The sequence below is a fragment of the Streptomyces sp. NPDC050704 genome (genome assembly GCF_040654355.1).
In the GTDB taxonomy this organism is placed as follows: Bacteria; Actinomycetota; Actinomycetes; order Streptomycetales; family Streptomycetaceae; genus Streptomyces.
This window is the reverse complement of the sequence record NZ_JBFAHW010000037.1, coordinates 1-55888: the sequence shown is the minus strand read 5'-3', so window position 1 is coordinate 55888 and position 55888 is coordinate 1. Positions and strand designations below refer to the sequence as shown.

53 protein-coding genes and 7 pseudogenes (1 of these 60 cut by a window edge) are annotated in these 55888 nt (G+C 70.8%); 26 read left to right on the top strand and 34 right to left on the bottom strand.

Annotated features, from left to right (window positions below):
* Positions 1–717, top strand: partial view of an SAV_2336 N-terminal domain-related protein gene (locus AB0I18_RS22575; protein ID WP_363107345.1) — the 3' end only. Its footprint begins 2769 nt before the window's first position; 717 of the gene's 3486 nt are visible here — the last part of the coding sequence; its start codon lies beyond the left edge, outside the window; it ends in the stop codon at positions 715–717.
* Between the two features lie 318 nt (positions 718–1035).
* Here AB0I18_RS22575 and AB0I18_RS22570 read toward each other — a convergent pair whose 3' ends face one another.
* Entirely contained in the window at positions 1036–1482 is a 447-nt protein-coding gene (locus AB0I18_RS22570) for an Lrp/AsnC family transcriptional regulator (protein ID WP_363107344.1), read from the bottom strand.
* Positions 1483–1606: 124 nt separating this feature from the next.
* Between AB0I18_RS22570 and AB0I18_RS22565 the strand changes: the two genes are divergently transcribed.
* From AB0I18_RS22565 to AB0I18_RS22555, 3 genes are all read left to right on the top strand, one after another.
* Positions 1607–2104, top strand: a complete 498-nt coding sequence (locus AB0I18_RS22565; protein ID WP_363107379.1) for a rhodanese-like domain-containing protein — start codon at positions 1607–1609, stop codon at positions 2102–2104.
* A 145-nt stretch (positions 2105–2249) separates the two neighbouring features.
* On the top strand, positions 2250–2765 hold the full coding sequence (locus AB0I18_RS22560; RefSeq protein ID WP_363107343.1) for an immunity 21 family protein: 516 nt from the start codon (positions 2250–2252) through the stop codon (positions 2763–2765).
* Between the two features lie 220 nt (positions 2766–2985).
* Positions 2986–3831 (top strand): SDR family oxidoreductase, encoded by an 846-nt coding sequence (locus tag AB0I18_RS22555; protein ID WP_363107342.1) that lies wholly within the window; start codon positions 2986–2988, stop codon positions 3829–3831.
* A 69-nt stretch (positions 3832–3900) separates the two neighbouring features.
* Here AB0I18_RS22555 and AB0I18_RS22550 read toward each other — a convergent pair whose 3' ends face one another.
* A complete protein-coding gene (locus tag AB0I18_RS22550) occupies positions 3901–5592 on the bottom strand; it encodes a DUF885 domain-containing protein (RefSeq protein ID WP_363107378.1) in 1692 nt (563 codons plus the stop codon).
* Between the two features lie 41 nt (positions 5593–5633).
* On the bottom strand, positions 5634–6137 hold the full coding sequence (locus tag AB0I18_RS22545; protein WP_363107341.1) for an Lrp/AsnC family transcriptional regulator: 504 nt from the start codon (positions 6135–6137) through the stop codon (positions 5634–5636).
* Positions 6138–6347: 210 nt separating this feature from the next.
* On the opposite strand from AB0I18_RS22545, the gene AB0I18_RS22540 reads away from it, so the two are divergent.
* Positions 6348–7496 (top strand): PLP-dependent transferase, encoded by a 1149-nt coding sequence (locus tag AB0I18_RS22540; RefSeq protein ID WP_363107377.1) that lies wholly within the window; start codon positions 6348–6350, stop codon positions 7494–7496.
* Positions 7497–7628: 132 nt separating this feature from the next.
* Here AB0I18_RS22540 and AB0I18_RS22535 read toward each other — a convergent pair whose 3' ends face one another.
* The 3 genes from AB0I18_RS22535 to AB0I18_RS22525 all read right to left on the bottom strand — a co-directional run bounded on the left by AB0I18_RS22535 (position 7629) and on the right by AB0I18_RS22525 (position 12506).
* Entirely contained in the window at positions 7629–9062 is a 1434-nt protein-coding gene (locus AB0I18_RS22535) for a GNAT family N-acetyltransferase (protein ID WP_363107340.1), read from the bottom strand.
* Between the two features lie 233 nt (positions 9063–9295).
* The gene (locus AB0I18_RS22530; protein WP_363107339.1) at positions 9296–10873 is read right to left on the bottom strand and encodes an alkaline phosphatase D family protein; all 1578 of its coding nucleotides are present in this window, start codon (positions 10871–10873) and stop codon (positions 9296–9298) included.
* A gap of 181 nt (positions 10874–11054) precedes the next feature.
* Positions 11055–12506 carry a PLP-dependent aminotransferase family protein gene (locus AB0I18_RS22525; RefSeq protein WP_363107338.1) on the bottom strand — a complete coding sequence of 484 codons (1452 nt, stop codon included), beginning with the start codon at positions 12504–12506 and terminating at the stop codon, positions 11055–11057.
* Here AB0I18_RS22525 and AB0I18_RS22520 point away from each other — a divergent pair.
* Positions 12497–13390: pseudogene (locus AB0I18_RS22520) on the top strand (DMT family transporter); the annotation flags it as partial. The gene AB0I18_RS22525 and the pseudogene AB0I18_RS22520 sit on opposite strands and share 10 nt — an antisense overlap.
* A gap of 45 nt (positions 13391–13435) precedes the next feature.
* Here the strand turns inward: AB0I18_RS22520 and AB0I18_RS22515 are convergent.
* Positions 13436–14266, bottom strand: a complete 831-nt coding sequence (locus AB0I18_RS22515; RefSeq protein ID WP_363107337.1) for an alpha/beta fold hydrolase — start codon at positions 14264–14266, stop codon at positions 13436–13438.
* 229 nt (positions 14267–14495) lie between these two features.
* Here AB0I18_RS22515 and AB0I18_RS22510 point away from each other — a divergent pair, with 229 nt between their 5' ends.
* Positions 14496–15392 carry an RNA polymerase sigma-70 factor gene (locus tag AB0I18_RS22510; protein WP_363107336.1) on the top strand — a complete coding sequence of 299 codons (897 nt, stop codon included), beginning with the start codon at positions 14496–14498 and terminating at the stop codon, positions 15390–15392.
* A 245-nt stretch (positions 15393–15637) separates the two neighbouring features.
* The gene (locus AB0I18_RS22505) at positions 15638–16399 is read left to right on the top strand and encodes a GntR family transcriptional regulator (protein ID WP_363107335.1); all 762 of its coding nucleotides are present in this window, start codon (positions 15638–15640) and stop codon (positions 16397–16399) included.
* 98 nt (positions 16400–16497) lie between these two features.
* On the opposite strand, the gene AB0I18_RS22500 is transcribed toward AB0I18_RS22505, so the two are convergent.
* The 3 genes from AB0I18_RS22500 to AB0I18_RS22490 form a co-directional block, all read right to left on the bottom strand.
* On the bottom strand, positions 16498–17655 hold the full coding sequence (locus AB0I18_RS22500) for an ROK family transcriptional regulator (RefSeq protein ID WP_363107334.1): 1158 nt from the start codon (positions 17653–17655) through the stop codon (positions 16498–16500).
* A 103-nt stretch (positions 17656–17758) separates the two neighbouring features.
* A complete protein-coding gene (locus AB0I18_RS22495) occupies positions 17759–18421 on the bottom strand; it encodes a response regulator transcription factor (protein WP_363107333.1) in 663 nt (220 codons plus the stop codon).
* Between the two features lie 14 nt (positions 18422–18435).
* Positions 18436–19599, bottom strand: a complete 1164-nt coding sequence (locus AB0I18_RS22490) for a histidine kinase (protein WP_363107332.1) — start codon at positions 19597–19599, stop codon at positions 18436–18438.
* A 108-nt stretch (positions 19600–19707) separates the two neighbouring features.
* Here AB0I18_RS22490 and AB0I18_RS22485 point away from each other — a divergent pair, with 108 nt between their 5' ends.
* From AB0I18_RS22485 to AB0I18_RS22475, 3 genes are read left to right on the top strand one after another with little or no spacing between them, the layout of a single operon-like run.
* Positions 19708–20652, top strand: a complete 945-nt coding sequence (locus AB0I18_RS22485; protein WP_363107331.1) for an ABC transporter ATP-binding protein — start codon at positions 19708–19710, stop codon at positions 20650–20652.
* Between the two features lie 2 nt (positions 20653–20654).
* Entirely contained in the window at positions 20655–21386 is a 732-nt protein-coding gene (locus AB0I18_RS22480; protein ID WP_363107330.1) for an ABC transporter permease, read from the top strand.
* A 52-nt stretch (positions 21387–21438) separates the two neighbouring features.
* The gene (locus AB0I18_RS22475) at positions 21439–21885 is read left to right on the top strand and encodes a hypothetical protein (protein ID WP_363107329.1); all 447 of its coding nucleotides are present in this window, start codon (positions 21439–21441) and stop codon (positions 21883–21885) included.
* Between the two features lie 4 nt (positions 21886–21889).
* On the opposite strand, the gene mug is transcribed toward AB0I18_RS22475, so the two are convergent.
* Entirely contained in the window at positions 21890–22435 is a 546-nt protein-coding gene (gene mug, locus AB0I18_RS22470) for a G/U mismatch-specific DNA glycosylase (protein ID WP_363107376.1), read from the bottom strand.
* Positions 22432–23874 carry an adenylosuccinate lyase gene (gene purB, locus AB0I18_RS22465; RefSeq protein WP_363107328.1) on the bottom strand — a complete coding sequence of 481 codons (1443 nt, stop codon included), beginning with the start codon at positions 23872–23874 and terminating at the stop codon, positions 22432–22434. Before purB ends, mug begins: the two co-directional genes overlap by 4 nt.
* A gap of 277 nt (positions 23875–24151) precedes the next feature.
* Here purB and AB0I18_RS22460 point away from each other — a divergent pair, with 277 nt between their 5' ends.
* Positions 24152–24736 carry a TerD family protein gene (locus AB0I18_RS22460; RefSeq protein ID WP_363107327.1) on the top strand — a complete coding sequence of 195 codons (585 nt, stop codon included), beginning with the start codon at positions 24152–24154 and terminating at the stop codon, positions 24734–24736.
* 103 nt (positions 24737–24839) lie between these two features.
* Here AB0I18_RS22460 and AB0I18_RS22455 read toward each other — a convergent pair whose 3' ends face one another.
* The 8 genes from AB0I18_RS22455 to AB0I18_RS22420 all read right to left on the bottom strand — a co-directional run bounded on the left by AB0I18_RS22455 (position 24840) and on the right by AB0I18_RS22420 (position 33820).
* A complete protein-coding gene (locus AB0I18_RS22455; protein ID WP_363107326.1) occupies positions 24840–25181 on the bottom strand; it encodes a DUF4326 domain-containing protein in 342 nt (113 codons plus the stop codon).
* A 245-nt stretch (positions 25182–25426) separates the two neighbouring features.
* Entirely contained in the window at positions 25427–26209 is a 783-nt protein-coding gene (locus AB0I18_RS22450; RefSeq protein ID WP_363107325.1) for an SGNH/GDSL hydrolase family protein, read from the bottom strand.
* Between the two features lie 102 nt (positions 26210–26311).
* Entirely contained in the window at positions 26312–27325 is a 1014-nt protein-coding gene (locus AB0I18_RS22445) for a hemolysin family protein (RefSeq protein ID WP_363107324.1), read from the bottom strand.
* Positions 27322–28671, bottom strand: a complete 1350-nt coding sequence (locus tag AB0I18_RS22440) for a hemolysin family protein (protein ID WP_363107323.1) — start codon at positions 28669–28671, stop codon at positions 27322–27324. The genes AB0I18_RS22445 and AB0I18_RS22440 overlap by 4 nt, the downstream gene beginning before the upstream one ends.
* A 199-nt stretch (positions 28672–28870) precedes the next feature.
* A complete protein-coding gene (locus tag AB0I18_RS22435) occupies positions 28871–29296 on the bottom strand; it encodes a GNAT family N-acetyltransferase (RefSeq protein ID WP_363107322.1) in 426 nt (141 codons plus the stop codon).
* Positions 29297–29393: 97 nt separating this feature from the next.
* Positions 29394–30281, bottom strand: a complete 888-nt coding sequence (locus AB0I18_RS22430) for an LLM class F420-dependent oxidoreductase (protein WP_363107321.1) — start codon at positions 30279–30281, stop codon at positions 29394–29396.
* 55 nt (positions 30282–30336) lie between these two features.
* On the bottom strand, positions 30337–32904 hold the full coding sequence (locus AB0I18_RS22425) for an FtsX-like permease family protein (RefSeq protein ID WP_363107320.1): 2568 nt from the start codon (positions 32902–32904) through the stop codon (positions 30337–30339).
* A 40-nt stretch (positions 32905–32944) separates the two neighbouring features.
* On the bottom strand, positions 32945–33820 hold the full coding sequence (locus AB0I18_RS22420) for an ABC transporter ATP-binding protein (protein ID WP_363107319.1): 876 nt from the start codon (positions 33818–33820) through the stop codon (positions 32945–32947).
* 210 nt (positions 33821–34030) lie between these two features.
* Between AB0I18_RS22420 and AB0I18_RS22415 the strand changes: the two genes are divergently transcribed.
* Both AB0I18_RS22415 and AB0I18_RS22410 read left to right on the top strand, forming a co-directional pair.
* The gene (locus AB0I18_RS22415) at positions 34031–34258 is read left to right on the top strand and encodes an antitoxin (RefSeq protein WP_363107318.1); all 228 of its coding nucleotides are present in this window, start codon (positions 34031–34033) and stop codon (positions 34256–34258) included.
* A gap of 37 nt (positions 34259–34295) precedes the next feature.
* Positions 34296–34634 carry a fic family toxin-antitoxin system, toxin component gene (locus tag AB0I18_RS22410; RefSeq protein WP_363107375.1) on the top strand — a complete coding sequence of 113 codons (339 nt, stop codon included), beginning with the start codon at positions 34296–34298 and terminating at the stop codon, positions 34632–34634.
* A 22-nt stretch (positions 34635–34656) separates the two neighbouring features.
* On the opposite strand, the gene AB0I18_RS22405 is transcribed toward AB0I18_RS22410, so the two are convergent.
* Together AB0I18_RS22405 and AB0I18_RS22400 are read right to left on the bottom strand one after the other, a co-directional pair.
* A complete protein-coding gene (locus AB0I18_RS22405; RefSeq protein ID WP_363107317.1) occupies positions 34657–35364 on the bottom strand; it encodes a class I SAM-dependent methyltransferase in 708 nt (235 codons plus the stop codon).
* 163 nt (positions 35365–35527) lie between these two features.
* Complete coding sequence (locus AB0I18_RS22400) at positions 35528–36208, bottom strand: triacylglycerol lipase (RefSeq protein WP_363107316.1); 681 nt, start codon at positions 36206–36208, stop codon at positions 35528–35530.
* A gap of 241 nt (positions 36209–36449) precedes the next feature.
* Here AB0I18_RS22400 and AB0I18_RS22395 point away from each other — a divergent pair, with 241 nt between their 5' ends.
* The gene (locus AB0I18_RS22395; RefSeq protein ID WP_363107315.1) at positions 36450–38684 is read left to right on the top strand and encodes a LuxR C-terminal-related transcriptional regulator; all 2235 of its coding nucleotides are present in this window, start codon (positions 36450–36452) and stop codon (positions 38682–38684) included.
* An 84-nt stretch (positions 38685–38768) separates the two neighbouring features.
* On the opposite strand, the gene bioD is transcribed toward AB0I18_RS22395, so the two are convergent.
* From bioD to AB0I18_RS22370, 5 genes are all read right to left on the bottom strand, one after another.
* On the bottom strand, positions 38769–39485 hold the full coding sequence (gene bioD / locus AB0I18_RS22390) for a dethiobiotin synthase (RefSeq protein WP_363107314.1): 717 nt from the start codon (positions 39483–39485) through the stop codon (positions 38769–38771).
* Position 39486: 1 nt separating this feature from the next.
* On the bottom strand, positions 39487–40782 hold the full coding sequence (locus AB0I18_RS22385) for an adenosylmethionine--8-amino-7-oxononanoate transaminase (protein ID WP_363107313.1): 1296 nt from the start codon (positions 40780–40782) through the stop codon (positions 39487–39489).
* Entirely contained in the window at positions 40775–41917 is a 1143-nt protein-coding gene (bioB, locus tag AB0I18_RS22380; protein ID WP_363107312.1) for a biotin synthase BioB, read from the bottom strand. Before bioB ends, AB0I18_RS22385 begins: the two co-directional genes overlap by 8 nt.
* A gap of 384 nt (positions 41918–42301) precedes the next feature.
* Positions 42302–42790 carry a hypothetical protein gene (locus AB0I18_RS22375; protein WP_363107311.1) on the bottom strand — a complete coding sequence of 163 codons (489 nt, stop codon included), beginning with the start codon at positions 42788–42790 and terminating at the stop codon, positions 42302–42304.
* Positions 42791–42885: 95 nt separating this feature from the next.
* On the bottom strand, positions 42886–43494 hold the full coding sequence (locus AB0I18_RS22370; protein WP_363107310.1) for a helix-turn-helix domain-containing protein: 609 nt from the start codon (positions 43492–43494) through the stop codon (positions 42886–42888).
* An 11-nt stretch (positions 43495–43505) separates the two neighbouring features.
* On the opposite strand from AB0I18_RS22370, the pseudogene AB0I18_RS22365 reads away from it, so the two are divergent.
* From AB0I18_RS22365 to AB0I18_RS22345, 5 genes and pseudogenes are all read left to right on the top strand, one after another.
* Positions 43506–43586 (top strand): annotated as a pseudogene (locus AB0I18_RS22365) (DUF6192 family protein); the annotation flags it as partial.
* A 144-nt stretch (positions 43587–43730) separates the two neighbouring features.
* On the top strand, positions 43731–43874 hold the full coding sequence (locus AB0I18_RS22360; protein ID WP_363107309.1) for a hypothetical protein: 144 nt from the start codon (positions 43731–43733) through the stop codon (positions 43872–43874).
* A 32-nt stretch (positions 43875–43906) separates the two neighbouring features.
* Complete coding sequence (locus AB0I18_RS22355) at positions 43907–44158, top strand: hypothetical protein (RefSeq protein ID WP_363107308.1); 252 nt, start codon at positions 43907–43909, stop codon at positions 44156–44158.
* A 57-nt stretch (positions 44159–44215) separates the two neighbouring features.
* Positions 44216–44416 (top strand): annotated as a pseudogene (locus tag AB0I18_RS22350) (DUF6233 domain-containing protein); the annotation flags it as partial.
* Positions 44417–44538: 122 nt separating this feature from the next.
* Positions 44539–44973 (top strand): VOC family protein, encoded by a 435-nt coding sequence (locus AB0I18_RS22345; protein ID WP_363107306.1) that lies wholly within the window; start codon positions 44539–44541, stop codon positions 44971–44973.
* A 136-nt stretch (positions 44974–45109) separates the two neighbouring features.
* Here the strand turns inward: AB0I18_RS22345 and AB0I18_RS22340 are convergent, their stop codons facing one another.
* The 4 genes and pseudogenes from AB0I18_RS22340 to AB0I18_RS22325 all read right to left on the bottom strand — a co-directional run.
* A complete protein-coding gene (locus AB0I18_RS22340) occupies positions 45110–45697 on the bottom strand; it encodes a DUF6262 family protein (protein ID WP_363107305.1) in 588 nt (195 codons plus the stop codon).
* Positions 45694–47004 (bottom strand): site-specific integrase, encoded by a 1311-nt coding sequence (locus AB0I18_RS22335; protein WP_363107304.1) that lies wholly within the window; start codon positions 47002–47004, stop codon positions 45694–45696. Before AB0I18_RS22335 ends, AB0I18_RS22340 begins: the two co-directional genes overlap by 4 nt.
* 227 nt (positions 47005–47231) lie before the next feature.
* Positions 47232–48143 (bottom strand): annotated as a pseudogene (locus AB0I18_RS22330) (IS3 family transposase); the annotation flags it as partial.
* Positions 48144–48204: 61 nt separating this feature from the next.
* A pseudogene (locus AB0I18_RS22325) lies at positions 48205–48432 on the bottom strand (transposase); the annotation flags it as partial.
* 308 nt (positions 48433–48740) lie between these two features.
* On the opposite strand from AB0I18_RS22325, the gene AB0I18_RS22320 reads away from it, so the two are divergent.
* The 5 genes and pseudogenes from AB0I18_RS22320 (at position 48741) to AB0I18_RS22300 (ending at position 52435) form a co-directional block, all read left to right on the top strand.
* Positions 48741–49493, top strand: a complete 753-nt coding sequence (locus tag AB0I18_RS22320; RefSeq protein ID WP_363107303.1) for an alpha/beta hydrolase — start codon at positions 48741–48743, stop codon at positions 49491–49493.
* Positions 49494–49660: 167 nt separating this feature from the next.
* Positions 49661–51118 carry an FAD-dependent oxidoreductase gene (locus AB0I18_RS22315; RefSeq protein ID WP_363107302.1) on the top strand — a complete coding sequence of 486 codons (1458 nt, stop codon included), beginning with the start codon at positions 49661–49663 and terminating at the stop codon, positions 51116–51118.
* A 253-nt stretch (positions 51119–51371) separates the two neighbouring features.
* Positions 51372–51734 (top strand): nitronate monooxygenase, encoded by a 363-nt coding sequence (locus tag AB0I18_RS22310; RefSeq protein ID WP_363107301.1) that lies wholly within the window; start codon positions 51372–51374, stop codon positions 51732–51734.
* Positions 51652–51975 (top strand): annotated as a pseudogene (locus AB0I18_RS22305) (nitronate monooxygenase); the annotation flags it as partial. The gene AB0I18_RS22310 and the pseudogene AB0I18_RS22305, both read left to right, overlap by 83 nt.
* 76 nt (positions 51976–52051) lie before the next feature.
* On the top strand, positions 52052–52435 hold the full coding sequence (locus AB0I18_RS22300; RefSeq protein WP_363107300.1) for a nitronate monooxygenase: 384 nt from the start codon (positions 52052–52054) through the stop codon (positions 52433–52435).
* 3 nt (positions 52436–52438) lie between these two features.
* Here the strand turns inward: AB0I18_RS22300 and AB0I18_RS22295 are convergent.
* The 3 genes and pseudogenes from AB0I18_RS22295 to AB0I18_RS22285 form a co-directional block, all read right to left on the bottom strand.
* Positions 52439–52729: pseudogene (locus AB0I18_RS22295) on the bottom strand (transposase); the annotation flags it as partial.
* Between the two features lie 595 nt (positions 52730–53324).
* Positions 53325–54302 carry a hypothetical protein gene (locus tag AB0I18_RS22290; RefSeq protein WP_363107299.1) on the bottom strand — a complete coding sequence of 326 codons (978 nt, stop codon included), beginning with the start codon at positions 54300–54302 and terminating at the stop codon, positions 53325–53327.
* Complete coding sequence (locus AB0I18_RS22285) at positions 54299–55006, bottom strand: hemerythrin domain-containing protein (protein WP_363107298.1); 708 nt, start codon at positions 55004–55006, stop codon at positions 54299–54301. The genes AB0I18_RS22290 and AB0I18_RS22285 overlap by 4 nt, the downstream gene beginning before the upstream one ends.
* Before the next feature lie 350 nt (positions 55007–55356).
* Here AB0I18_RS22285 and AB0I18_RS22280 point away from each other — a divergent pair.
* The coding region (locus AB0I18_RS22280; protein WP_363107297.1) for a helix-turn-helix domain-containing protein at positions 55357–55888 on the top strand (532 nt) is incomplete at its 3' end.

Sequence of the window (55888 nt, the reverse complement as noted above, 5' to 3'; positions counted from 1 at the left end):
CGCGTCGACCTGCTGCGGGGCCTGTGGCCGGATGCCCACGCCCGTCAGGTGGTTCAGGACGCCATCACGTTGCTGACGGCACGGGGTGTGGTCCAGGAGTTCGAGGACGGGAGCTTTCTGACCAGCCCGGTGCTGCGCATGATGATGCGCACGCCCGCGCCTCCGAAATGGACTGAGGAGGACATTACGGCGGCCCGCTCGGCGGCGGTACGTGTGCTCTTCGACCAGATCCCCGAGGCGCACCAGGCCCTGACCGGTGCCGTGGAGGTGTCCCGGCTGGCCCGGTTGCTGGACCCGTACGCATCGCACATCAAGGCACTGGCCGACGCGGCACCGCCCGCCCAGGACACCGTCGAGATGGCGATCCTCTTCTTCGGCGTCGGACTGCGGCAGATCTGGCGCGACGCCTCGCCCGACGGAGTCCGGTTGGGCGAACGCGCCTGCGACACGCTCGACGCCTACGGGGGGGCGCGGAACGAGGAGCGCGCGGTGCTCGTCGAGAACGCGTTGAGCAGTGTGCCGACGGTTCTCTCGCTGTCCTCGCGGACGGTGGAGGCGGCGGGACAGGACGGTGTGCCCGATCTGGTGAACCTCATCCGGGAACGCGACTACCGGACGGCGGCGAGAATGAGTGACCGGCTGCTGGGGCCGGAGCATCCGCTCAGCGCGTCACTGAAGCAGACGATGAGGCGGACTCCCGGCGGGGCCGATCGCTAGTGCTGCGACCGCGAAGGTTCACCGGGGAGGAGGGGCAGTGGCGCCTGGTCGCCGGCCGGCGGACCGGGGTGCTCGACTCCTGACCGTCAAGTGTCGGCGACAGCACGCGTACGTCAGGGCCTCGATCGAGCCATGAGCGTGGCCCGGCCTGGTGAACCTTCGCGGTCACAGCGCCGGCGGACCGGGGTGCCCGTACTCCACAGGGTCCGAGCGGGTGCGGCGAAGTCCGGTGCGCTTCGGCAGTGCCCCGAAGAGGCGCGGGGCTGTGACCGGCCACGACGGACCCGCTGTCGATGCACCGGACTGCCGGCGGAGCACTCAGTGCCCGAGCGGCCGGCGGGCCAGAGGTGACGAATAGACGACACTGGTCGTCACCGACCCGAGCGTGCTGATCTTGCCCGACACCTCCTCCAGGTGACCCATCGAGCGGACCGCGACCTTGATGACGAAGCAGTCGTCGCCCGTGACGTGATGCGCTTCGAGGATCTCGGGGGTGGCGGCGACCAGGTCGTGGAACGGCTTGTAGTTGCCGTTCGGGTAGCGCAGGCGCACGAATGCGAGGATCGGCAGGCCGAGGCTCTCCGGGTCCACGACCGCCGCGTATCCCTGGATGACGCCCGCCTCCTCCAGCCGGCGCACCCGTTCGGTGACCGCGCTCGCGGACATGGAGACGGCACGGGCCAGCTCGGCGAAGCCGGCCCGGCCCTCGCGCTGGAGGATGTCGAGGATGCGCCAGTCGGTGGCGTCCGGGGAATACGCGGTCATGGTCGAGGAATAGCAGGAGAATCCCCGGCTGATCAAGGGGAGGACCATGGATCGCCCCTTCAGGGACGGGTCGCCGAGCCATAGATTTCTTGCCATGACCGCGACCAGCGCCGCTACGCGCCCCATGACTGCCACTGCCACCGCCACTGCCGGATCGGCTGTGAACCCCGTTCTGCGTGTCGCCCCGGCATCGTCCGCCGCGGCCGCCGCCTATTTCGGTGCGAGCCTCGCCTTTCACGCCGACGTGTCCGACGTCGCCGCCTCCCTGACGACCGACGGCGACCCCGGCTTCGTCGTCCTCGACTCCCGCTCCACGGAGTCCTGGGACCAGGGCCATGTGCCCGGCGCGGTCCACCTGCCCACCGCGCTCATCCCCGAGCAGGCGGAGCAACTCCTCGACAAGGCCGTGCCGGTGGTCACGTACTGCTGGGGCCCGGGCTGCAACGGCGCGACCCGCGCCGCCCTCGCCCTCGCCGAACTCGGCTTCCAGGTCAAGGAGATGCTCGGCGGCTTCGAGTACTGGGTGCGGGAGGGCTTCGAGTTCGAGACCTGGGAGGGGCGTGAGCGGCGCGCCGCCGATCCGTTGACCGTGCCGGTGGACGCGGCGGACTGCGGCTGCTGACCTCCTACGGTGTCTGTGCCGGCACCCGTGTCAGGACCCGTGCGGAATCCGTAGCGAATCCGTACGGGAACAGTCCGATGACGATCTTGGGCGGCAGGCAAAGGAATCGTCAATTGCGGGCCGTCCCGGCGTGTAACTTCTCCGCATGGCGAGATACGCGGATCCGAGTTCGGTCGAGTGGGTGGAGTCGGGCGGTGGGCCGCTCATAGCGATACCGGAAGTGGTGCTGCCGTTCTGGACGGGGGCGGACGGCGACGAGCTCGCGTCCGACTACGACAGGGCGTGTGAGCTGGAGGGGTTCATCGGCCTGCTCCCCGTGGGGAACACCACGGCCCTCGTCCTTGGGGACGATCCCGCCTCGACGGCTTATCTGCCCGAGCACGACACCTTCGTGCGGTGGCGTGCCGCGGAGTCCGAGCACGACCTCCTCGCCGCGGTCCCGGCGGCCCTCGGCACCGCGGTGTGGGAGCGGGAGGTGCACTGGGAGGTCTCGGGAGTCGTGATCCTGTTCGACGCGGCCTGGCCGGGCGCCGAGTCGCAGAAGGCGGGCCATCTCCGGATCGCGCTGGAGCCGGGCCGGTACGCGGTGCGTGCGGCGCAGGTGGAGCCGGGGCCCGAGACGTGGATCGGGCTGGTACAACTGCGGCGGCTCGCGGGCTGATTCGAGTCGGACCTGTTCAAGTCGGACCTGTTCAACTCGGGCTGCCCGGTGCCGTGATGCGGCTTCGGCGCCGCGGTCTGCCGTAAGGCGGTCTGCCGTAGGGCGGACGAGTGGGCCAGCTCCGGGGAGTGGCGAGTGGGCCGGCTCCGCCGGATGACGAGTGGGCCGGCTTCGGAAAATGACGTGCGAGGCGGGAACCCCCTCGCCATCATGGTCCGCCATGCCCCAACTCCCGGACCCCACCACCGAAACCCTGCGCCGCGACCCCCTCCCGTTGCGTGGACGGACCGCCCTCGTCACCGGCGCCAGCCGGCGAGGCGGGATCGGTTACGCCGTGGCCCGTCGGCTGGCCGCGTACGGAGCGAGCGTGTATCTGCACCACCACGTGCCACACGATGCCGCGATGCCCTGGGGCGCGGACCGCCCCGAGGACGTCGTGGCCGGAGTGCGCGAGGCGCTCGCCGACCCCGAGGCGCGGGTCGTCGACGGTCCTGGCGACCTCTCCGACTCGGCGGCCCCCGCCGAGCTGATCGCCACGGCCGCGGACGCGCTCGGCGGTCGGCTCGACATCCTGGTCGCCAACCACGCGCTCAGCGGCTCGGACGGCCCGCTCGACACGATCGACGCCGCGATGCTCGACGCGCACTGGGCCGTCGACGCGCGCTCGGTGCTGCTCCTCGTCCAGGCCTACGCCCGGCTGCGGGCCGCGCTGCCGCCGCGCACGCCGGGCGGGCGGGTCGTGATGATGACCTCCGGACAGGACCTCGCGGGCGGTATGCCGCAAGAGATCGCGTACGGCCTCCAGAAGGGCGCTCTCGCCTCGATCACTCGTTCCCTGTCCGTCACCCTCATCGAGAACGCCATCACCGTGAACACCGTCAACCCGGGCCCCGTGGACACGGACTACCTGACCGGCGACCTCTACGCGACCGTCGCCGCGATGTTCCCGGCCGGCCGCTGGGGCATGCCCGACGACCCCGCGCGCCTCATCGCCTGGCTCGCGACGGACGAGGCGGAGTGGGTCACCGGGCAGGTCATCGACTCGGAGGGTGGGTTCCGGCGCTGAGGCCGCCGCCCGTGCGGTTCGGCGGCCGGGCTCCCGCGTGCTGAGCCCGGCCGCCGAACCCGTACGGGATCAGAGCCGGGACAACTCGTCCACCAGGTCGTCCAGGCCCAGCGAACCCTGGGACAGCGCCGCCATGTGCCAGGCCTTCGCGTCGAACGCGTCGCCGTGCCGCTTCTTCGCGTTCTCACGGCCGAGCAGCCAGGCGCGTTCGCCCAGCTTGTAGCCGATGGCCTGGCCGGGGATGGAGAGGTAGCGGGTCAGCTCGCTCTCCACGAAGTCCGCCGGGCGGCTGCTGTGGGAGCCGAAGAACTCCTGCGCCAGCTCGGGGGTCCAGCGCTCGCCCGGACGGAAGGGGGAGTCCGCCGGAATCTCCAGTTCCAGGTGCATGCCGATGTCGACGATGACGCGGGCCGCGCGCATCATCTGGGCGTCCAGATAACCGAGCCGCTCCTCCGCGTCCTTGAGGAAGCCGAGTTCGTCCATGAGCCGCTCCGCGTACAGCGCCCAGCCCTCGCAGTTGGCACTGACGCCGCCGACGGTCGCCTGGTAGCGGGAGAGGTCCTCCGCGACGTGGACCCACTGGGCGAGCTGGAGATGATGGCCCGGGACGCCCTCGTGGTACCAGGTCGACACCAGGTCGTACACCGGGAAGCGGGTCAGCCCCATCGTCGGCAGCCACGTACGGCCCGGGCGCGAGAAGTCCTCCGACGGCGCCGTGTAGTACGGGGCCGCGGCGCTGCCCGGCGGAGCGATGCGGGACTCCACCTTCCGTACCCGCTCGGCGAGTTCGAAGTGTGTGCCGTCCAGCTCGTCGATCGCGCGGTCCATCAGGCTCTGCAGCCATTCGCGGACCTCGTCGACGCCCTCGATGTGCTTGCCGTGCTCGTCCAGGTACGCGAGCGCCGTCCACGGGGTCTCGGCGCCGGGCAGGACCTTCTCGGCCTCCTTCCTCATCTCGCCGAGCAGCCGGTGGTACTCGGCCCAGCCGTAGGCGTACGCCTCGTCCAGGTCGAGGTCCGTGCCGTTGAAGTACCGCGACCAGCGCGCGTAGCGCTCTCGGCCCACCGTGTCCGGCGCGCCCTCGATCGCGGGCGCGTACACGTCGCGCATCCAGTCGCGCAGTTCGACGAGGGCGGCGGTCGCGGCGCGGGCCGCCTCGTCCAGCTCGCCGCGGAGAGTCCCGGGACCGGCCGCCGCGAAGTCCTCGAACCAGCCGCGGCCCGAACCGTCCGTGTCCGACCACTCGGTGAGCTGCCCGACGAACGTCGCGGTCGGGCGCGGGCCCGCGTACAACTTGCGCTCCAGGCCGAGCGCGAGGGACGCGCGGTAGCCGTCGAGGGCCGTGGGCACCGCCCGCAGCCGCTCGGCGATCGCGGCCCAGTCCTCGTCCGTCTCCGCCGGCGTCACGGTGAACACCTCGCGCACCGCGTGCGCGGCCGTGCTCATGTTGCCGACGGCCCGCAGTCCCTCCTCGGCCTCGTGCACGCCGAGTTCCGCGGTGAGCCGCTCGCGCAGCAGGCGTGCGCACCGGCGCTCGATGTCACGGTCCGCACCCGGCTGCCGCTCCGCCTCGTCCAGTCGCGCCAGTGTCACCCGCGCCAACTCCGCGAGCGCCTCCTGGCCGGCGGGCGACGTGTCGGGCAGCCTGCTCGAACTCTCCTTCACGCCGAGGTACGTACCGGTGACCGGATCGAGGGCGATGAGCTCGTCGACATAGGCGTCGGCGACCTCGCGGGGCAGCGGGTTCTTCGTCTCTGGCATCTCTGACATGCGGACATCCTCATACGAGGAGGTCGTGCGCGTCAGCCGGATTCCGCCGCGGCCGTACCCGGGGCGGTCGGCGGCAGCAGGGGCCCGCAGTCCCACTGCTGGAAGATCAGCCGGGTCTCGACACGGGCCACTTCGCGATGCGCGGTGAAGCCGTCGAGCACCAGCCGCTGAAGATCCGTCATGTCGGCGACCGCGACATGCACGAGATAGTCGTCGGGCCCGGTGAGGTGGAAGACGGAACGGGACTCCGGCAGCGCCCTGATCCGCTCCACGAACGGCCCGACCAACTCCCGTCGGTGCGGCCTGACCTGCACGGACAGCAGCGCCTCCAGACCACGCCCCAGTTTCGCCGGATCGAGCCGCAGCTGATGCCCGAGGATCACGCCCGCGCGGCGCAGCCGCGTCACCCGGTCCAGGCAGGTCGAGGGCGCGACACCGACCTGCGCGGCGAGGTCGCGGTAGGTGGTCCGGGCGTCGTTCTGCAACAGCCGCAGAAGGTGAAGATCCACCGGGTCCAGTACGACAGAGTCGGGCATGGGCCGAACGTAACACGGGACTCGGCGCTCCTGTCCCGTTGAGCGTTCAGGCTGTCGTGCATGGACTTCGGCAGCGTTGATGTGTACGAGAAGACGTGTGACGGCGTGGACGGGACGGGCCCGGTGGCCGACCAGGGCACCGGCCAAGCCGCGGGTCAGGCCGCGGGTCGGGCCGCGAGCCAGGTCGCCGGGATCGCCCGGAGGAAGACCATGGCCGGCGGGAGCGCGCCGAGAGCGCTGGCCACCGAAGCCGTTCACGCCGGACGGGACGACCTCGCCCGGCAGGGGCTGCACGCCCCGCCGATCGATCTGTCCACCACCTATCCGTCGTACGACAGCCGCGGCGAGGCCGCCCGCATCGACGCCTTCACCACGGACGGGGCCGCTCCGGAAGGACCACCGGTCTACGGCCGGCTCGGCAACCCGACCGTCGCCCGCTTCGAGACCGCCCTCGCCCGGCTGGAGGGCACCGAGGCATCGGTCGCGTTCGCGAGCGGCATGGCAGCGCTGAGCGCCGTGCTGCTCGTACGGAACGCGATGGGCCTGCGCCATGTGGTGGCCGTACGGCCCTTGTACGGGTGCAGCGACCACCTGTTGACGGCCGGGCTGCTCGGGTCCGAGGTCACCTGGGTCGACCCGGCGGGCATCGCGGACGCCCTGCGTCCTGACACCGGCCTGGTGCTGGTCGAGTCGCCCGCCAATCCGACGCTCGCCGAACTCGATCTGCGGGCGATCGCCCACGCCTGCGGGAGCGTTCCGCTGCTCGCGGACAACACCTTCGCCACGCCCGTACTGCAGCGGCCCGCCGAACAGGGCGCGCGGCTCGTCCTGCACAGCGCCACCAAGTACCTGGGCGGTCATGGTGACGTGATGGCCGGGGTGGTGGCCTGCGACGAGGAGTTCGCCGGGCGGCTGCGGCAGGTCCGGTTCGCCACCGGAGGCGTGCTGCATCCGCTCGCCGGCTATCTGTTGCTGCGCGGTCTTTCGACGCTGCCCGTACGGGTCCGGGCCGCCTCCTCCAACGCCGCGGAACTGGTCCGCCGCCTCGCCGCCGACCCGCGCGTCGCCCGCGTCCACTATCCGCGCCTCGGCGGCGCCATGGTCGCCTTCGAGATCCATGGCGATCCGCACGAGGTGATCGCCGCCGTCCGTCTCATCACCCCGGCGGTGAGCCTCGGCAGCGTCGACACCCTCATCCAGCACCCCGCCTCGATCAGCCACCGCATCGTGAACGCCGAGGACCGCCACCGGTCCGGAGTCAGCGACCGGCTGCTGCGCCTCTCGGTGGGACTGGAGGACGTGGAGGACCTCTGGCAGGACCTGGACGGGGCGTTGGGGACCGCACCCGCACGACGCTGAGCGGGTCCGGGGAGGTGCGATGCGGTTCGGGTGCGCCCCCGAAGGGGCGCGGGGCTGTGACATTGTGCGGCTCCGCCGCGTGGGCGCGACCAGCCACGGCGCACCCGCAGCCGAAAACACTACCGCGCTCGACTAGTCCCGCACGGAGTGCCCGGCCTCGTCGTACGGCAGCCGCGAACTCACCGGCGTAGCGTCCAGGCGGGCCGTGATGACCAGGGTGCCCTCCTCGATCTGGTAGTCGAGGGGGAGGTCGAGACCGCGCATGGCGGCGACCATGCCGGTGTTGGACGACTGCGTGACGGCGTAGACGCTCTCGCAGCCGGCCTCGACCGCCATGGCCACCAGCCGGCCGAGCAGCTCGCTGCCGATACCGCGCCGCTGCCACTCGTCCTCGACGAGCAGCGCGATCTCCGTCTCGTCGCCGTCCCAGAGGAGATGGCCGAGCCCGACGACGCGCCCCGACGCGGTCTGCACGGCGAGGGTGCGGCCGAAGCGCGGGCTGAGGAGGTGGCTCAGGTATTTGTCCGCGTCGCCGACCGGACCGTGGTAGCGCATGCTCAGCGTGCGCGGCGAGCACCGCTCCTGCATGGCCTTCGCGGCCTGGAGGTCACCGGCGTCGGCGCGGCGCACGGTGATGGCCTTGCCCTGGGGCAGCGTCAGCACGTCGCGGCTGCGCGGGATGCGCGGACCGAGCCGGGCGTCCAGCTCGACCAGTGCGCGGGCCCGCGCGAACTCGGTGGGCGTGAACGGCAGATACGGCCGCTCCACGGTGATCACTCCGCCTTCCGGTGCGCGCAGCCGCATCACGGTGTCCTCCAGCGCACCCTCGACGGGCGCCCCTTCCGCCGCCCGGTCACCGCCGACCGACGCGGCGGGCAGCGAACGGATCGTGCACCGTCCCAGCAACTGCCGCAGCGCCAGCGGCAGTTCCGCGGCGTCCAGCGCCGTACGCGTCGCCAGGCCCAGTACCCGGGTGGGCGCGTCCACCAGGTCGTGCGCGTCGGCCCGCTCGATCCAGGTGCCGGTGCCGCCCGCCTGCGAGATCGCCCGGGTGACGTCGGAGCCCGCCACGTCCGCGGGAGCCCGCAGCAGGAACTCGTCCACGGTGCCGTCGGCCAGCGGATGCGTCTGCAGGCTCAGGATGTCGACCCGCTGCCCCGCCAGCGCCAGGCACAGCGCGGCCAGCGATCCCGGCTCGTCGCGCACGGTGGTCCGCATCCGCCAGAGCACGGGCTCCCGGGTGACGGCTTCCGCATCGGCCGGAGCCGCCTCGGAGGTCCCGGCATCCCGCGCTGGGGCGGGCGGCCGGGTGCCGGTATCGCCCGTCGGGGGAGCGTGACCGTGGCGGCGTGCCCACCATGTGTGGAACCCCGCCGTGGCGACCAGGACGACCGCCGAGATCGCGAGCAGGGCGGGGCCGTCGGGACCGTGCCCGATCAGGTTCGCCACGGCGTCCGCGACGGCCACCGCCGTGAACAGCGCGGCCAGTTCGACGAGATCCCGGCGCCAGTGGTGGACCGGACGACCGTGTTTCGTACGCGTCACATCAGACATGTCTGGAGTCATGCAGTCACTGTGGACGATGGGTGTTGCGTGATCACGAACGCTTTGTGACTGATCGGTTAAGTGTGATTCTGTCCCGTTTGTTGTTCTTTTTACGATTCTCTGACGTGGATTGGACGTGTGGATGTCAGGAAGCTCGTAGCTCGCAGAGATCACGGACGTGCCGCGCACCGGGAGATGACGCCGGTACGCGGCACGAGGTCCGAGGGTACGCGAGCTCGCGCCCCGCGTGTCGTCTACTGCCCCACGCGTCCCGGCTGCAACACCTTCGTGAACAGTACCGAACCGCCGGTCGCCCGCAGACGGACCGTCAGTTCGCCGCTGTCGCCGTCGATGTCGACCTCGCCGAAGTACTGCGGGGACTCCATCGGCGAGACGTTCGCGGTCGTCGGCGCCTTGACGAAGACCCGGTCGGGACCGAACGTGCCGTCCAGCGCGTTCGCCGGGAAGCCGCCCGCCGCCAGCGGTCCGGAGACGAACTCCCAGAACGGCGCGAAGTCCTTGAAGGCCGCACGTGACGGGTCGTAGTGCTGAGCCGAGGTGTAGTGCACGTCCGCCGTCAGCCACACCGTGCCGGTGATCCGGCGGTGCTTGACGAACCGCAGCAGCTCCGCGATCTGGAGCTCGCGGCCGAGCGGCGCGCCCGGGTCACCCTGCGCGACGGCCTCGATGTCCGTCGCGCCGTCCGGCACGACCAGGCCGAGCGGCATGTCGGCGGCGATCACCTTCCACACCGCGCGCGACCGCGCCAGCTCCCGCTTCAGCCAGGCGAGTTGCTCCGCGCCCAGGATGCCGGTGGTGTCGTCGGTCTGCCGGCCCGGCGAGTTGGCGTTGCGGAACGTACGCATGTCGAGCACGAACACGTCGAGCAGTGGGCCGTGGTGCACGACCCGGTGCACCCGGCCGTCGTCGCCCGTGGCGGGCAGTGTGGAGATCGGGAAGTACTCGCTGAACGCCTTGCGGGCGCGGGCGGCCAGCGTGTCGACGTCCTTCACCGTGTAGCGGGCGTCGGTGAGGATCTCGCCCGGGTACCAGTTGTTGACGACCTCGTGGTCGTCCCACTGGGTGATCGTCGGCACCTGCGCGTTGAAGGAGCGCACGGCCTCGTCGAGCAGCGGGTAGCGGAAGTTGCCCCGGTACTCGGCGAGGGTCTCCGCGACCTTGGACTTCTCCTCGGTGGTGACGTTCCGCCAGACGCGGCCGTCGGGCAGCGTGACGGACGGCGACAACGGGCCGTCCGCGTAGATTGTGTCCCCGCTGCACAGGTAGAAGTCCGGGTCGAGGCGGCGCATCTCGTCGTACGCGTAGAGGCCGCCGATGTCCGGGTTGATGCCCCAGCCCTGGCCCACGACGTCGCCCGACCACAGGAAGCGGACGCCGTCGCGCCGCTTGGCGGGCGCGGTCCGGAAGGTGCCCGGCACCGCCTCACCGGTGCGGCGGTAGTCGTCCGGGTCGGCCAACGTCACCCGGTAGTGGATCTGTTCGCCGGCCGGCAGGCCGCGCAGCGGGACCGTGCCGGTGAAGTCGGTGTCCGCGCCGAGGAGCGGGCCGTGCCATCTCCTCGGGTTGCGGAACGACTCGGTTGCGGAGGTCTCCACGATCATGCGCGCCGGCCGGTCGGAGCGCACCCACACCAGCCCGGAGTGCGCGCTCACGTCTCCGGCCTGCACACCCCATGCCGCCTTCGGCCGCCCCGACAGGGTGAAGGCCGGGGCCGCGCCTGCGGCGGGCAGCGCGAGGATCGCCGACGCGGCGAGCGAGCCGCGCAGGACACTGCGGCGACCGGGGGACGGGCTCGACGGACGGTGTGACATGGAACGCCTCCTGGGACGGGTTCGACCAGTGTGCACGGCCACAACTACTGGTGTGCCGCAGCGTCTGCGCAAACCTCGAGTGAACACTGACCGGAACGTTCCGCTGGGTTGGGTGGTTTGGCAGGGTTCGATGGATGATGTGCGGGTTGTGGTGGGCTGGTCGCGCAGTTCCTCGCGCCCCTTACGGGGCTCGTTGTCCGTGGCCCTCCGCCATCAAGCGCACTCCCTCCCGGATGCGTGTCGGAGACACGTGTGCGTAGCCCAGTACCAGGCGGACCACATCGTCGCCGGTCGTCGTGGGCTGTGTGTAGTCCTTGAGCGGACGTACCGCGACGCCGGCCTCGGCCGCGCTCTCCAGGAAGCGTTCCTGCGGCCCGTAGTGGTCGGGCAGAGTCGCGATGACATGCAGGCCGGCGGCGATACCGGAGACCCGCGTTCCGGGAAAGTGCTCCTCCAGGGCCGCCACGAGCGTGTCGCGCCGTTCCTTGTACGCGCGCTGGCAGCGGCGCAGCTGCCGGTCGTAGTCGCCCCGTTCCACGAAGCGGGCCAGCAGCGCCTGGTCGACGACCGGATGGCCGAGGTCCATCGTCCGCTTGCGCTCGACGACCTCCTCGGACAGCGACGCCGGAACCAGCAGCCAGCCGAGCCGTAGCCCCGGGGCCAGCGACTTGCTGACCGACCCGGTGTACGCGACGTGCTCCGGGTCGAGTCCCTGGAGCGCGCCCACCGGCGCCCGGTCGTAGCGGAAGTCCCCGTCGTAGTCGTCCTCGATGACCAGCCCGTCCACGGAGCGTGCCCAGTCGAGGAGCTGGGTGCGGCGCCGCGCGGAGTACGCGATCCCCGACGGAAACTGATGCGCGGGCGTCGTCACCACCGCCCGTACGCCCGACCGCCGCAGCGGCTCGGTGGCCAGCCCTTCGTCGTCAAGGGGCAGCGGTACGGCGCCGAGGCCGGCCGACGCGAACAGCGTGCCGTGCTCCGGGCTCGCGGGATCCTCCATGCCGACGGTGCGCATCCCGCGCGCGTGGAGCGCGAATCCGAGCAGGGTCATCGCCTGCGCCACACCGGAGACGACCAGAACCCGCTCCGGGTCCGCGACCACGCCCCTGCGCCGGGCCAGCAGTTCCGCGAGGGCGGTACGCAGCCGGGGCAGCCCGCGCGGATCCGGGTAGCCCAGCGTGTGGTGCGGCAGTTCGGCGAGTACGGCGCGCTGCGCGGCCGCCCACGCCGTGCGCGGGAAGAGCGACAGGTCCGGAGTGCCGGGCAGGAAGTCGGCCCGGGCGCCGGGGGAGCGTGGAGCGAGGTCACGTGTGCGTGGGTGGGCGGCCCGGACCGCGCCGCCCACCCACGTTCCGGCGCCCCGGCCGCTGCGCAGGTACCCCTCCGCGGTCAACTGCTCGTACGCCTCGGTGACCAGCCCCCGGGACACCCCGAGATCGGCGGCGAGTTCACGGCTGGACGGCAGCCGCGTGCCGGGCGTGAGCCGCCCGGAGCGGACCGCCTCGCGCAACGCCGCCTGCAGGGCGCGGCCACGCGCGCGCGGCGGTGCCGCGGCGGCCGGCAGGAGCAGCTCCCAGGCGGCGGCCCACGCCGCTGGTCCGGACGTACCCGGATTGGTCCCCGATGGCGTCATGGAAGTGGACCTTAAACCGGACCGGTGCCCTTCATAGCGTCGTAGCCATGAACACAGCCACCGCCCGCGGGTCACTGCTCGCCGCCTTCGCCGGCATCCTCGTCGGCGGCTCCTTCACCGCCAACAGCGTCCTGGGCCACTATCCGTACGCGGGCGGCCAGTTCCTGCGCTACGGCCTCGCCTGTCTGCTGCTCGTCCCCCTGGTCGGACGAGGCGGCGCGGCGCCGCTGCGCAGGCTGACACCGCGCCAGTGGACGCGGCTCGCACTCCTGGCGGCCGTCGGCATGGTCGGCTTCAACCTCGCGATCCTCGCCGCCGAACGCAGCGCGGAACCCGCGGTACCGGGTGTCTTCGTAGGCTGTGCCCCGGTCGTCGTGGCCGTGCTCATGCCCCTGGTCGAAGGCCGTCGGCCCCAGCGCGTCGTCCTGTACGGCGCGCTTCTGGTGGCCGGCGGCGCCTTCACCATTCAGGGCTGGGGCCGTACCGACGGCATGGGACTGGCCTTCTCCGTGTGCGCGCTCATCGGGGAGGTCGGGTTCGCGGTCCTCGCCGTACCCGTGCTGCGGCCGCTCGGCCCGCGGCTCCTGGCGGCCACCGTGTGCGGGCTCGCCGCGGTCGAGTCGGCGCTGGTCGGGGTGATCGTGGACGGCGGCGCCTGGCTGCGGATGCCGGACGGCACCGAAGCCACCGCGTTGCTGTGGCAGGCGGCGATCGTCACGGTCATCGGCTTCGTCTGCTGGTACATGGGCATACAGCGCATCGGCGCGGAGCGCGCCACGCTCTTCTCCGGCCTCATCCCGGTCGCCGCGGCCTGCACGGCGCCGCTGGTCGGAACGGGTTCCTACGGGGTCGCGCAGGCCGCGGGCAGCGCCCTGGTGGGTGCCGGAGTGGCCCTGGGTTCGGGCGCGTTGAGCGTGCGGGGCGGAAAATCAGCGGCTGCCGTCCAGGACGACCCGGGCGACCAGGGCGGGGTCGTCGTTCATCGGGACGTGCCCGCAGCCGGGCAGCCGCACCAGCCGGGCCCGCGGAATGACGTGCTTGGCGCGGATCCCCTGGCGGCGCACCAGGATGCGGTCCTGGGCGCCCCAGGCCACGGTGACGGGCAGCCCGGGGATGTCGTCCGTGAACTGGACGGCGGCGCCGGCCCTGAGCGTCTCGGTGAACCCCTTGGCGTTGGCAAGCGCGAGGGTCTCGGCGACGACCGCCTCGGGTGAACGCCGGCCCGGGCGGGCGTAGATGGTGCCGGTCAGCACGGCGCGCCCGGCCGCCGTACGCGACAGCCGCTCGACCATCGGCAGCGGCATGCTCCGCGCGCCCTGCCGCATCGCCTGCAGCAGACCGAACGCGTACCGCCGCTCGACCGGTGACCAGAACCCGGCCGGGGCCAGTGCCGTGACGGACCGTACGAGCTTCTGGCGGCCCAGCTCCAGGGCGAGCAGCCCGCCCAGGGAGTTGCCCGCCACATGCGGCCGTTCGAGCTCCAGCGTCTCGCACAGCGCGCCCAGCGCGGTGTTCATCGTGGCCAGGTCGTGGGCGAGCCCGTCGGGCAGTGCCGGGGACTCGCCGCAGCCGGGCAGGTCCACCGCGATGACGTCCCGCTCGGTCGCCAGGATGTCGACGACCGGGTCCCAGGCCTGCCGGTGGTGGCCTATCCCGTGCAGCAGGAGAAGCGGTTCGCCGCTCCCCACGCGCGCGTAGGCGAGGGTCACGGTCCGCGGGCCGTGCGGAGTGGGGACGCTGACGGAGACCGTGTCGGACATGGAACTGCTCCTCGTCTGAGTACCGATATCGGCTGACTCACCGGCTGGTAGACAGCTTGTCAGCAATTACTACCCGCCGGTAGCCCTCGGCGGTCGCCAAGCTCATGGGGTACGACTTTCAACGTGCCCCGCACACCTCGGGGTTGACCGCCGGGTGCCCGACCGCCGCGCACCGGCGTCCCGGAATTTCGCCTGGACACGACCTGACGTGTCGGGATGAGATGGTGCCGTGGCTACCGACACCGCGACCGAGGTCTTCGAAGAGCACCGGCCCGTTCTGATGGGCGTCGCCTACCGCATGCTCGGCCGGGTGGCCGACGCGGAGGACGTGGTCCAGGACGCGTGGCTGCGCTGGTCCGGCGCCGACCGCTCCGACGTACGCGAACCGCGCGGCTATCTGGTGCGCGTCACCACGAGGCTCGCCATCGACCGGCTGCGCCATGTCCAGTCCCGCAACGAGGCCTACGTGGGGCCGTGGTTGCCCGAGCCGTACGTCACGCATTTCGGGGACGCCGTCCCGGACACGGCGGAACGGGCGGTGCTCGCCGACTCCGTCTCCCTGGCCGTCCTCGTCGTCCTGGAGTCGCTGTCGCCGCTGGAGCGCGCGGTGTTCGTCCTCAGGGAGGCCTTCGGCTACCCGTACGCGGATATCGCGACCACCCTCGACCGCAGTGAGTCCGCCGTGCGGCAGCTCGCCGGGCGGGCCCGCCGGCACGTCGAGGAGAAGCGGCCCCGCTACGAGGTCGATCCCGCCCAACGGCGCGATCTCACCGAGCGGTTCATCGCCGCGGCGACGGAGGGTGACCTGGAGGGGCTCATGTCCCTGCTGGCCCCGGACGTGCGACTGGTGGGCGACAGCGGGGGCCGTGCCCAGGCGCCGCTCCGGGTCATCGAGTCCGCGGACAAGGTGGGCCGCTTCCTCCACGGCGCCGCCCGGAAGGGTGCAGGGAAGGGCGCCGGAGAGGTGTCGTTCCGGTTCCTGGAGGTCAACGGCGGCGCCGCGCTGCTGGTCCTGGTCGAGGGCAAGCCCGACAGCGTCTTCCAACTGGACGTCGCCGACGGCCGGATCCAGTGCGTCTACATCGTCCGCAACCCCGAGAAGCTGCTGTACCTCGCCGTCGACTGACAGCGCCCCGCCCCACCGAGGCCCTCGTCCGGGAGACGAGGGCCTCGCCGTTCTGTCACGAATCCTGCGTATCGCGAACGCCGTATGAACACTCTGCGGCAACACGTGTGTTCGAGCTGTAACGGATCGAGGATTGGTCTTGACCAAGGGTAGGACCGGGCATATCGTCGCAGGGATAGTGCAGGAACCTTTAATAAACAAGGGCGTTAAAAGCCGCCGGATCACGGCGATTGCGGAGGACTAGGGTGGGGACCCAGCAGTTGGATACGGTGCAGGAGCCCAAGTACTGGCACCTCAAGACCGTGCTCAGCGAAGCACTGGACTCCGAGTTCTCGGTGGGTGAGATCCTGCCGAACGAGCGTGATCTCGCGGCCCGGTTCGGCGTCGCCAGGGCCACGCTCCGGCAGGCCCTGGAGCAGCTCGAACTCGAAGGCCGGCTCCAGCGTCGGCGCGGCGTCGGCACGACCGTGGCGCCGCCGCGCATGGGCGTGGCCGTCGGATCCGAGCACCACACGTGGCCGGGCGAGGCCGGCGACGCCTGGCAGCCCGTCGACTGCACGGTGGTGGCGCCGCCCGCCGCGGTGGCCGACATCCTGGAGACCGGCCGCGACGAGCAGGTGCACATGGTGCGCCGCTCCCGGACGACGCACGGTCAGCCCGTCGCCGCCGAACTGCTCTACATCCCGGCCTCGGCGGTGCCCGACCTGTCCGGCATCGACGCGCCGTCGGGAGTGGCACGCGCGCGTGCCGTGCTGCGGGAGCTCCAGCATCTCGGTCTTGAGGGCCAGGACCGTGCCGTGGAACTCGGCTCGGCCCGTGCGGACGACGCCAAGGAGCTCGACCGGCTCCCCGGTGCACCCGTCCTCGTCGTCACCACCCGCTTCTTCGCCGAGGGGCGCACCGCGGCGGTCTCCGTCGCCACGTACCGCGCCGACACCTGCCGGCTGACCTTCGGCGACTCGGGCGGTGTGGAGATACACCACGACTCGGAGCGCCGCGCTTCCTGAGGGACTTGCCCGTATCCGTCTGTCTGCGTACGTGTCGCGCCCCGGGACTCCGGGGCGCGACACGTTTGTACGGGATGATCAGGGGCTGTACGGGATGGTCAGCGGCGCGCCGTCACGGTGCCCTCCACCGCGAAGAGCTGCTCCTCCACGTGGTCGAGCGCCAGTCGCAGCGCGCCCGTCGCCACCGCCGCCTCGCCCAGCAGCGACAGAGCCACCCGGGGCGGCCGCAGACAGTAGCGGGCCAACTCCTTGCGCAGCGGCTCCAGTACGCCGTCGATGCCCGCCGCCCAGCCGCCGATCACGACGAGTTCGGGGTCGAGGGCCAGAACGAGCGCCGCCACGTCGTGCACCAGCCGCTGGATGAAGCGGTCGACAGCCGCCATGGCGCGCTCGTCGCCCGCACGCGCGTGCGTGAAGACCTCCGCGACCGCCGGCTCGTCGAGCGGGTGCAGCGGCTCGTCGGTCGTGGACAGCAGCGTTTCCGGAGTCGCCTCCCGGCCCAGCAGGTGCAGCGCGCCGATCTCGCCGGCCGCCCCTCCGTAGCCGCGGTGCAGGCGCCCGCCGATGAGGGAGCCGGCGCCAGGGCTCAGCCCGGCCAGCACGAACACCATGTCGTCGGACTCGGTGCCCGCGCCCTTCCAGTGCTCGGCGACCGCCGCCGCGTTGGCGTCGTTCTCCACGAGCACCGGGCATTTGAAGGAGCGGCGCAGCCGCTCGCCCAGGTTCAGACCCGTCCACTCCGGCAGCGCCGTGCCCAGGCGCACGGTGCCGTCGGCCTCGACGATGCCGGGCGTGCCCACACCGACGGCCCGCAGGCAGCCGCGCGCGACACCGGAACGGCGCAGCAGTTCGGCGACGGCGGTACGCAGCCGGTCGAGCCGTTCGTCCGCCGGTGCCGTCTCACCGACGTCCTTGGCGATCGTGCCCAGCACCCGGCCGTCCAGATCCGCGAGAAGCGCCGCCACGCGGTGCGGGCCGATCTCCAGGCCCAGCAGGTGCCCCGCCTCCGCCCGGAAGCGGAACCGGCGCGCGGGCCGTCCCTGGCGCCGCGCGGCACCCTCCTCGGCCGCGGTCTCCACGACGAGCCCGCCCTCGATGAGCCCCTCGACGACACCCTCGACGGTGGGCCGGGACAGCCCGGTCACCCGGGTGATCTCGGTGAGTGTCGCGAAGTCCGTCGCCCGCAGCGCGTGCAGCACCACCGCGGAGTTGATCCTCCGCAGCAGAGAGGGATCCCCGCCGGTCAGCCGCCCCAACGTCCGTCCTCCCAGCTAGTGCGCGTGTTGGTTGGCCGGATCGTACTCGGCGCGGCGGCCTCCGGCGAGTGCCGGGCGCCACCTCGTCGCCGAAGGGCCCGGATCAGCCGGGCGCCACGAACCCCGACTCGTACGCCGCGATCACCGCCTGCGTCCGGTCGCGTGCCCCCAACTTCGCCAGTACGGCACTGACGTGGGACTTCACCGTCTCGGTGCCGACGATCAGCTGTCCGGCGATCTCCGCGTTGGACAGACCCCGGGTCATCAGCCGCAGCACCTCGGCCTCGCGGTCGGTCAGCGCCGCCCGCTCCAGAGCCGCCCGGGCCGCCCGATTCCCGCCGCCTTCCCCGTACTCGGCGGCCAGCTGCCGCACCGAGGCCGGGAACAGCAGCGACTCGCCCTCCGCGACCAGCCGCACGGCGTGCACGATCTCGGCCGGCCTGGCCCGCTTCAGCAGAAAGCCGTCGGCACCCGCGCGCAGCGCCTCGTAGACGTACTCGTCGTTCTCGAAGGTCGTCACCACCAGGATCTTCGGCGGCCGGTCGATCGTCCGCAGCACCGCGCGGGTGGCCTCGATGCCGTCCATGAGCGGCATGCGCACGTCCATCGCGACGACATCCGGCCGCAACTGCCGCACCAGCGGGATCACCGCCGCGCCGTCGGCGGCCTCCCCGACCACCTCGATGTCGGGCTGCGCCTCCAGAACGGCGCGCAGACCGGCACGTACGAGGGGTTCGTCGTCGACGAGCAGAACGGTGACCGGCACCCGGCCAGCGTAGATCAGCGCAGCGGCAGCTCGACGTACACCTGCCAGTCACCCCGGTCCGGGCCGGTCCGCGCCCGGCCGCCGAGCAGCGCGGCCCGCTCCCGGATGCCCCGCAGACCGCTGCCCCCGCGGGCGCCCGGTATCTCCGCCGACAGCGGATTGCGCACCTCCAGGGAGAGGGTCCGGTCCTCGACCCCGATACGCACCCCGACGGGTACGGACCCGGCGTGCCTGAGCACATTGGTGAGCGACTCCTGAAGGATGCGGTAGCCCTCCCGCGAGACCGGCCCCGGCACATCCTCCAGGGGGCCTGTCACTTCGGCGTCGATCTTCGCCCCCGAGGCACGCGCCGATTCCAGGAGCCGGTCGGCCTCCACCAGCGTCGGGCGGCGGCTCGCGGGACGCTCCGACTCGCGCAGCACGCCGAGCACCCGCTCCAGGTCCTCCAGCGCGGTGCGGCCCGTGTCCTCGATGGCGAGCAGGGCCCGGTCGGTGAACTCCGGATCACCCGTTGCCCTCGCCGCCCCCGCCTGCACCACGGCCACCGTCAGCGCGTGGCCGATCGAGTCGTGCAGTTCACGGGCGATGCGGGTCCGCTCCAGGAGCCGCTCGGTGCGCTCCTCCAGGGCGGCGACCCGCTCGGCCGCGGACGGTCCGAGGAGGTGGCGGGCGATGGCCGTGACCAGCTCGCCGAGACCGACCACGACGGCGTAGAGCGCGATCAGCGCCAGCGGTGCGAGTAGCGCGTACGCCCAGTGGGCCGCCGAAACCGGCAGGAGCGGATTGTCGTCCGGCACCTGGCCGAACGAGAGCCGGGTCAGGTCCACGGCGAGCACCGGCAGCCAGACGGTGACCCCCATCGTCACCGCCCCGAGGGCCATGCGGGCCTCCAGCCACAGCACCGTCCGCAGCCGGTCCCGCCAGGTCGCCGACGGCGCGACCGTGATCGCCGCGTCCTGGGCGCCCCGCTCGCCCGGCGTCAGCAGCAGCTGTGCCTGCACACCCTCGCCCACCCGCACGGCCGGGATCAGCCCCAGCGGAATCAGCAACACCGCGGGCACCCACGGCTTGGACATGTCGATGAACAGCCACACGCTGACGAACAGCATGGGAACCCACAGGTGCAGCAGGCGGGTGTACGTCGTCCCGCGGGTCAGCGGGCGCAGCAGGCGGGCCATTCCGTCATCGTGCCAGCCGGCACTGACAACGAGCCTCCCCCGAGCGAGGGAGACGGCATCCCCGGGCGGGGGAGGACCGGGCCCCCGCCCGGCGGCCAGCCTTGGGCCATGACCAGCATCGACGTCCAAGACCTCACCAAGGAGTACGGAACCACGCGTGCCGTGGACCGGTTGACCTGCCACGTCGCGCCGGGCCGCGTCACCGGCTTCCTCGGTCCCAACGGCGCCGGGAAGTCCACCACGATGCGGCTCGTGCTCGGCCTGGACCGGCCGACGTCCGGCACCGCCACCATCGGCGGCCTCGCGTACTCGGCACTCGACGAGCCGCTGCGCCAGGTCGGCGCCCTGCTCGACGCACAGGCCGCGCACGGCGCGCGCACCGCACGGGACCATCTGCGGGTGCTCGCCGCGAGCAACCGCCTCCCGGAGCGCCGCGTGGACGAGGTCCTGGAGGAGGCGGGGCTCGCCTCGGTGGCCCGCCGCCGCGTCAGGACGTACTCCCTGGGCATGCGTCAGCGCCTGGGCATCGCCGCCGCGCTGCTGGGCGACCCGCCGGTCGTGCTGCTCGACGAGCCGTCCAACGGGCTCGATCCCGAAGGCATCATCTGGATCCGGGAGTTGCTGCGCCGACTCGCCCGCGAGGGCCGGACGGTGCTCGTCTCCAGCCACCTGATGAACGAGACGGCGTCCTTCGCCGACCACCTCGTCGTCCTGGGCCGCGGCCGCCTGCTCGCGGACATGCCGATGCGGGAGTTCATCGACGCGCGCGTGCGGCCCCGCGTACGGGTGCGCACGACCGACGGCGCGGCACTTCGGGAGCTGCTCGCCCGGCACGGTTACGACGCCGTCGAGGGCAGGGGCGAGGGCGACGACGAACGCTGGATCGTGCACCACGCGCGCGTGGACGACATCGGCCGCCTCACATCGGGCACGGCGATACCCATCCTCGAACTCGCGGCGGAGGAAGGCACCCTGGAGCAGGCCTACCTCGATCTGACGGCCACGGAGGCCGAGTTCACCGCCCAGTCCCCGACTCAGCCGCAGGAGGCCTGACCGTGCCGTTCGCACCCGTACTCCACTCGGAGTGGCTCAAGATCCGTACGCTGCGCTCGCTCGTCGCCGGACTGGCCGCCGTCGTCCTCGTCACGGCGGTCTTCTCCGCGCTCGCCGGGCTCGACGCCTCCTCGGACGACGACGGGGACTTCGACGCCCTGTTCTCGGCGTTCTTCGGAGTCAGCTTCGGGCAGATCGCCGTGATCACCTTCGGCGCGCAGGCCGTGTCGTCCGAGTTCCAGGGCGGTGCGCTGAGGGTCTCGCTGGCCGCGGTGCCCCGGCGTGGGCGGTGGTTCGCGGCCAAGGCGGTGGCGATCGGCGTACCGGCCCTGGCCGTCGGTCTCCTGACCGGATGCGTGAGCCTGGTCGTGGGCAAGGCCGTTCTCGGTGACCGGGGGAGCGGGCTGAGCTGGGGCGAGGGACTGCGGGGCGTCGCCGGTTGCGGTGTCTACCTCGCGCTGATGGCCCTCTTCGCGGCCGGGCTGACCGCGCTGCTGCGCAGCGGCGTCGCCACACTGAGCATCCTCGTGCCGTTCCTGCTCATCGTGTCGTTCGTGATCGGCGGCGTGTCCGGGACCGTCGCGGACTTCCTGCCGGACAAGGCCGGACAGGTGATCCTGCACGAGACGTGGGACGGCGCGCTCGGACCGTGGACGGGGCTCGCGGTGACGGCGGTGTGGGCGGCGGTCGCGTTGGTGGCGGGCGGGTGGCGCGTGTGCCGTCGGGACGCCTGAGACGCGGCTGACGGCCCGCCAATTGTCAGTCCCGGCCGGTTTACTGGAGGGCATGACCATCAAGCGGCATGTCGCCACGATCGACCTGCTGTGCTCCTTGGCCTTCCCCGAGGAGCACGGCAGCTCGGACGTCGGCATCGGGGGACCCGGTTTCCACCTGGCCGAGTTAGAGAGCAGCTACGGCCTCGCGGAGGGCGACGGCTCGCAGCGAGAGGAGACCGCGGAGCAGTTCGAGGCCTACGTGGACCACATCTCGCAGCGACTGAGTGATCGTTGGGGGAAGCCGTATCGCACAGGTCTCGACGGTGTCCTCATCCGCTCCTCGGACCCCGACGAGTCGATACCGGAGCCATGGTCGCTCTTCAGCCGACGCGTGGGGAACATGCACCTGTGGCAGTCGGACGGCACCGGCCGCTGGATCGCCGTGGGCGTTTCCCGCCCGAGCGAAACACAGGAGATCCAACTCGTCGTCCTCGTCACGGAGATGGACCCGCCATGACCTGCTAAGCCCGCGCGGCGTCCCGCAACCGCCCGAACTCCTCAGCCATCGTCGCCGCCGTCCAATGAGCGTTCAGACCACTGGGGTTCGGCAGCACCCACACCCGAGTGGCCCCGAACATCCGCTCCTGCGGCCCCACCGCCGCCTTGCGGTCGTCGAAGGCCGCCCTGTACGCCGTCACGCCCACCACCGCGAGCCACCGAGGCCGCAGCAGCTCCACCTTGGCGGCGAGCAGCCGCCCGCCCTCCCGGTACTCGTCCGCGCTCAGCTCGTCGGCCCGGGCGGTCGCCCGCGCCACCACATTGGTGATGCCGAGCCCGTACGAGAGCAACTCGCCCTGCTCCGACGGCTTCAGCAGCCGGGGCGTGAAGCCGGACAGATGCAGGACCGGCCAGAAGCGATTGCCCGGGCGGGCGAAGTGGTGGCCCGTCGCGGCCGTCATGAGTCCGGGGTTGATGCCGCAGAACAGCACCTGGAGACCATCCGCGACGACATCAGGTACGAGCCGGTCGCGGGCGGCCTCCAGGTCCGCGGGAGTGAGCCGCGTCAGAGGATCGCCCCCGGCGTGTAGCCCGCGGCCGCCGGGTGCTGCTTGACGATCTCCTCGATGCGCGCCACGACCGCGGCCACCTGGTCGGCGGCGGCGCCCGTGAAGGACAGCTTGTCGGCCATCAGCGCGTCGAGCCCCGCCCGGTCCAGCGGAATGCGCTCGTCGGCGGCCAGCTTGTCCAGCAGCTCGTTGCGCTCGGCGCCCTGCTCGCGCATGGCGAGAGCGGAGGCGACGGCGTTCTCCTTGATGGCCTCGTGCGCGACCTCACGCCCGACGCCCGCACGCACAGCGCCCATCAGGACCTTGGTGGTGGCGAGGAACGGCAGGTAGCGGTCCAGTTCGCGCGCGACGACGGCCGGGAAGGCGCCGAACTCGTCGAGGACGGTGAGGAAGGTCTCCAGGAGGCCGTCGAGCGCGAAGAACGCGTCGGGCAGCGCGACCCGGCGCACCACCGAGCAGGACACGTCGCCCTCGTTCCACTGGTCGCCCGCCAGCTCGCCCGTCATCGAGGCGTAGCCGCGCAGAATCACCATCAGGCCGTTGACACGCTCGCAGGAGCGGGTGTTCATCTTGTGCGGCATCGCGGAGGAGCCGACCTGGCCCGGCTTGAAGCCCTCGGTGACCAGCTCGTGCCCGGCCATCAGCCGGATCGTCTTCGCGACCGACGAAGGCGCCGCGGCCACCTGCACCAGCGCGGTGACGACCTCGTAGTCGAGGGAGCGCGGGTAGACCTGGCCGACGGACGTGAACGCCTGCGCGAAGCCGAGGTGCCGGGCGATCCGCTGCTCCAGGTCCGCGAGCTTCCCCGCGTCCCCGCCCAGCAGGTCGAGCATGTCCTGGGCCGTGCCCACCGGGCCCTTGATGCCGCGCAACGGGTAGCGGCCGAGGAGCTCCTCCACCCGGCCGTACGCGACGAGCAGCTCGTCGGCGGCGGTCGCGAACCGCTTGCCGAGGGTGGTGGCCTGCGCGGCGACGTTGTGCGAGCGGCCCGCCATGACCAGTTCGCCGTACTCGCCCGCGAGTTTGCCGAGACGCGCCAGGACGGCCACCGCGCGGTCCCGGATCAGCTCCAGGGAGAGGCGGATCTGGAGCTGCTCCACGTTCTCGGTGAGGTCACGGGAGGTCATGCCCTTGTGTACGTGCTCGTGGCCCGCGAGGTCGTTGAACTCCTCGATCCGCGCCTTCACATCGTGCCGCGTGACCTTCTCGCGCTCGGCGATCGAGGCCAGGTCGACCTGGTCGAGGACGCGCTCGTAGTCGGCGAGGGCGGCGTCCGGCACCTCGATGCCGAGGTCCTTCTGCGCCCGCAGCACGGCGAGCCAGAGCTGACGCTCCAGCTTCACCTTCTGCTCGGGGGACCACAGGGTGGCGAGCTCGGCCGAGGCATAGCGGCCGGCGAGGACGTTCGGGATACGGGGCTTTGCAGGAGCGGCAGTCACGTGGAGGGAGTTTACCTGTCGTGCGCGGCCGCCCTTCAACGTCCGCCCGGCCCAGGATGTCCAGGTCAGACGCGGTCAGGGCAGCCGTCGCACGCCGCAACCGTGAGACAGCGGCAGCCCCGGTCATCCGGGGGCGGCACTGACTCCGACTCCCGGACGTTGTGCAGGCAGGCCCCGTGCGAGGGAACAAACCGGCTGTTTCCGAACCTGGTGTGCCGAGAACCGAGAGCTCCAGGCAGACTTCACGAGTTGGTGTCCACATGAAGAGGGAGCACGCATGATCACGCTTACGAAGGAAGACGGCCCAGCAGATCTGGACGGCGTCACCCATCTGACCATCGGGGCGTCCTGGGACCCCACGGTCGGGAGCAGCGGCGGCCTGATGGGCAAGCTCCGTCAGAAGGCCGGCACCGACCTCGACCTGATCGCCATCGCGATGCAGGGCGCGGAGCCGGTGCGTCTCGCGGGCCTCGACTCGCTGGACCCGCTGGGCAACGGCTCGCTGCAGCACAGCGGTGACAACCAGACCGGCAAGGGGGACGGAGACGACGAGACGGTGACCGTCGACTTCGCCAGGATCCCGCCCAACATCACGTCCGTCGTGTTCATCGCCGCCGCGTACAAGAAGCACAGCTCCTTCCAGAAGGCGCGGAACATCAGCTTCAAGGTGTACGACGCGACCGGCGGCAGCACCCAGCAGGTCGCCGACATCTGGCCGAGCCTGCTCGGCAGCGACAACGCCTGCGCCGTGGCCAAGGCGATGCGCGTCGGCGGGGGTTGGAAGCTCCAGGTGATCAACGAGGTCGGGAAGATCAAGCAGGGTGACGAGCAGGCCCTGATGCGCTTCGCGGTGAGCAAGTAGCAACAGCCGGCTCTGACCCGCACCTCGGCTCGGCGCCCTCGGTTGCCGGGCCGGCGGTGCGGCCGGCCTCAGGGCCCTTCTGACGGATCCAGGGGTTCTTGTACTACGACCCCGCGTCGGCCAGTTCCGCCAGGATGTCGCCGTGGCACAGTTCCGGCGCGCACCAGCAGGCCAGCGTCCTGCCGCGCAGCTCCGGCACCCGGGCGAGGAGGTCGGGGCGTTCGAGAAGGTACGCCCGGTACTTGGCCATGACCTCGGCGCGGGTGCCGTCACGCTTCCTGGTCGCGGAGTCGTAGGCGAACGGGTTGTAGAGCGGGTGCTGGGGGAGGTCCCAGTGCCCCATCGTCCAGCGGCGGCCGACGTAGACCAGGTCCGCGGGGGCGCGCTCCAGCCGAGGGCCGAAGTCGTGGATACGTCCCTTGAGGTTGATCACGGTGGTGGTCACACGGGTCTCCCTTCAGGTACCCGGCCCCGCACCCGATCAGGTGGCGGGGGCGTGAGCCCGACCGGGCGGTGAGGCCGAGAACCCCGACCGGCCAGTGGGTCCGTACAGGCGATGTGGCAGTGAGCCCGATCATGCGATGCGCGGGCCGCGGACGCCACCGGCAGGGCTCGGCGCGGGCCACGTCCCCCGGCCGCTCGAGGCTCGGCGTCGGCCAAGTCCTCCGGCCGCTCAAGCCTCGTACCTTCCTACGCCACCGGCCCGTCGTACGGCAGCAGCTCGGGTCGTTTCGCCGGGCGGCCGTCGCCCGAAGAGCGGCCCGTCAGACGGCGGCCTATCCACGGCAGCAGGTACTGCCGGGCGAAGCGCGCGTCGGCGGTGCGGCGGGCGGCCCACCCCGGCGGGGCGGAGGGTGGCATCGGCGTACGCCACTCGGTGTCCTCGCCCTCGTACCCGAGCGTCTGCCACACGGCCTCCGCGACCCGCCGGTGCCCCTCGCCCGTCAGATGCAGCCGGTCCACGTCCCACATGCGGGGGTCGCCGAGCGAAGGGGCTCCGTAGAGGTCGACCACGAGGGCGCCGTGCCGGGACGCGAGCTCGTCGACGCACGCGAACAGTTCCTCCATGCGCGGGCGGAACCGTTCCAGGACCGGGCCCTGGCGGCCGGGGCTGCGCATCAGGACCAGCTGCTTGCAGGCCGGTGCGAGTCCCTCCACCGCCTCTTCCAGGAGGCCGCGGACCCGCCCCATGTCGCACTTGGGCCGCAACGTGTCATTGAGCCCGCCGACCAGCGTGATCACGTCCGGCTTCATCGCCGCCGCCACGTCGATCTGCTCTGCGACGATCTGTCCGATGAGCTTGCCGCGCACCGCGAGGTTGGCGTACCGGAAACCGGGTGTCGTGGCGGCCATCCGGGCCGCGAGGAGGTCGGCCCAGCCCCGGTACGAGCCATCGGGGAGGCGGTCCGACATGCCCTCGGTGAAGGAGTCGCCGACCGCGACAAGACTGGTGTAGGTGGCATTCGTCTGCATGGCGGAAGAGATGATATCCCGTGCACATACCCACCGGTCTGCCGCCCGACCTCCGGACACCCACCTCAAATCCCCGATCCCGAGCCGCCGCCCCTCGCCCGTTCACACCGGCTGCCCGAACAACTCCCTCAGCACGTCCTCCATCGTCACCAGCCCCGCCAGCCGTCCGTCCCCGCCCAGCACCGCCGCCAGATGCGTACGACTCCGCCGCATCGCCGTGAGGACGTCGTCCAGCGGTGTGCTCTCCCGTACGCGGGCGATGGACCGCATGTCCTGGACCCGGAACGGCAGGTCCCGCGGCATCGCGTCCAGCGCGTCCTTGACGTGGAGGTAGGCGACGATGCGCCGCCCCTCGTCCACGACGGGGAAGCGGGAGAAGCCGGACTCGGCCGACAGCGCCTCCAGTTGCTCGGGCGTGACGCCCACGCGCGCGTAGACGACGCTTTCCAGCGGCAGCACCACGTCCCGTACCGGACGGCGCCCCAGTTCCAGCGCGTCGTGCAGCCGCTCCTGGGCGCGGTCGCCGATGAGCCCGGCCTCGCTGGAGTCCTTGACCAGCCGGGCCAGTTCCGTGTCCGAGAAGGTCGCGGACACCTCGTCCCGCACCTCGACCCGCAACAGCTTCAGCAGCCCGTTCGCGAACGCGTTGATCGTGAAGATCACCGGTCGCAGCGCCCGGGACAGCGCGACCAGCGGCGGGCCGAGCAGCAGCGCCGAGCGCACCGGCTCGGCGAGCGCGATGTTCTTCGGCACCATCTCGCCGAGGAGCATGTGCAGATACGTGGCCAGGGCGAGCGCGATCACGAACGAGATCGCGTGGCCCGTACCGGTCGACACCCCCACCGCGTGGAACAACGGCTCCAGCAGATGCGCGATCGCGGGCTCCGCGACCACACCCAGGACCAGCGTGCACAGCGTGATGCCGAGCTGTGCGGCCGCCATCAGCGCGGAGACGTGTTCGAGACCCCACAGCACGCTGCGCGCCCGCCGGTCGCCCTCCTCGGCATACGGCTCGATCTGGCTGCGGCGCACGGAGATCAGCGCGAACTCGGCGCCCACGAAGAAGGCGTTCACGACGAGTGTCGCCAGACCGATCAGCAGTTGTACGGCGGTCATCGCGCGCCCTCTCGTCCGGAGCCGTCCGCGGGATCGTCCGCGGGGCGTGGCCCGTGCAGCAGCACCCGTGCGGCCCGACGCCCCGAGGCGTCCACCACCTCAAGGCGCCAGCCGGCGACCTCGACGCTGTCCCCCTCGGCGGGGATGCGCCCGAGTTCGGCCGCGACCAGGCCCGCGAGCGTCTCGTACGGTCCGTCGGGCACCCGCAGCCCGACGCGGGCGAGCCGGTCGATACGGGCCGAGCCGTCGGCGGAGTACCGCGTGCGGCCCTCGTCGTCCTCGCCGGCCGGGGCCAGATCGGGCCGCTCGTGCGGATCGTGCTCGTCCCGCACCTCGCCGACGACCTCCTCGACGATGTCCTCCAGGGTGGCGACGCCGGCGGTGCCGCCGTACTCGTCGATGACGACGGCCATCGTCCGCTTGCCGGAGAGCCGGTCCAGGAGCCGCTCGACGGTGAGTGACTCCGGTACGAGCAGGGGCTCGCGCATCAGCTGTGACACGGAGGTACGAGCCCGGCGCCCGGCGGGCACGGCGATGACGTCCTTGATGTGCGCCACGCCCACGACCGAGTCGAGGTTGCCGCGGTAGACCGGGAACCGGGAAAGACCGGTCGCCCGCGTCGCGTTCGCCACGTCCTCGCAGGTCGCCTGGACGTCGAGGGCGATGACCTGGACGCGCGGCGTCATCACGTTCTCCGCGGTGAGGTCCGCGAGGTTCAGCGTGCGCACGAACAGTTCGGCGGTGTCCGCCTCCAGGGCGCCCTGTTTCGCGGAGTGCCGGGCCAGCGCGACCAGCTCCTGCGGGCCGCGGGCCGACGCCAGCTCCTCGGCGGGCTCGATGCCGAAGCGGCGTACGACACGGTTGGCCGTGTTGTTGAGATGGGTGATGAAGGGGCGGAACAGCGCACTGAACCAGCGCTGCGGCGTCGCCACCCGCTTGGCCACGGCGAGCGGCGAGGAGATCGCCCAGTTCTTGGGCACCAGCTCGCCGACGACCATCAGGAAGACCGTCGACAGGGCCGTACCCAGGACCAGCGCGACGGACGAGGAGGCGGATTCCGGTACACCGGCGGCCTCCAGCGGCCCGGCGGTCATCTTGCCGATGGACGGCTCGGCGAGCATGCCGACGACCAGGTTGGTGACGGTGATGCCCAGCTGGGCGCCGGAGAGCTGGAAGGTGAGATTCCGTACGGCTTTGAGGGCGCCCGAGGCGCCGACCTCGCCGCGCTCGACGGCCCGTTCCAGCTGGCTGCGCTCGACCGTGGTCAGCGAGAACTCCGCCGCGACGAAGGCGCCGCAGGCCAGCGAGAGCAGCACCGCCACGGCGAGGAGAAGCACTTCGGTCATCGGGTCACCTCCGTCCCATGATCGGCCAGGGGCGGGGGAATCGCGCGATGTCGACGCGGCGGACCGCCGGGCCGCCTACTGCTGGGAGGCTCGCCCATGGGCCGACGCTCACACCTTTCCTGGGGGTACGGCCTGATCTTTCGATGGCAAAAGATCAGCAAAGTCCCGTGCTTCGGTCACCCGGCATCCCGTGTTTCGGTCACCCGGTCAGCGGCTTCACCCAGCGCCGCCAGTGCTCCTCGGGTGTGTACCCCGCCGCCCGCCAGGCATGGTGTGCCGTCTCGTTCCGCGCCAGCACCATCGCGTCGCCACGGCGCCCGCCGAGCCGTACGAACCGCTCCTCGGCCGCGGCGAGGAGCGCCGAACCGATGCCCTGGCGCCGCCGGTCCGGCCGCACCGCGAGCCGGTAGAGATGGCAGCGCCAGCCGTCGAAGCCCGCGATGACCGTGCCCACGAGTTCCCCGCCCAGCTCGGCCAGGATCAGCGCCTCGGGATCGCGGGCGACGAGCCGCTCCACGCCCTCCCGGTCGTCGCTGATGCTCGTGCCCTCGGCGGCCGTCTTCCAGAAGGCGAGTACGGCGTCGAGGTCGCCGGGTGTGGCGGGCCTTGTCCGAAGATCAGTCATGGCCCGATCCCATCACGGGCGTCGCGCGCGGACACCGAATTCCACGATCCGGACAACAGCTCTCCCCGGGGCTTCCCCGTGGACTTCCCCGTAGGCGTCACTCCCCGCGCAACTCCGCGATCACCGATCCGAACGCCTCCATGTACGGCTCCAGCACCGTCAGATACGAGAAGCCGTACCGCTCCCGCACCGCCCGCACCTGTTCCGTGATCTGGTCGAGCGTGCCGACCAGGACGATGGGCAGCTCCAGGATCTGCTCCTCGGTGAGGTACGGCAGGTGGGTCAGCAGTGGCTGGACCGCGGCCTGCCGGTCCTCGGTGATGATGACCATCTGGAGGAGCAGGTTCAGCTCGGCGGGTTCGGGACGGCCGGCGGCGAGGCGGTGGTAGGCCGCCACCCGGTCGTCGATCGCCTCCGCGGTGAGCGCTTCCAGCGTCCCCGTCGTGCTGCCCGGTACCGAGCGCGCGGCGGGGAAGGCCGCGATGTCGGCGTGCTCGGCGGTCAGCCGCAGCATCCGGTCGCCGTTGCCGCCGATGAGCAGCGGCACCCGTTTCTGCACGGGGCGCGGCTGCTGCTCCTCCGAACCGAGCAGCCGCTCCAACTCCTCGACCGTACGCAGCAGATGGTCCACGCGCTCGCGCGGCGAACCGTACGGCAGACCGGCCGTGTCGTGCTCCGCCTGTACGTATCCGGTGCCGAGGCCGAGTTCGAGGCGGCCGCCGGTGAGCGCGTCCGTGGTGGCGACCTCGCGGGCCAGCAGCGTCGGGTTCCAGAAGCCGGCGTTGAGCACGAACGTGCCCAGGCGCGGCCGCTCGGTCGCCTCGGCCGCGGCGACCAGCGCCGGGAACGGCGCGGGCATGCCGAGGTGGTCGGGGACCAGGATCACGTCGTAGCCGAGCTCCTCGGCCCGGCGGCACTTGGCGCGCCATTCGTCGGAGGGGGTGGGGGTGACCAGACTGGCGCCGAAGCGGAAGGGGCGCGGCATGAACTCTCCTCACCTGCAAGCGACTTGAGTGCTTCGCGTACGCGGTGCGAGTCAATCACTCGTGTGCGATGGCCGCCAGTACGTTCATGCGGGATGCGCGCAACGCGGGCAGCAGTGCCGCCACGATGCCCACGACGGCCGACCCCACCACGACCGCGACGATGGTGCCCCAGGGGATCGCGAGCGCGTTCATCCCCTGCAGGGCGAGGACCTGCTGCACGCACACGCCCCACACGAGCCCGAGCGCGAGCCCGAGGACCGCGCCGAACACGGCGATCACCACCGACTCCAGCCGGATCATCCGCCGCAACTGCCGCCTGGCGAGCCCGATCGCCCGCAGCAGCCCGATCTCGCGGGTGCGCTCGACGACCGACAGGGCGAGGGTGTTGACCACGCCGAGCACCGCGATGACGATCGCGAGTCCCAGCAAGGCGTACACCAGGTAGAGCAGTACGGCGATCTGATCATGGATCAGCTTCTTGTAGTCGGCCAGGTCGCGGACCTGCACCTGCGGATACGGGTCGAGGGTCTTGTCGAGGTTGGTGCGCAGGGTGTCGGCGGGGGTGCCCGAGGCCGTGTTCACGTACAGCGCGGAGTCCTGCGCGCCGGGCACGTGCCTCTCGATCGTCTCGAAGCCGAAGAACAGCCCGCCCTGCGTTCCGAAGCCCTCGGCGGCGTCCTGGTCGGTCAGCGCGGCCACCGTCAGCTCGGCCCGCTTTCCGGCCGGGAACTCGACGGGGATCGCGCTGCCGACGCGTACGTCGTGGTCCTTGGCGAAGTCGGCGTCCATGGCGATGTTCCCGGCCCCGAGCGCGGCGGCCGTGTCCCCCTGGGCGTACGTGATGCGGGCGACCTCGTCGAGATCCGGTTCGTAGGCCGCCGCGGTCGTCTCGACGCGCTCGCCGTCCGGCAGCCGGACGGCGACCGGGGTGAACCGCTGGCGTACGACGAGTCCCGCGCCCTCCGTGTCGCGCACCTTCTCGGTGACCTCCCGCGGGAACGGCAGGAAGTTGCTGTTCTGCACCACGAAGTCCGCGCCCAGCGTCTTGTCGATCTGGTCGTCGAAGGACTTGGTCATGGACGCGCTCGCCACGGACATCCCGCCGACCAGGGCGAGGCCCACCATCAGCGCGGCCGCGGTGGCGCCGGTGCGGCGCGGGTTGCGCAGCGCGTTGCGCTGGCTCATCCGGCCGATCGAGCCGAAGACGGCCGGGAACACGCCGCCGAGCACGCGGATGACCGGACGGACGAGCAGCGGGCCCGCGATCACGGTCGCGATGAGCGTCAGGACGACGCCGAGTCCCAGCAGGGAAGCCGCGGAGGCGGTCTCGGTGGCCGTCACACAGCCCACGAGTGCCGCGGCACCCAGCGCGCCGATGATCAGCCCCACCACCGCCCGCACCCGCAACGGCCGCCCCACACCGGCGATCTCCGCGTCCGCCAGCGCGGCCATCGGCGACACACCGGCCGCCCGGCGGGCCGGCAGATACGCCGCCACGAAGGTGACGCCGACCCCGACGACGTACGACGCGAGGGGTGTCGCCCAGCCGATGACCATCTCGGCCGTGTTGAGGTTCATGCCGAACAGGCCCATGAGCTCGATCAGCCCGATCGCGAGCCCGATCCCCGCGGCGAGGCCGAGCGTCGAGCCGACAAGACCCAGCAGAATCGCCTCCGTGAGGACGGAGCGGCGCACCTGTCGCCGGTCGGCGCCGAGGGCGCGCAACAGGCCCAGTTCACGCGTGCGTTGGGCGATCAGCATGGAGAAGGTGTTGACGATCAGGAAGACCCCGACCAGCACCGCGATTCCGGCGAAGCCGAGCATCACGTACTTGATCACGTCGAGGAATCCGCCCAGTTGGGACGCGGCGGTCTCGGCCTGCTCGTCGGCCGTCTCCAACTCGTAGGTGTTGGCGCCTACTTCGGCGGCGACGCGCTGCTTGAGCTGGGCGTCGCTCACGCCCTGGTCCGCGTCCACCTGGATGCTGGTGGCGACTCCCTCCTTGCCCAGCAGCTTGGTCTCCGCGACCGCCGGGTCGAGGAAGACGAGTGCGGCGCCCGGGTTGGTGGTCTTGAAGGTCGCGATGCCGACGACCTCCACCTTGAAGGACCCGGGCTGGGCGATCACGGTGAGGGTGTCGCCGATGTCCACGTTCTTCTTGTCGGCGGTGTCCGCGTCGAGGAGCGCCTGGCCGGCTCCGCGCGGGGCCTTGCCCGAGGTCAGCTCCACCGGGCTGCGCTCGGTGACGTACCAGTCGCCGGCGATGGTGGGCGCACCCGTGGTCGGGCCCACCGACTCGTTGTCGCTGTCGACGACGGTGATGTTCTCGACGGACACGTCAGGACGCGCGAGGGCGACCCCGTCGATGTCCGCGATGCGGTCCACGAGGCTGGTGGGCACGGTCTGGATGGCCCCGGAGGGGATCTGCGACTTGAGATCCTCCTTCGGGCTCACCGTCACGTCGGCCGACGTGGACGCGAAGAGCCGGTCGAAGGTGCGGGAGACCGTGTCCGAGAAGATCAGGCTGCCCGCGACGAACGCCACGGACAGGATGACGGCCAGCGCCGAGAGCAGCAGCCGGCCCTTGTGCGCGAGGAAACTCCGGAGTGTCGCCTTCAGCACGGAAGCCTCAGTCCCTAGTCCTTGAGTCCCTAGTCCTTGGTCAGTCCTTGGTCGCGTCGTCCTGGGTCACGCCGTCTGCGTCGTCCTTGTTCATGTCGGCGTTCTTGCCGGCGCCGGGGCCGCCGTCGCCCTCGAACGTCCCGCGGATCGTGTCGAACCTCTTCATGCGTTCCAGGACGGCCTCCGCCGAGGGCCGGGCCATCTCGTCCACGATCCGCCCGTCGCCGAGGAAGAGCACCAGGTCGGCGTGGGCGGCCGCGCCCGGATCGTGCGTGACCATGACGACGGTCTGCCCCAGGTCGTCGACCGCCTCCCGCAGGAACCCGAGGACTTCGAGGCCCGCCCGCGAGTCGAGGTTGCCCGTCGGCTCGTCCGCGAAGATCAGCTCGGGGCGCGAGGCCAGCGCACGGGCGCAGGCGACGCGCTGCTGCTGGCCGCCGGACAGCTGGGAGGGCCGGTGCTTGAGGCGGTCGCGCAGCCCGAGGGTGTCGATCACCTGGTTCAGCCACTTCTCGTCCGGCTTCTGACCGGCGATGTCCATGGGCAGCGTGATGTTCTCGGCCGCGTTCAGCGTCGGGATCAGGTTGAACGACTGGAACATGAAGCCGATCCGGTCCCGGCGCAGCTGGGTCAGCTCGCGGTCCTTCAGACCGGTGATCTCGGTGTCGCCCAGCCAGACCTGTCCGGCCGAGACGGTGTCGAGCCCCGCCAGACAGTGCATCAGCGTGGACTTTCCCGAGCCCGAAGGCCCCATGACCGCCGTGAAACGGCCGCGCGCGATGTCCACGTCGACCGAGTCGAGGGCGAGCACGGTCGTCTCGCCCGAGCCGTAGGCCTTCGTCAGAGCACGGGCGCGGGCGGCCACCCGCTCCGCGTCCGTGCGCCCGAGGGCGTGCTCCGCAGCTGCTGTGGACAAGGCCGCCTCCTAGGTGGGACTTCGGTGTCCGCGGGCGAGCCTAGTGTGATGGAGGGCACACTCGGTATCCCCCCGAAGTGTCGGGTGGTCTCCGTCGCAGGTCGGTGACCCCGAGTTCCGTGTAAGGGGCACCCTTAGGTGGTCGACCGGCAGCCGCTCGATGCCCGGCCCCTCTTGCCACCGCTAGCAGTTCGGCGCTAGCGTCGAGGTATGCCGAAGACCCAGTTGAACGTGCGCGTGGACGAGGGCACCGCCCGGGCCGCGCGCGAACGGGCCCTGGCCCGCGGGATGAGCGTCAACCGCTACATCGAGGAGCTGGTCAGACAGGACACCGGGGAAGCGGGCCACACCTTCGTGGAGGCCGCCGCCGACTTCATGAAGCAGTACGAGTCCGTCTTCGCCGAGGAGTTCGGCGCGGAGCGAGAAGGTCGTCGCTGAACCCTTGAACGTCACAGTCGACCTCGCCTGGCTCCTCATGGTCGCCGAACAGAAGACTCCGGGAGACCCCCAAGTCACCGACTGGGGAGCCCTCGTCGCCGCCGTCAGCCGGCACGAGGCGGAGATATTCGGCATCCCCGTCTACGACACCCCGCACACCCGCGCCGCCGCGCTGCTCCAGGTCCTGCTGCACGTCCCGGCGCTCGAACGCTCCAACGCGATGTTCGCCATGGCCGTCGCGTACGGCTACCTAGTCGCCAGCGGCCTGAAGGTCGTCACCTCACCCGAGCAGGTCCGCGAACTCGCACGGCTGGTCAAAACCGGTTCGGCGACGCTCGACGACATCGCTGGCGAACTGCGTTCGTGGAGTCTGTGACGCCCGCTACCGGGGCGAGTCCCTAACTCCCGGCACCCTCGGCGCTCTCGGCATCGGGGCGCCGCGCGGTGCCGAGCACACAGTACGAACTCGGCATCCGCGGCCCCTTCTCGGGCACCAGCAATCGCCGGTACGGGCCCAGTTCGTACCCGGCTTCCCGGATCGCCCCGACGGTGTGCCGGCTCACGTGGCAGCCGCCGAAGAGCAGCGGCCACACGGTGCGGTCCAGCACGCGCTGGCCGCGGACCATCACGCGGCCGCCGCCCTTCCCGTGCTCGAAGAACCGGAGTTCGCCACCGGGGCGCAGCACCCGGCGGATCTCGGCGAGGGCCCGCGGCACGTCTCGTACGCTGCACAGCACCAGGGAGACCACGGCCGCGTCGAACGCCTCGCTCTTGACCGGCAGCGCCTCCGCGACCCCCGGCACCACGTCGACCGGCACGTCGGAGCGCAGGGCCGCGGTCACCGCCAACTGCCGCAGGCTGCGCTCGGGTTCGATGGCGACGACCTCCGAGACCGTGCTCGGATAGTGGGCGAAGTTCAGCCCGTTGCCCGCGCCGATCTCGATGACCCGCCCGGCGAGCCCGGCGAGCAGCTCGTCGCGATGGACACCGAGCGCGGGCTCGGCGGCGACGCTGAGCCTGGCGTAGAAGCGGGCGAACACCGGGTGGTGCACGGCGGCCTTGGGCCTGCTGCCGGTCTTGGTGGTTCCGGAGCCGCGCGGTCGCATGGGAGACCTCCCCTGGGGGTCTGGGTCTACCGCGATTGTCCCCCAGGACGCGCCCGCTCACCCGTCCCGTGCCCAGGGCCCTTTCGCCGGGTCGCCCTGTGGTCCCCGCCGCGCAGGGACCACAGGACGGGATCGTGGGGTGCCGGGCGCCGAAGCCCGTACGTCAGGCGATGAAGTCGCGTACCCGCTCGTAGACGCCGTGGTCGTTGTTCATCTCGTTGTGCGAGACGCACCCGACCTCGACGTTGGTGGCGCCGTTGAGGATGGCGGTGGTGTCGGGGGTCAGGGCGTCGTCGCAGTTCGACCAGTAACTGGCGTAGGAGACGCTGCCCGGTGTCTCGTCGCCCGAATTGAGCGAGGTGAGGAAGGCGCTGCCGGTGTTCATCTCCCTGCAGGACGTATACAGCCAGCCGCACCAGCCTGCGGTCGTGGTGCCGTGGTGCACGCCGGCCGCGGAGGCGAAGTCGTCGACGTGCGCGGTCCCGCCGAGGTTCTTCAGGTAGTAGCGGGAGTTCAGCGCGCCCATGGAGTGCACGACCAGGTCGACCTTGGACGCGCCGGTCTGGGAGAGCACGCTCTGGATCTTGGCGGACAGCTGCTGGGCGGTCGTGGCGTTCGACTGGCCCCAGTCGTAGGACCAGGAGAAGAGCTCGGACGCCTGGTAGCCGTCGGCCTTGAAGTCGGCGATCCAGTCGTCCCAACTGCTCGACGAACTGCTCAGGCCGTGCACGAAGACGACGGGGTTGCGGGTCGCGGCCTCGGCGGTGGAGGTGAACAGGGGCAGACAGAGCGACGCGAGAGCCGTCGCGAGGACCGTGCCGGCAATGCGGGTGCGGCGGGCCATGATGCCTCCCGGTGGGGGTGGGTTCGCCAGGAGTGTCAGGTGGGATCCCCGCGCGCCGCATCGGCGAAATCGCCGGTCTTTACGCACCACTTAACTCGCCAGTAACCTGAGAGGTGTGGTGACCTCGGTGAATCCCCCGCCTCTCCCGCAGCATTCGCCACCGCCCCTGACGAACGCCCCGGAAAGACCGGGCGGTGCGACCCGGACGTACACGGAAACCCCACTTTCCGAAGGCGTCCGGGTGCGAGTGCTGCGTGCAGTACACGGCGATCCGCTCGCGGCCGCGGAACTCGCCGCCGTACTCAGTGAGCACCAGCTGGCCGGACTCGAACCGCTGCCCGCGGAGCCCACCGCCGCGGCTCCCGCACTGCTGCGGTCCCACCGGCGGGAGATCCGGACCCTCGCGCCGGACACCCGGCGCCTCCTGCTCATCGCCGCGGCCGACCAGCACCCGGTCGACACCCACGCCTTTCCGCGGGCCGTGGCCGCGGCGCGACTGGACACCGGGCCCCTCGACGAGGCCGAGGCGGCCGGGCTCGCCCATCCGACGTCCGCCGGGGTCGTGTTCCGCGACCCCTGGACCCGTATCGCGGCCTACGAGAGCGCGTCCGCCGTGGACCGGCGCGAGGCCCATCGGCTCCTCGCCCGGGTCCTGCGCGACGAGGGCGAGGCGCCCCGGCGGTGCTGGCACCGGGCCGCCGCCGCACTCGGCCCCAGCCGGCGCCTCGCGGCGGAACTCCGCGCATCGGCGCAGGAAGCGCGCGCCGCCGCTGAGCACACGCTGGCCTGCACGCTCGTCGAACGGGCCGCCGCACTGACCCCCGATCCACGCGAACGCCCCCGCCTGCTGGCCCGGGCCGCCGCCGACGCCTGGCGCTCGGGCGACGGCGACCGGGCCCGCCGCCTCGCCGCCCACGGAGACACCGACGGGCTGAGCGGTCTGCTCGCTCTACGCGCGGGGAACGCGACGGAGGCGTTCGACGCGCTGCTCGGAGAGGCGGCGCGCGGAGCGGAGCCGAGGGAGCGGGCGCCGGGTGGCGGGGCGCGCGGCGTCGGGCCGGGCGAGCGGGCGGATCCGGCGGCGTGCGAGCGTACCGTCGGCGGCGCGCTGATCGAGAGCGCGGGCGGAGGCCGGGGCGCGCGGGCCGCCGCGTACGGTGCGGTCACCGCCGCTCCCGACGCCGCCGCGCACCTGCTGGCACGTGCCACCGAAGCCGCCATCTACACCGGCGACCTGCGTCGGTGCCGGGAGGCCGCGGCCGTCGCCGACCGGTTCGGGATCGTGCCGCCGGGCACGCTCGGCGGACTGACCGCCGCGTTCGAGGGACGGTACGCGGACGCCCGGGACCTGCTCGAAGCGGCCGCCGGGCGCTGCGGGCCCGGCGGCGACCCCACCCTGCTGATCCACTCCTCGATCGCCGCGCTGCTGCTCGGCGACCACACCCGCGCCGGGTCCGCCGCCGTACGGGCCGCCGCCTCCGCCCGGGCCAGGGGTGAGGCCGCGACCGTGCCACAGGCCATGGAGTTCCGGGCGTACGCCGAGTTCTGGACGGGGCGCCCACGCGCCGCCGGAGCCGCCACGCTGGACGCCCTGCGGCAGGCGTACACCACCGGGCAGGACAACGGGGCCTGCCATCTCCAGGCGGCCCTCGCCATGTTCGCGGCCGTCACCGGCGACGAGGACGTCTGCCGGGAGCGCGCCGAGGCGGCCCGTACCTACGCCCTGGCGCGCGGACTCGGCCTGCCCGCCGCCCTCGCCCTGTGGGCGCTCGCCTTCCTCGACCTCAGCACGGGCCGGTACGCGGCCTCCGCGTCCCGGCTGCGCGCCCTGGCCGGCTTCGGCCCCGGGCACGGCCACCGGGCCGTACGCCACCTCGCGACCCCGCACTACGTGGAGGCCGCCGTCCGCACCGGCGGCGACACCCGGGTCGCACGGGCCGCCCACGCCGACTACGACCACTGGGCCCGCATCGTCCGCAGCCCCGACGACCTTGCCCTCAGCGCCCGTTGCCGCGCCCTGCTGGCCACCGGTGCCGAGGCCGTCGAGCACTACCGCACCGCCCTCGACCTGCACGCAGGCGGCACCCGCGACTTCGAACGCGCCCGTACGGAGCTGCTGTTCGGCGGTGCGCTGCGCCGGCTGCGGCATCGTACGGAGGCCCGTGACCGGCTGCACAGCGCGCTGGAGGCGTTCGAGCACTTCGGCGCGCCGCAGTGTGCGGCACAGGCGCGGGCGGAATTGCGTGCCTTGGGGGATACGGGTGCGCCCGAGCGTGGCGCGGGCGACCTCGCCGGGCGGCTCACCGCGCAGCAGCTCATGGTGGCCCGGATGGCTGCGGAGGGTGCCACGAACCGGGAGATCGCGTCGCGGTTGCTGCTCAGTCCGCGGACCATCGACCACCATCTGCGGGGGGTGTTCGCGCGGTTGGGTATTCGGTCGCGGATCGAGTTGGTGCGGTTGTTGGGGGAGCGGTGAGGGGGAGGCCGGCTGGTGTGGTTCTTCGACTGCGGGTTGGTTGTGGCTGGGCGCGCAGTTCCCCGCGCCCCTTGAGGGGCGCGTTCAGTGGGCCTGGGCTGAAACGAACGCGGCGGCGTTCCAGGTGCCGCCCAGTTGGGGAGACAGCCAACTTGCCGCGCGTGCGCGGAAGTCGGGGGCCGGGTATGTGCCGGCCCCGGCTGGCAGGGCGCCGAGCAGGGGAGCGCCGGCCGATACCGGCAGGTCCGCGAGGTTGCAGCGGGACGCCAGGTCCGCGTTGTCGGGCCAGCTGCCGATGACGACGCCGATCAAGTCCAGGTCTTGGCGCCGTAGTTCACGAGCCGTCAGTTCTGTTGTGTTCAGTGTGCCCAGGCTTGCCGAAGCGACCACCAGGACCGGGGCGTCCAGCAGTCGTGCCGCGTCCGCGAGCGTGCCGCCCTCGTCGTCGAACCGGACGAGCAGGCCGCCCGCTCCCTCGACCAGCACGAGGTCGTACTCAGTCGCCAACTTGGCCGTCGCCTCGGCCACTTCACTCGGCCGAACCGGCGCGAGACCGGCCCGTCGGGCGGCCGTGGCGGGTGCCAACGGCTCGGGGTAGCGGGCGAGTTCGACCGTGGTCACCGGGCCCGCGAGCCGCGCCACCTCGTCCGCGTCCCCGCACTCGCCGGGCAGCACACCGGTCTGGGCCGGTTTGAGCACGGCCACGGACCGTCCGGCCGCGAGGGCCGCCGCGGCGACGGCGGCGGTCGTCACGGTCTTGCCGACCTCCGTGCCCGTCCCCGTGATCACCAGTACCGGCATGTCATCCCTCCCGGGCCGCGGCGCACACCGCGGCCGTGATCCGGGCGACGTCCGTGTCCCCGGTGACGTACGGCGGCATCGTGTACACGAGGTCGCGGAACGGGCGCAGCCACACGCCCTCGCGCACCGCGGCCCGGGTCGCCGCCGCCATGTCGACCTCGTGGTCCAGCTGCACGACCCCGATGGCACCGAGCACGCGTACGTCCCGGACGCCCGGCAGTTCCGCGGCAGGCGCCAGCCCGTCCCGCAGCCCCGTCCCGATGCGTTTGACCTCGGTCTGCCAGTCCTGGCCGAGGAGGAGGTCGATCGAGGCACAGGCCACGGCGGCGGCGAGCGGATTGCCCATGAAGGTCGGGCCGTGGGCCAGCACCGGGACCTCGCCCCGCGAGATTCCGTCCGCGACCCGTGCCGTGCACAGCGTGGCCGCCATCGTCATGTATCCGCCGGTCAGTGCCTTGCCCACGCACATCACATCCGGCGTGACGCCGGCGTGCTCCGCCGCGAACAGTGTCCCCGTGCGCCCGAAGCCGGTCGCGATCTCGTCGAACACGAGCAGCACGTCGTGGGCGTCGCACGCCTCGCGCAGCACCCGCAGATAGGCGGGGGAGTGGAACCGCATCCCGCCCGCGCCCTGCACCACCGGCTCCACGATCACCGCGGCCAGCTCGTCGGCGTGGCGCTCGATCAGCGAGCGCAGGTGGTCGGCGTACGACTCCTCGTACTCGGCCGGAGGCGCGTCCGCGAAGACCTGCCGAGGCAGGACGCCCTGCCACAGCTCGTGCATCCCGCCCTCGGGATCGCACACCGACATGGGCTGCCAGGTGTCGCCGTGGTAGCCGCCGCGCCAGGTCAGCAGGCGCTGCTTGCGCGGGCGGCCGAGCGAACGCCAGTGCTGGAGGCACATCTTGACCGCGACCTCGACCGAGACCGAGCCGGAGTCCGCGAGGAAGACATGTTCCAGGCCCTCGGGCGACATGTCGACAAGGCGTTTCGCCAGCCGGACGGCGGGCTCGTGCGTGAGCCCGCCGAACATCACGTGGCTCATCCGGCCGAGCTGGTCGCGAGCCGCCTCGTTGAGCACCGGGTGGTTGTAGCCGTGGATCGCCGACCACCAGGACGACATGCCGTCGATGAGCTCGTCCGAGCCGTCGGCCAGGCGCAGTCGCACCCCGCTCGCCGACTCCACGACGAGCGGCTCCTGCCGGCCGGGCATCGGCCCGTACGGGTGCCAGACGTGCCGTCGGTCGAGATCGAGCAGCTCGCGCAGCGGCAGTCCGGGCCCGGGCAGGTCAGGCATTGGGGGCGAGATCCGTTCCGGCACCCCGACGGCGTACCGCGACCAGATCCGTACGCGCTTCGTTGGGCTGGGGCGCGGGAGCGGATCCGCAGGCGCCGCCGCCCTCGTGCGAGCCGCAACCGCCCGCGGTGACCCGGTGCTCCGGCAGCGTCACCTGCTCCGTGCGCTCCACCTCGAATCCGGCGTCCGCGATCATGTCCAGGTCGGCCTTGCCCGCCTGGCCCTCGCTCGTGAGGTAGTCGCCGAGGAAGATCGAGTTGGCGAGGTGCAGCGCGAGCGGCTGCATCGTGCGCAGATGGACCTCGCGGCCGCCCGCGATCCGCACCTCGGCGTCCGGGCAGACGAACCGGACCATGGCGAGGATGCGCAGACAGCGCTGCGGGGTGAGGTTCCACTCCTTGGCGAGCGGGGTGCCCTCGAAGGGGATCAGGAAGTTGACCGGGATCGAGTCCGGGTCCAGCTCGCGCAGTGCGTACACGACGTCGACCAGGTCCTCGTCGCTCTCGCCCATGCCCGCGATCAGGCCCGAGCAGGCGGACAGGCCCGCCGCGTGCGCCTTCTGGACCGTGTCCACCCGGTCGGCGTACGTGTGGGTGGTCGTGATGTCCCCGTACGTCCCCTCGGAGGTGTTGAGGTTGTGGTTGTAGGCGTCCGCGCCGGCCTCGCGCAGCCGCTCGGCCTGGCCGTCGGAGAGCAGCCCGAGGCAGGCGCACACCTCGACGCCCTCGTTCTGGTCCTTGATCGCCTTGATGGTGTCCGAGACCCGGTCCACGTCACGGTCGGTCGGACCGCGCCCGCTCGCCACCAGGCAGACCCGCTTGGCGCCGCCCGCGAGCCCGGCGGCCGCCGCCTCGGAGGCCTGGTCCGGCTTGAGCCAGGTGTACTTGAGAATCCCGGCCTTGGAGCCGAGCCGCTGGGAGCAGTACGAGCAGTCCTCGGGGCACAGGCCCGACTTCAGGTTGACCAGATAGTTGAGTTTCACCCGTCGGCCGAACCACTGCCGCCGTACCTTGCCGGCCGCGGCCACCACATCGAGGAGTTCGTCGTCGGAGGTGGCCAGCACGGCCAAGGCCTCGTCGCGGGTCGGCAGCTCGCGCCGAAGCCCCTTGTCCACCAGCGTGTTCAGCAGGTCCATGAGGTCCGATCCTGGCCTATCCGACCTCGTCGGGCCAAGGAGAGTTCGTACAACAGAGGCGGTTCGACGTGTGGGGTATGTAACACGACCACCCCAGCACGTAGGGTCAACAGGGAGCATGGAAGACCAGGTCAGAGGCCCAAAATCCGCATCTCACCGCCGATTTGGTGAGAGACATGAGTGAGACGAAAGGGCCAGTGGATCAGTATGGAGGGTTCCTACAACACCCCCGAAGGGGCTGTTCCTCAAGCGCCGTGCGTGACGTGATGCGGGCTGTTCTGGAAGCTCTCGGCATCCCCACCCTGCGATCGTAGAGGACCGCGAGGCGCACGACCGGATCTTGAGCAGACGGGCCGGCCGGACGCGGCTGATCACCTTGGAAGCCTATCGGCAGGTCGCAAAGTAGTAGATCGGGTTCCAGGTGACCGGTGTCTTCACACCTGCGCCTACTACGCCGATCCATTGGCGGTTCGCGTTGTAGAAATGCACCTGTCGTGAGTTGCGGTTGTTGGCACGGAACGTGTCGAGGGCTCCGGTCACCACGAACGTGTCGCATCCGGAGATCTTCCATACGGAAAAGCCACCCCAGCCGTACGGGTCACGCTGCACAAGGCAGAACCGTCCACTGGGACAACTGTTGTTGGCGTAGGCCGTTGCGTTGGCAAGGTCTTGGTGAGGTTCCTGATCGACGAAGAGGTCGAAGTCGATGTACCTATGACCGGTGACCTCGCCGTTCGCCCAGAACTCGGGTATGGCTGTCGGGGCTGCTTCAGCGGCTGCAGCGTTCGCCGATGGGGCAGCCGTACTCGTCAGTGCTGCGAGGGTGAGGACCATGGCCTGGATGGCCCTCGTCATTCCCTTTCGCTTCGCCATGGCGGTTCCCCGTTCGTTGGTGTCTGTCGTGTCCCTTCTCAAGCGAGAGTGCACGCACCTGCCTGGCCGGTCATTACGAGTGAGCGCACAGGCCTTTAGTCTCTGCGCACTCTTGCGCACTGCCGGCGGAAGTCGCGCGGCGAGATCCCGTAGGCGCTGCGGAAGGCCTGGCTGAAGTGCGCGGGGCGGGCGAAGCCCCACCGGGCGGCGATCGCGCGGATGGGACGGGTGGCCATCTGCGGGTCGGCGAGGCCGCGTCGGCACCGCTCCAGGCGGCGCTCGCGGATCCAGCCGGCGACGGTGCGCCCTTCGTGTTGGAAGAGCTTGTGCAGGTAGCGCAGGGAGATGTGGTGGGCCGCGGCGATCGTGTCCGGGCTCAGGTTCGGGTCGCCGAGGATGTCCTGGACGAAGGCGTGGATCTGGGTCATCAGCGCGCGCCGCCTGGTGTGGGGCTGCACCGCGCTTGATGTGTCCAGGGCGTCGGCCAGGGCTGTGGTGAGCACGTCGAGGGTGAGGGTGGACAGGCGGGCGGTGTCGGCCGGGCTGAGTTCGTCCATACGCTGGGCGAGCTGCAGCAGGAACTGCGACGACAGCGCACCAATACCCTTCTCGCCCGGGATGCGCAGGGCGCTCAGCCGCCGCAGGTCCCGAGCAGGCAGCGGCAGCAGCGAGCGCGAGAACCGCAGGAGCAGCAGCTGGCTCACAGGAACATCCGGCGACGCTGGACTGGATCGAGACGGCCGTCGACACCGGCAAGGTCGACGTCGACGGCGAACTGGCCAAGCTCCTGCAAGGCGCCCTGCACGACCTGGCCACCCGCGACGACTTCTACGCCCGCACCGCGACGGGTGAGGACATCGACCTCGGGAAACAACTCGCAGACCAGCTGCTGGAGATCGGGCAGCTCGTTGACCGAGGCCTGCCCGCCATCCGCGAGGCGATGCCACCCCTCTACCGGGACTGGCTCATCTCCCGTGGCCAAGAACTGGAAGACGCCTGGCTGAACCAGCGCCTGACCGACATCGTCCTCAACCGCGGCAAGAGCCTGCCCGTGGAGGAACTCCTGGCCGCACGGCAGCCCTGAGCACCCCGACCAGGCGCGACACCCCTCGCACTGTGACCGATATATCCAACCCGGAGCTACCGCCGATCACCGTCGTCCTTCTCGACGGCCAGGAACTGCGCGGCCGCCTCCACGAACGCGAGCAGACCCGGCGGGGACCGTGGACCCACTGCGTCGGCCTCGCCCTGTGGGCCACAAAGAACGGCACCACCGAACCCGCGGAGCACGTCGTCTGGCTCCCCGCCGACCAGGTCCGCCCCGTCGACGGCTCCTCCTACGACGCCGTACCGACCAGGGCACACTGACCCGAGGCGCAGCGCCCGCCGGCCCCGGCCGGACCCGTTCAGGGCTGGCGCGTCCAGCGGCCCGGCGTCGGCACCCGCGCCTTCACCACCGTCATCCACGACTACAACTGCGAAAGCCCCGACGGCACCGAACAGCTCGACCTCGAGGAAGCCCTCACCGCGCTGCGTCGCCCTGCGGCACAGGCGTGCAAAGTAACGATCACGGCTCTGCTGAGCATTGGTATGCCAGCCTGCTTTACCGACCGCAGGAGCTCGTGAACCGACTCTGAACTGCGACGATTCATAGACTACATGTCCACGACGGTCGGTCAACGTTCCCCGAGTGATCGCGAGCACTGGTGACGGCGGTAGCTGTCAGAGGTGTGCAGTACGGTCCTGTCATGGCAGCCAAAATCGATCTGACCCTCGATTGCGCGAACGCACAACTCCTCGCCGATTTCTGGAAGACGGCACTGGGCTATATCGACGAGCCGCCGCCTGTTCCCTTCAAGACCCGCGAGGAGTGGCTCGCGCAGTTTGACCTGCCGGAGGACGACTCCGAGGACGACGGGGCGTGGCTCTGCGATCCGGACGGCGCCGGCCCTCGCCTCTCCATCCTCAAGGTCCCCGAACCGAAGACGGCGAAGAACCGGCTTCATATCGACGTTCGGGTGCCGGGACACGGCAGTGCCGGTGAGCGGCGGGCGCGGATCAAGGCGGAGTCTGAGCGGCTGGTGAAGGCGGGCGGAACCGTCCGGCAGGAGTTCGACGGGCGCCACGTTGTGATGGCCGACCCGGAGGGCAACGAGTTCTGCGTCGCCGCAGCCTCGGCCTGAGGCTGGCCGAGCGCCGCTGTCACCGTCAACAATCCGTCGACGCCCCGTGGTGGCAGCTCGGGGGTCCGGCCGCTGTAGGCGGCCGGACTCTCCGAACCGAGTCGTGCCGTCAGGCGCGTTTCCCGGAACTATCGCCTCACTGCTGAACTCCCTGTGTGGGATTGGTGATCTGGGCTTCGAGATCGGCGACGCGTCGGTCCTGGAAGCGGAGGTTGGATCGGGCGGCTTTGAGCCGCTCGTCGAGGGTGCGGTTGTTGGCGGCCAGCTGGCGGACCCGTTGTTTGAGGGTGGTGTTCTCGGTGGTGATCCGCTGGATGGCCTCTTCGGACCATTCGGCTTGCAAGTCCCTTATCTGGCCGAGGAGTTCGCCGATGCGGGTGTGTTGGGTGAGGATCTCGGTCCGGGCTGCCTTGAGCGCTTCTTCGGCGTTCAGTGCGCGCTCGCGCCAGGTTGCCTCGCGCTCGTCGTCCTGTGCGGTGAGCATGTGGGTCCGGCGGTCACCTGCCCCGGCCATCGCTGTGGCGACGGCGGCCCGGGTCTCGGGGTTGGCATAGAGGAAGGTGCGCGAGACGTTCGCCCGCCGGGCGACTGCAGCGACGCTGACCTGGGTCTTCTCCCGTTGGAGCCGGGCGATGGACTCGCGGACCCGCAGGAGGGCCATGTCAGTTTTGCCGCGGCGAGCTGCCAGGGCAGCGGCAGTGCGGGGTTCGGGAACGGCGTTCATGCGACGTCCTGTTCGCGGTCGGTGTCCTCGGCTGTGCACGTATCGCCGTACTCGCTCTCCTCCTCGGTGCCCGCGTCGGCGAGGTCGGCGGCGCGGAAGGCAGTGGACCAGACGCGGTGGAAGTAGTCCTGGGGTTTGAGCAGGTCCAGGGCGAGGGCGTCGTCAAGAGGGCCAAGTCCGGCCAAGGCCTTCTCCAGGCCGTCGATGGCGCGGGCGGTCGGCTCGAAGTAGCGGTGGAGGTAGTCGGCGGTGGCGTCGTCCGGGGCACCCTCGGCCAGCAGCCGCCACTGCTCACGCTTGCGACGCCAATAGAGCAGGTCGGCGCCGGACAGGACGAACTTGTCGCAGTTGTGGCAGTCGAGATTCCAGGGGCAGTCGCCGCCGTGTACGACGGGCTGGAAGGTGCAGAAGCCGCCCTCGGCGGGGGTGCTGCGGCGACCAAGGTCGATTGCGAGGGCCATGGCGTGCTCTCGGGTGAGTGGGGTGAGGTCGTCCGTGAGAACTTCGCCGGGGTTGGCGGCGCCGGGGCCGGCCAACCAGACGTGCTGGAGCACGCTCTCCAGGTCGGACTGGGCGAGGTGGACGTAGTGCTCGGCCATGCGCTCGGAGACCTGACCGAGGTAGCGGCGGATGTGGGTCAGGCTCGCTCCGGCTCGCAGCAGGCTGGTGGCCAGAGAGTGCCGGGCTTGGTGGGGCACCCACCGGCCGATGTCGAGACTGTTGATCCATGCTTTGAAGCCCCGGTGGAACCACTGGTAGGACAGGGGCCGACGGCTGTCGCTGTTGCGCTGGTTGCTGGGAAACAGCGGCAGATGGGCGCGTTCCTCCGGGGTCGGCGGGCGGTTGTGGCGCGTGGCGAACAACGCCAGAGTCTTGCGCTGTCGGGCTTCCAGCCGCTGGTGGAGCTGTTCAGGGATGCGGATCGCGGCGTCGTAGTTGCCGACCTTCGTCTGGTCGTGCCAGAGCATGGGGAGCCCGCCGTAGCGGCTCAGGCAGTCCAGACGCAGTTTGATCACCTCGCTGCAGCGCCGCCCGGTGACGATGATGGTCTCCCAGGCGTCTCGGAGTCCGCGGTCGGCCGGGTCGTGGCAGGCGGCGAGCGTCTGCTGGTTCGTCTCTGCGGCGAGTGCTCGGGCGACTTCGTCGGAGAAGGGGGTCCGTATCCGGGTGACGATCTTGCCCGGAGAGGGCATGGCGGTGACGAAACCCCGGTTGAGGCCGAGCCGTTCGGCTTCGCCGGATTCCAGGGCTTCCAGGAGGATTCGCCGGGTGCGGGTGAAGACCATCTGGCGGGTGTAGGCGGTCACGATGGACGGTTTGCCGTGCAGGCCTTTCACTCCCAGGGACGGCAGTCCGTCCAGTTCGCGGAGTCGTTGGTCGGCGGCGAAGTCGTGGACGTGGTGCGGCCGAAGGAGCCTTGGGTCGTGACCGCCGTCGGGGGCGTGGATCTCCAGGAAGGCGCTGAGTTCGGTGCAGGCTCGCCGGGTGCCGTCGAAGGTGTTGAAGTTTCCCCGTGATCTTGGACACGGTTCTGTTATGCCGCGAGGGTCTGACCCTGTTGGTAGCGCAGGCGCGTCTCGTGGGGCGTGAGGTAGCCCCAGTGGATGTGTTTGCGCAGGCGGCGTTGGTTGTAGAAGGTCTCGACGAAGTCGAAGATGCTGGCGCGGGCGGTGGCCCGGTCGGGCCAGAAGCGGGTGCCGATCTCTTCTTTGAGTACGGCCCAGAAGCTTTCCGCGGCGGCGTTGTCGAAGCAGCTCCCGGTTCTTCCCATGCTCTGCCGGTACCCCAACTCGGCTATTTTGAGCCGGAGTTGACCTGAGGTGTATTCGGATCCGCGGTCGCTGTGGATCACGCAGCCAGGCTCCAGGCGGCCCAGCGCGGCGGCCATGTCGAGGGCGTCGACGACAAGTTCGGCGTGGTGGTGGTCGGCCATCGAGTAGCCGATCACTTCCCGGGTGGCCAGGTCCAGCCACGAGGCGAGGTAGAGCCACCCCTCGGCGGTCGGGATGTACGTGATGTCCCCGACGACCTTCGTGCCGGGGCGGCCGGCGGTGAAGTCCCGGCCGATCAGGTCCGGCGACGGGGCCGCCGCTGGGTCGGCCTTGGTCAGGGTGCGGCGTCCGGTGCGGCGGCTGTTGCCGGCGATGCCGTGCTCCCGCATGACCCGCTCCACCCGTTTGTGGTTGACCACCTGGCCCTGACGGCGCAGTTGGGCGGTGACGCGCGGGACACCGTAGTTCCGCCGGGAGGCGATGTGGATAACCGTGATCTCGTGGGCCAGGGCCACATCGGCCCGTCGCCGCGCTTCACGGGCCCCGGCTCCGGCGACCCAGGCGTAGTACGTGGACCGGGCGGTCTTCATCGCCTTGCACAGCGGCGTGATCGCGTAATTGGCCTTCTCCGCGTGGATGAACCGGCAGACCAGGCTCACCGGTCGCTCTCCCTCGCGAAGAAGGCGATCGCTTTTTCAGGATCTCGATCGTTTTCGCCTGCTCGGCGGTCAGCTTCCGCAGCCGCTTCAGTTCCTCGTCCCGGTCGTCGGCGGCCCGAACCGCGCCGGGTTCCGATCCGTTGTCCTGGGCGGCGCGGGCCTTCTTCACCCAGCCCCGCAGGGACTCCGAGCTGATCCCCAACTCGCGGGCGACCGCAGTCACCGTCCGGCCCGACGACCGCACGAGCTCGATCGCGTCCCGCTTGTACTCGTCCGAGTACCGATTCGTGTACTGGCTTCCCACCTGGCACTGCTTCCTCTGGAACCTCAGATACCAGTCTCCAGGTGTCCACGATCAAGGGGCAGCTTCAGTGGCTCGGTCTGCCCTTCAGCACGTACAGACGGCACTTGGCGCAAGAGGTTGACAGAAAGCGGAGCGTTCCCCGAGTGAACCGGTTGGGGGCCGTCGCCGTTGTGTCAACGATGGCGGCGGGGACCGTCCGGCCGGACACTTCGCGTGCCTGGCCCGGCCGACCGGCACGCGGATCCGTCCGCGGATGGGCAGAGCCGATCCGTATGGGATCACTCAACCTCTCACGCAAAGGTAGCTATATGACCGCGGTGTTCATTCATGGTGTGCCCGAAACCGGCCAGGTGTGGGATCGGCTCCGGGCCCGCCTCTCGGCCGACTCGGCAGCCCTGGACCTGCCCGGGTTCGGCATGCCGCGTCCCGCCGGGTTCGGCGCGACCATGGACGAGTACGTCCGGTGGCTGGAGCGGGAGCTGCGAGAGATCGACGGACCGGTCGACCTGGTCGGGCACGACTGGGGCGCCGTGCTTGTGGCGGGGGTGGCCACGAACTCTTCTGTTGCTGTGCGGAGTTGGGCCATAGACGTGGCAGGCGTACTCCACCCTGACTACGTCTGGCATGACCAGGCTCAGCTCTGGCGGACGCTGGGAGCGGGGGAGCAGTGGGCGAAGGCCGTGGTCGAGGCCGCCCCGGGAAGCCCGAAAAGCCCCGCGGTGGGGCTCACCGGCAGCGGTGTGCCTGCCGAGGACGCCACGGCGATGGGCGGGAAGCTCGACGCCACCATGGCGGACTCCATCCTCGACCTCTACCGGTCGGCGACGCCCAACCCGCACGCCTACTGGGAGGCAGGACTGTCCGCCCCCTTCGCCCCTGGGTTGGTGATCCAGGCCCTGCTCGACCCCTACGACGACCTGGCCGCCTCCGACGAGATGGCCGCCCGCCTCGAGGCCCGCACTCAGCGTCTCGAAGGAGCGGGTCACTGGTGGATGCTGGAGGACCCCGACAGCGCGGCCGCCGCGCTGGAACGGTTCTGGACCGCCGTGGGCGAAGGCTGACGGCCACAGCGGGCCGTGCAACTGTCCACTGCTGCTGTCCACACGGCGCGTCGACGGTCCCTGTGCCACGTCGACGGTTCCTGTGTCACGTCGATACGACGTAGCTGCCGTATGAGCGGCAGCGACCAGCCGACGGGTCTGCGAAGTCAACAACTCTGGTGCCCCGCATGGGCGGCACCGATCGACGGAAGGAAAGAGAACGCTCAATGGTGCACACGTTAGTGCTGGGCGCCGGCCCGACGGGCCTGATGACGGCGATGATGCTGGCCGTGGAGGGACATCGGGTCACGGTGCTCGACCGTGATCCCTCCCCGCCGAAGGGCGGGGCCGAGGCGACATGGAGCGGCTGGAAGCGGCCCGGCGTCCGCCAGTTTCCGCAGCCCCACCTGCTTCTGCCGGGCGGTTACCGCCTTCTGGCGGCCGAGTTTCCCGCGGCGGTGGAGCGCCTCGTCGGCCTGGGGGGAAGCCGGTTCAACATGATATCTGGGGCCTGGGACGTGGGAGAGACCGGCGGCCCGCAGCCGGGCGACGACCGTTTCGAAACCGTGGCTGCCCGGCGGCCCGTGCTGGAGGCGGCCCTGCTGGCCGAGGCGGAGCGGACTCCCGGCATCACCGTGCGACGCGAGGCACAAGTCACCGGACTGCTCACCGGGACGGCCCGCACCGCGGGGCGCCCGCACGTGACGGGTGTACTGATCCGGGGCGGTGAGCAGGTGGAGGCTGACCTCGTGATCGACGCGTCCGGCCGCCACTCGCAGGTGGCCGCGATGCTGGCCGGCATCGGTGCCACACCGCACGAGGAGCGGGCGGAGGCGGGATTCCGCTACTACACCAGGTACTTCCACTCGGCCGACGGCATGACACCCCGTCCGACGCCGTCGCCCATATGCCACCACAACAGCGTCACTATCGGCACCGTTCCCGCCGACTCCGGCACATGGTCGGTGACGATCGCGACCTCCAGCCGCGACCAGGAACTGCGCAGCCTGGCCGACATCGACGCGTGGCACCGGGCGATGAAGCTGTACCCGACCGAAGCCCACTGGGCCGAGGGGGAGCCGATCACCGGCGTGACCGCGATGGGCGGATTGGAAAGCACTTACCGTCGCTTCGTGGTCGACGACCTGCCCGTGGCCACGGGGATTGTGGCGGTCGGCGATGCCTGGGCCTCCATCAATCCCGTGTTCGGCACGGGTATGACCATGGGCTTCCGGCATGCCGCGCTCCTGCGGGACACGCTGCGCATGGTCGGCGCCGACGATCCGGTGGAGCTTGCCCTGCGGCTCGACGACGCCACCCAGAAGAACCTTGAGCCCGTGTGGGAGAGCATCACCGCGTGGGACCGGCACCGTCTGGCTGAGATCGACGCCGAGATGCGGGGCGAGGCCTACAGCACCGACGACAACGACTGGAATGTGGACGTCGCTCTGAACATCGCCCGCTCGAAGGATCCCGCCATCGTGCGCGGCCTCGTCGACGTGGGCGGCTTGCTGGCCACTCCCGAGGAGGCCCTGGTGAAACCCGGCTTGGCGCAGAAGGCCGTCGAACTGGCCGTCGGCGCATCCCGCTATCCCGATCCCGGCCCCACCCGCCGGGAACTGCTGGCCGCCCTGGCGAACGACTGACACCGGGACAGGCGCGCAGGCGACGGCCTGAGCGGCCGTCCTCCGCGTGCGGCGCCACGTCGGGCTTGTGGGCGCCGGCGCCCAACGCTTGCGCAGGTACTGTGCCGGGTGGGCGCCGAGGGTTCCCGTCAACGCTGCGCTGAACAGGGCGAGTTCCGCTCTCCGTCCGACGAAAGCCGGATCCCGGCCGGCCGCCAGGGTCCGGGTCCGGGTCCGGGTCTGGCCGATCAGTCCACGAGGTGAGGACCATGGCATGACGGGGCTGGAACGAGCGCTGGCGTTCTGCGAACGCTTCGGAATGCGACTGCCGGTGCTTCAGGCTCCGATGGCGGGGTCTTCCCCTGTCGAACTGGCCGTCGCGGTGGCGGAGGCCGGGGGAATGGGCGCCCGGGGCGCCCTGCAAGAGACCCCGGATCGCATCGCGGCGTGGGTGGACCAGTTCCGCGCCCGGTCCTCCGGTCCCCTGCAGCTGAACGTCTGGATCCCGGAACGCCCCAGCAACAATTCGGAGGACCACAGGCGGCGCACCGACGATGCCCGGGCATTTCTCAGCCGTTTCGGTCCTCCTGGCGAAACCGCCCCGACGGACCCCCCCGGTGTTCGACGAGCAATGTGAAGCCCTGCTCCGCGCCCGCCCGACCGTCGTCTCCTCGATCATGGGCCTGTTCGGGCCCGAATACGTACGACGCCTCCATGCCCCGGGCATCGCTCGGTTCGCCTGTGCGACCACCCTCGACGACGCTCTCGCCGCCCAGAACGCCGGCGCGGACGTGATCGTGGCCCAGGGCATGGAAGCGGGCGGTCACCGGGGCAGCTTCGATCAGGACGACGCCGACCACACCGACATCGGGCTATTCGCCCTGCTTCCCTGGTTCGCCGACCACCTGCGCGTGCCCATCGTCGCCGCGGGCGGCAGGCGCCGACGGACGAGGGGTGGCCGCCGCACTCGCCCTGGGCGCCAGTGCGGTTCAGGTAGGAACCGCCCTGCTCCGGTGCCCCGAGACCGCAACCGCTCCGGAATGGGCCGCCGCGCTGAACGGCCTGGCACCGGACGCCACCCTGACCACCCGCGCGTACACCGGACGGCTGGCCCGGGCCGCACCCACCGCGTATCTGAAAGCATGGAGCGAACCCGGTGCACCAAGCCCTGCACCGTATCCGGACCAACTGCAACTCGTCACCCAATGGCGGCGAGGCACCAACGAGGTGGACCCAGCCAACCACTGGTCCGGCCAGAGCGCTGCCCTAGCCACCGACGAGCCCGCGGGCGAGGTCCTCACCAGGATGTGGCGCGAAGCCTCCACCCTGATCACCTGAACACATGGTGCGCGCGGCATCGGCGATGATGGCCGCGTCCCGGGCCACCTTGCAGCCGGCGTCCCGGGCGACGGCCGGCGGCGGGGCGCCGATGGAGGCCGGCTGGTCGACCACGACAAGGACGGTGCCGTGCTTCGCGGTGAGCTTGTCGAAGATCGACCGCAGCTTCGGCTCACTGTTGGGCAGCCGCTTGTCCAGCACCTTCTTGCCCGTCGGGGTCAGGGCGTGGCCGTGATGTTCGCCGTTGCCGACGTTCAGCCCGAGGTAGACGTCCATGTCGCCGAGATCGATCACGATGCTCCTGTTCGCAGCTGGTTGCTGTCCCGGCCTCCCCTGCGGCACCGTCTGCCGGCATCCACGTTACGAAGAGCCTGCCGTCCCTGACGGGGCGGCGGTCCTGCCTCCATCTGCCTTCTGTCGGTGCCTCCGGCGCCCGGTGACACCACCCCCGGATCATGGACGACAATGCCGTCGACATGGGGGCAACAGTCATGCCTGGCCCGGAGGCCGGGAGCCCCATTGCGGGGCCACGAAGAAGGCGACTCGGGGTACTGGGAACTGCGCGATTCCTCGGCGCGCCGTCGCGCCGCGGGTGCCCCGGGGCAAGGCCCGGCTTGTTACGGGGCCATTCAGCACGTCCAAGCTCGCAACAGGGAGTCAGGGACTGTCCGGTGACGGGCACGCAGGGGTGTCGGCATACACGTACGCGGATGACCAGGCGAGTTGACGCCATAGCCGGGCGACGGCAGGTGGTGGGGCGCGTGGAAGGTGGTTCCGTGTTCCGCCGGCCATCCGACGGCCAGTATCTGAGGGTGATGTATTTGACGACGCAAACGGCTCACGCCTGAGATCACGCGCTCGGTGGTTCGATCGCGTCATCCCCACCGGATCAGTCCGCTGTGCTGCGGGCGGCGAGGTGTTGGAGGTGGGCGACCGTGCCGTTGCGATGGGCGCGTCGCAGTCCGTGCTTGGCCATGAGGCCGCTCGCGACCGTTGCGACAGTCCTGTATGGCGGCGCGGTCAGGCCCTTGGACGTGTGGGGGGCGTAGAGGGCGCCTTCATCGGTGACGGTCAGCCAGCCGGTAAGGGTTCGCATGCTCAGTCCGACGCACTGAGGTTGGAATGCGTGGGCCAGGAATCCCGCTCGGCGTGATCCTGGTGGCAGTAGTCCGGGAGGTGCGGTGAGGCGCAACCCGCCCTCGTCGTGTCCGGTGACCTCCACCGGGAGGATGACGGGGTAGCCGTCGGCGCCCTGATAGGCCAGCAGGCGGTGCGGGAGGGTGGCGATCTGTCGGGCGAGCGTGGGAACGTCTGTCCGTGGCGTGGTGCCGTGTTTGGGTGGTTGTTGTTCGGTGGGCGGTTGTGGCCAGGAGGGCCCGGTGACCGTTACCGGTCCACGAGCCGAAAGATCAGGCCAGGTGGCGATTCGTTCCACCCCGATGTCGACGAAGGCGCGCTCCTGGTGGTACTCGCGAAGCAGCCAGTCCCATACCTTGCCCCGCTTGGTTTTCCCGAGGAAAGGCTCGGAGGCGTCCATCAGCTGTGCCAGCCGCTGTGCCGGGGGCCGCAGGTCCACCGATGCGTTGCCCTGGGCGAGTATGTAGCAGCTGTGGGTGGCGAAACCATGCGCGCGTGTGTGGTAGGCGAGGGAGACGCGTGGGTTGCTCAGGATGCGCTCCAGTTTCTTCGGGAAGGCCAGCGAGGTGGTGAAGCTGACCTCACCCGTCGCCTGGTCTGCGACTCCTACCGGGGACACGCTGGTGACCACCGCGCCGCCGGCCGGGGTGAGGTAGGCGACCGCGACGGTCAGGTCGCCCTTGATCGCCTCGTGTGCCGCGTCGGGCCACGCGAGAGGGGAGTGCGTCATGAGCTCGTCCCTCGCAGAACTCGCAGGTCGGCGACCGCTTGGCTCCGCATGGCGGGAAGGAGCGCCCTCACCGGTTGCGGCATGTTCACGAACATTGACTCCACCTCGGCCGGTGTGCCCACCTCGTCGAGGAATCCGATCATCAAATGCCCGGCCACGGGCGGCGTCGTGGCGATCACCCGTTGAGAGAACTCCTCCCACTGCGCGGGCGTGATGTGATCGCGCAACGCGGGGAACAGGACCGGCTCCTCGTGGGTCAGGTGGTCGCGCACGCTGTCACGCACCTCGACGGCCGCCTCGCGGAGCGCGGGTCGGACATCACCGTTCATACTGTCCCGGCCCTGGCTGTCACCATGCCTGGTTGCCCCTTCGGCATCGCCGGCTCTCTCCGCCCCGGTCACGGCGGCAGCGGCGAGGCGGTCGAGTGCGTTGTCCAGACGTTCGTGTTCCTCGCTGAGCTTGTGGAGTGCGTGCTCTGTGTCCGGCGCGGCCGCCACGATCTGCGGCCACAGCAATTCGTCTTCCGTCTTGTGGTGATGGCGCAGGTTCACCACAAGGAAGTCCCGCAACTGCGCGAGTGACTCGGAAGGTACCGAGGGGCGGCCGGCGGCGTCGGCGAGCAGGCCGGTGGCCAGCCGGTGGGTCTCGTGGACGAGTCGCGTTTCCATGATTGCCATTGAGTCGTGGTGGGCGGCCGTTTCCATAGTGGAGAACCTTTCGTAGACAAGTGCACGTACTGCTGATCCGTACAGATCTGCTCACTCGGTTCGAGCCCGGGGCGCGAACGGCGCTCGACGGTTGAGGAATCCGCTGTGTCGGCCGCTTTGCTCAAGCCGCCTGGAACCGGGACCGGGTGACGGTCGTTCGCCGACCCGGGTTTTGGCGCCCGGGGCTTACGGCGGGTCAGCGCATGAACTCCTGAACTGCTCCTTCGCGGCGCGTGGATACCGAAGGCAGTGAACATCGGCGCGGCCGGGTGTGCACGATCCTAATTTTCAAGTTAAGGCATCTGCAATGATTACATAGGATATCCGGTGTCGGGTAGGTTGCAGATATGCCAGAGCCGACCCGGGTCTATCGATCCAAGCGTCGCGAGCAGGGGGCCATCCAGACCCGCCAGGACATCCTGCAAGCGGCGCGCCATCTGTTTGTCACGCATGGCTATGCCTGTGTCACGGTGGCCGACATCGCGCGGTCTGCCGAGGTCGCGGTGAAGACGGTCTATGCGAGCGTGGGCACCAAGACGGAGGTCCTGCATGCCCTCCTGGCCGCGGACGTGGCGGACTCGGGGGCCGACGACGACCTTGGCGAGGTGCGCAGGATGCAGGACCTCTCGTCCGTGATCGCCTACGTGGCCCACAGCATCCGCACCAATACCGAACGCTTCGCGTCATCATCGATCGACCTGCTTCTCTCGTCCGCAGCGAGCGACGAGAAGGCGCGCGAGGTGTGGGACTACGTCATCGCGCAGTACCGTCAGGCGCTCCGGGATATCGCGCAGCACCTGGTCGCGATCGGTGCCGTCGCTCCGCATCTGGACGTCGATGCAGTAGCGGATCGCCTGTGGCTCTGCTTCGGACTGCGGG

Bases quoted from the DNA above. Each gene is read 5' to 3' on its own strand.
- AB0I18_RS22570 (WP_363107344.1), bottom strand. From the start codon at position 1,482: ATGACCGCGTATTCCCCGGACGCCACCGACTGGCGCATCCTCGACATC.
- AB0I18_RS22565 (WP_363107379.1), top strand. From the start codon at position 1,607: ATGACTGCCACTGCCACCGCCACTGCCGGATCGGCTGTGAACCCCGTT.
- AB0I18_RS22560 (WP_363107343.1), top strand. From the start codon at position 2,250: ATGGCGAGATACGCGGATCCGAGTTCGGTCGAGTGGGTGGAGTCGGGC.
- AB0I18_RS22555 (WP_363107342.1), top strand. From the start codon at position 2,986: ATGCCCCAACTCCCGGACCCCACCACCGAAACCCTGCGCCGCGACCCC.
- AB0I18_RS22550 (WP_363107378.1), bottom strand. From the start codon at position 5,592: ATGCCAGAGACGAAGAACCCGCTGCCCCGCGAGGTCGCCGACGCCTAT.
- AB0I18_RS22545 (WP_363107341.1), bottom strand. From the start codon at position 6,137: ATGCCCGACTCTGTCGTACTGGACCCGGTGGATCTTCACCTTCTGCGG.
- AB0I18_RS22540 (WP_363107377.1), top strand. From the start codon at position 6,348: ATGGCCGGCGGGAGCGCGCCGAGAGCGCTGGCCACCGAAGCCGTTCAC.
- AB0I18_RS22535 (WP_363107340.1), bottom strand. From the start codon at position 9,062: ATGACTCCAGACATGTCTGATGTGACGCGTACGAAACACGGTCGTCCG.
- AB0I18_RS22530 (WP_363107339.1), bottom strand. From the start codon at position 10,873: ATGTCACACCGTCCGTCGAGCCCGTCCCCCGGTCGCCGCAGTGTCCTG.
- AB0I18_RS22525 (WP_363107338.1), bottom strand. From the start codon at position 12,506: ATGACGCCATCGGGGACCAATCCGGGTACGTCCGGACCAGCGGCGTGG.
- AB0I18_RS22515 (WP_363107337.1), bottom strand. From the start codon at position 14,266: ATGTCCGACACGGTCTCCGTCAGCGTCCCCACTCCGCACGGCCCGCGG.
- AB0I18_RS22490 (WP_363107332.1), bottom strand. From the start codon at position 19,599: ATGGCCCGCCTGCTGCGCCCGCTGACCCGCGGGACGACGTACACCCGC.
- AB0I18_RS22485 (WP_363107331.1), top strand. From the start codon at position 19,708: ATGACCAGCATCGACGTCCAAGACCTCACCAAGGAGTACGGAACCACG.
- AB0I18_RS22475 (WP_363107329.1), top strand. From the start codon at position 21,439: ATGACCATCAAGCGGCATGTCGCCACGATCGACCTGCTGTGCTCCTTG.
- AB0I18_RS22460 (WP_363107327.1), top strand. From the start codon at position 24,152: ATGATCACGCTTACGAAGGAAGACGGCCCAGCAGATCTGGACGGCGTC.
- AB0I18_RS22450 (WP_363107325.1), bottom strand. From the start codon at position 26,209: ATGCAGACGAATGCCACCTACACCAGTCTTGTCGCGGTCGGCGACTCC.
- AB0I18_RS22445 (WP_363107324.1), bottom strand. From the start codon at position 27,325: ATGACCGCCGTACAACTGCTGATCGGTCTGGCGACACTCGTCGTGAAC.
- AB0I18_RS22440 (WP_363107323.1), bottom strand. From the start codon at position 28,671: ATGACCGAAGTGCTTCTCCTCGCCGTGGCGGTGCTGCTCTCGCTGGCC.
- AB0I18_RS22435 (WP_363107322.1), bottom strand. From the start codon at position 29,296: ATGACTGATCTTCGGACAAGGCCCGCCACACCCGGCGACCTCGACGCC.
- AB0I18_RS22430 (WP_363107321.1), bottom strand. From the start codon at position 30,281: ATGCCGCGCCCCTTCCGCTTCGGCGCCAGTCTGGTCACCCCCACCCCC.
- AB0I18_RS22415 (WP_363107318.1), top strand. From the start codon at position 34,031: ATGCCGAAGACCCAGTTGAACGTGCGCGTGGACGAGGGCACCGCCCGG.
- AB0I18_RS22410 (WP_363107375.1), top strand. From the start codon at position 34,296: ATGGTCGCCGAACAGAAGACTCCGGGAGACCCCCAAGTCACCGACTGG.
- AB0I18_RS22405 (WP_363107317.1), bottom strand. From the start codon at position 35,364: ATGCGACCGCGCGGCTCCGGAACCACCAAGACCGGCAGCAGGCCCAAG.
- AB0I18_RS22400 (WP_363107316.1), bottom strand. From the start codon at position 36,208: ATGGCCCGCCGCACCCGCATTGCCGGCACGGTCCTCGCGACGGCTCTC.
- bioD (WP_363107314.1), bottom strand. From the start codon at position 39,485: ATGCCGGTACTGGTGATCACGGGGACGGGCACGGAGGTCGGCAAGACC.
- AB0I18_RS22385 (WP_363107313.1), bottom strand. From the start codon at position 40,782: ATGCCTGACCTGCCCGGGCCCGGACTGCCGCTGCGCGAGCTGCTCGAT.
- bioB (WP_363107312.1), bottom strand. From the start codon at position 41,917: ATGGACCTGCTGAACACGCTGGTGGACAAGGGGCTTCGGCGCGAGCTG.
- AB0I18_RS22375 (WP_363107311.1), bottom strand. From the start codon at position 42,790: ATGGCGAAGCGAAAGGGAATGACGAGGGCCATCCAGGCCATGGTCCTC.
- AB0I18_RS22360 (WP_363107309.1), top strand. From the start codon at position 43,731: ATGCCACCCCTCTACCGGGACTGGCTCATCTCCCGTGGCCAAGAACTG.
- AB0I18_RS22345 (WP_363107306.1), top strand. From the start codon at position 44,539: ATGGCAGCCAAAATCGATCTGACCCTCGATTGCGCGAACGCACAACTC.
- AB0I18_RS22340 (WP_363107305.1), bottom strand. From the start codon at position 45,697: ATGAACGCCGTTCCCGAACCCCGCACTGCCGCTGCCCTGGCAGCTCGC.
- AB0I18_RS22320 (WP_363107303.1), top strand. From the start codon at position 48,741: ATGACCGCGGTGTTCATTCATGGTGTGCCCGAAACCGGCCAGGTGTGG.
- AB0I18_RS22315 (WP_363107302.1), top strand. From the start codon at position 49,661: ATGGGCGGCACCGATCGACGGAAGGAAAGAGAACGCTCAATGGTGCAC.
- AB0I18_RS22310 (WP_363107301.1), top strand. From the start codon at position 51,372: ATGACGGGGCTGGAACGAGCGCTGGCGTTCTGCGAACGCTTCGGAATG.
- AB0I18_RS22290 (WP_363107299.1), bottom strand. From the start codon at position 54,302: ATGACGCACTCCCCTCTCGCGTGGCCCGACGCGGCACACGAGGCGATC.
- AB0I18_RS22285 (WP_363107298.1), bottom strand. From the start codon at position 55,006: ATGGAAACGGCCGCCCACCACGACTCAATGGCAATCATGGAAACGCGA.